Raw genomic sequence first — 55,796 nt, 5'->3', positions numbered from 1 at the left:
GGTCCAGTTCTTGGCCGCTGTAGTCGCCCAGGGCTTTGTCCAGTGTGCGGAAGCGGAAGTACTGTACCCCAAGCTTGAGGGTGGGTTGCGGGGTCAGGCTCAGGTTGAGCATGTCGATGGCCGCATTGCGCTTGAAAGGCCCGGCGAAGTTGGTGGCGGTGGAGCCCTGTTGCCAGGTGCCGGGGCCGCGGTTCCAGCCGGAGAACAGCGAGTCGTAGTTGGCCGAATAGCGCGTGTGGCGTGCGGACAGGTAGGGTTGCCAGGGAGCCTGGTAGAAGGTCCAGCCCGCTTCAGCGTACCAGGCGTTTTCGTTACCGCTGCGCTTGTCTTGCCAGGCGTATTCGCCAGACAGGAACAATGGGGTAATGCCAGCATCGGTCTTGCCGCGCAGGCTCCAGGTACGCAGGTCGTCGCGGTCTCGCTGGGCGGCGTTGACCGCGAAGCGTTCTTCGATGTCCAGCACCTTCACGGCGGTGAGGCCGACCGTGGTGCCGGCAGCGACATGTTCGAGGGTGGCCGCGCCCAGCTCCATCTTGCTGCGGAATGGGTTGTCCGACTTGAGCCACAGCAGGTCGCTGCGCCAGCCTTGGTTGCCGCCGACATGTGCCACCAGGGTGCGGTGAAAGGCGTTGCGCGCCGACAGGTAGTAGGTGCCGCCGCGGTCGTACAGGCCGCCGGCAAAACTGTCACCCATCATGGTGCCGTCGCCGTTGATGATGAAACCGTCACCCAGCGGCACCTTCTGGCTACCGAGCGACAGGTCCAGGCCGTTCTGGCCAAGGGCCGGGAACAGGCTGCCGGAGCGCCAGCCGAGGTAGGCCTTGTCCAGGGCGGTTTCGCGTTCGCTGCCGTCGCTGTACAGCGCGGCATCGCCGTCGCCGAAGGTGCCGTAGCTGGCTAGGTTGAAGGCGCCGTAGACAGTGCTGTCGCTGTGCGCCAGGCGGTGCTCGCCGCTCAGGCCATAGCGAATATAGGCTTCCTGCCAATACGAATGGCCGGGCTTTTGCGGACCTGCCACGTAGTTGTGATCGCTGTACAGCCACGAGGCTGCCAGTTGCACGTCGAGGTTGAGCGTGTTGCGGTCATCGGCGATCAGTTGCAGGGCGTGGGCATTCTGGGCGCAATAGCCCAGCAGCGCGCCAGCCAGTAGCCGGCACGAAGGTGTCAGTGGCATAGCGGTGCATCCTCGGCAGGGGGAGGGCCCGTCCGGGCGGACGGGCCAGGCAGGGTCACTTCACGCAGCGGTCGTACAGGCAGTTTTCGTAGGTGTACTTGTAGCGCACTGGGGCATCGACCACGCCGTTGTGCTGGGCATAGCGGCCCCAGGCAGCGGCCAGTTCCGCAGTTTTTTCCGGGTAGCGCGCCGACAGGTCGTGCAGGGTGCTGGGGTCGTTGGCCAGGTCATACAGTTCCCAGTGGCCGCTGCCGTAAGGCGGAGCCTGCATCTGTACGCTCCAGTCGCCCTTGCGCAGCGAGCGCCGGCCGTACAGCTCCCAGCCCAGCTCGCGCTGTGGCTGTGCGCTGGCGTTGGCCAGCCCGGCGAGCATCGAACGGCCCTGCAAGGGCAGCAGCGCGCGGTCGGCGTAGCGCTCGGGGTAGTGCACGCCAGCCAGTTCCAGTACCGAAGGCATCAAGTCCATGGCATGGAACAGCCGGCTGTTGACCTGGCCGGCCTTGACCATTTTCGGGTAGCGGACGATGGCCGGCACGTTGATGCCGCCACGGCTGGTAAAACCCTTGAAGTACGGGAACGGCGTGGCGCTGACCTGGCCCCATTGCGGGCCCAGGGTCAGGTAGGAGCCCTTGCGGCCCATATTGGCCGGGCCGTTGTCGAAACTGGCGCGCACCCAGTCGGCAATCTCCAGACCGGCCGCAGTGGTACCTTCGGCGCCGTTGTCGGACATGAACAGGATAAAGGTGTTGTCCAGCTCGCCGGTCTGCTTCAGGTAGTCCAGCACGCGGCCGATGTTGTGGTCGAGGTTGTCGATCATCGCCGCGTAGATTTCCATGGTGCGCGCTTGTTCCTGGCGCTGCGCCGGGGTCAGCTCGTCCCAGCTGGGCAGGGCGTTGCGCATTGGCACGTTGGCGCTGGTACCTGCGGGCAGCAGGCCTTGGGCCTGCATGCGCGCCAGGCGGGCCTGGCGGATGGCCTCATAGCCTTTGTCGTACTGGCCGCGGTACTTGTCGATGTACTGCTCGGGTGCCTGCAGCGGCCAGTGCGGTGCGGTGTAGGCCAGGTAGGCGAAGAACGGCTTGCCGTCACGCTTGCCCTGTTTCAGGTAATCGAGCATCTGCTCGGTGTACAAGTCCGAAGAGTAGAACTGCGCCGGCAGTTGCGCGGGTTTGTCGTTGTCCAGGTAGCGTGCGGCATAGCCGGGGAACATTTCGGACAGGTCGACATGGCTGGCACCGCCCTGCACCAGGATGAACGACTGCTGGAAGCCGCGCGCGGCCGGGGTCTGCCCCGGGGCACCGCCCAGGTGCCACTTGCCGGTCATGTAGGTGTCGTAGCCGGCGGCGCCAAGCAGCTCGGCGATCGAGGCGACGCTGAAGTTCAGGTAGCCTTCGTAGCCAGGCTTGCCTTTCTGTTCGGGCTGCATGCCTTCGGCCATGGTGCCCAGGCCGGCCTGGTGGCTGTCGACGCCCGACAGCAGCATCGAACGGGTGACCGAGCAGGTAGGGCCGGCATAGAAGTTGGTCAGGCGCGCGCCCTGGTTGGCCAGGTCTTGCAGGGATGGCGTTTGTACTTCACCGCCAAACGGCTGGATATCTGAATAGCCGAGGTCGTCGGCAACAATCAACAGGATGTTCGGTTGCTTTTCAGCGGCCTGGGCCTGCCAGCTGAACAGGGCACCGACGGCCAGGGTCAGGAGCGTTCGCATACGGGGTTCCTTGCAAGGCAATTGTTGTTATCGGGCGTGAGGCGCGGCGAGTGCGTGGCTTCAACAGTCGGGTGCGTGCAGCAGGCGGGCGACGCGCACCTTGTCGTTGACGCCGAGCTTGGCGTAGATGGTGCGGATGTGGTGGCGCACAGTGTTGGGCGCCAGGCCCAGCTCGCGGGCGATTTCCTTGTAGGTCTGGCCGCGGCCGACGCTGCGGGCCACGTCGTACTCGCGCGGGCTCAGGCGCTGCAATGCGCTGCGCGCACGGCCAACCAGCACGAACGCGCCATCCACCTCGCTCATCTCGATGCGCAGTTGCTCAACGTCCAGCACACCGGGGCGCACGGCCATCGGCAGGGCCGGGCCGCTCCAGTTCGGCCAGCGGCTGCGGAGCATCTCGATGAAGCCGCTTTCGGCATGTTGCAGGATGCCGTGGCGATCGCACACGGCCAGGCCCAGGGTTTCCCGGTCGGCCAGCGATTCGCGCATCGCCAGCATGGCGCGGATCTGGTTGTTCGACATGGCGGCGACCAGGTGTGGCATGAGGCAGGTCAGCAGTTCGCAGTCGAACTGCGAGAAGCGCGGCAGGGCGGCGCTGCGGTACAGGGTGAGGTGCTCGGACAACTGGGTCACCGGGTCGACCACGATGATGCACAACAGCTCGCGGATGTCGTGGCGCATACCCAGCCAGCGCAGGCCGGGCGTGCTGTCGAGGCCAACGATCACTGCCTGGCCAGGGGCGGCGTGGACCTTGGCCACGGTGACGTCGTCGGTGCTGATCGATTGCCAGTCGGCGACATAGCTGGCCGGCAGGTTGAACACGGCGCAGCTGTGCTCATGCAGTTCACCGTCCACCGTTGCCGAGCGGCCCCACCAGGCCTTGTCGAAAGCCAGCAAGCCTTGCAGGCGCTCGAACATCTGGCCGTGGAACTGTTCGATGGAGCGGGCCTGGGCCAGTTGCTGGATACCCAGCACGGTCTGGCTGAACTGTTGCAGCAGGGCGGTGCACTGGGCTTGATGCGCGTAGTTGTCGCGGCTCATACGGTAAAACCTCGGTGTGCTTTTATTGTTGTTGTGCAATTCACGCAGGGATGGGCGGCCGCGCGCTGAGGCGTGGGCAGTGACCGTTCTGGTTGAGTCTGGGTAACCTCCGTAGGGGCGGCCATCCTGCAAATGCAGGATGGCGCCCGTCGCGGTCAAGCATCATGCCGTGCTGGCAGGCTGGGTCAAGGCCGTGGCAGCACGGGTCATGCCAGTTGCTGGCGCTGGGCATCCAGCAACTGGCGCTGGAAAGCCTGGAACGCGGCACTGGGCTGTTGCAGCTCGATGAAGTCGCGCATCGGGTCGCGCACCTCGGTGTGCTGTCCACTGAGCGCCTCTAGGGTTGCCAGGCCGCAAAACGGCACGTAGGCCTCGGCATAGCCGCCCTCGTGCACCAGCACCAGGCGCCCGTTGCACAAGCGCTGGGCCGTGTCGCGCAGCAGTTGGGTCATCTGGCGGAAGCTGTCGCTGTGCAGTTGCATGCGCGCCAGGGGGTCGACGGCATTGGCGTCATAGCCGCAGGCGACGATGATCAGCTCCGGCTCGAAGCGCTCCAGCGCCGGCAGCACCAGTTGCTGCATGGCATACAGGTAGGCATCGTGGCCGCTGCCTGGCAGCAGCGGAATGTTCAGGTTGCAGCCTGCCCCCGCGCCCGTGCCCCGGTCCTCGGCACCGCTGTAGCCGGGAGGGAAGCAGCCTTCCTGGTGCAGCGAGATGGTCAGTACATCATTGCGCCCGTAGTAGATCGACTGGGTGCCGTTGCCATGATGCACGTCCCAGTCCAGTACGGCGACCCGGCCCAGCCCGTGACGAGCCTTGGCCGCTTCGATGGCCACGGCGATGTTGTTGAGGAAGCAGAAGCCCATGGCCTGGTCGGCCAGGCAATGGTGCCCAGGCGGGCGCGACAGCGAGTAGGCGTTGTCGACCTCACCCAGCAGCACGGCTTCGACGGCGGCGGTGGCCAGGCCTGCGGACAGCGCGGCAATCTCGTAACTGCCAGGGCCAATGGGGGCGTCCTGGCCCAGCGAGCCGCCGCCCGCATCGCTCAGCGCCTTGAAGCGCGCCAGGTAGGCGGCGTCATGCACCCGCAGCAGGTCTTCGTGGCTGGCCGGCGCAGCGCTGCGTACTTGCAGCTGGCGGGTCAGGCCGCTGACGTCCATCAGGTTTTTCAGGCGGCGTTTGCTCTCAGGGGATTCGGCGTGGCCGGCGCTGGCGGGCGGCTGCACCCAGCCACCCACGGGCAGGGTCAGGGCGTGTGGGGCTGCGCTGTGCCACAGGCTCAGCTCGTCGAAGAAGAAGGCGGTTGATGTCATGGAGAGTGCTCGGTGGTCAAGGAAGGGTTTTGCCGCGATTGCGGCAGCAAAGAATCAGTAGCAGGGCCAATAGGCTCATGGCAGCACCGGCCAGCAGGCTTGAGCCGGCGCTGCCGGTGGCCTGCAGCATCTGCCCGGCGATGGCCGGGCCAGCGGCCAGGCCGGCGCCGATCATCAGGTTGATGGCGTTCATCAGCCGGCCGCTGCGGTCAAGGTCGGCTAGGGTGGCCAGTACCAGCGGCAGGACGAAGGTCCACATCAGCTTGAAGGCCATGGCGGCCAGGGCGAAACGGGCCAGCGGTAGCTGGCCGCGCAGGGCCAGGATCGCCGCGGCCAGCACAGCAAAGCCCAGCACCAGCAGGACATGTCTCGGCAGCCGGGCGCCAAGGCTGGCTGCCAGCGTTGCGCCGAGCATGCCCATCAGGGTTGCCAGGGCCAGCACTTTCCCGCTGGCGCTGCTGTCGATGCCTGAGGCCTCGGCGATGGCACCGATGAAAGTCCACACGCCGCTCAGGCTGAGGTAGAAGCACAGTACTGCGGCCAGCCCGAACAGGACCTTGCCCTTGTGCAGCGGTGCGTCAGCCTGTTGCCGTTGGGGCGTCAGCGAAACCGGGAAGGCGCGTGTCAGCGGCAAGGCCAGCAGTGCCAGTGCCGCCAGGCTGAGGTAGCAGACTGACAGGCCATGGCGTGCGAACATCCCGGGCAGCAGTGCCAGGCCCACAGCGCCGAGCACCAGTTGCCCGAGCAGCCACAACCCGTACACGCGGCTGGGGTTGGGCAGGCTGGCGGCGCTGGCCATGCACAGGATCATCAGCGAGCCGCCGCCCAGGGCGGTGACAAAGCGCAGCGCCAATAGCAGCGGGTAACTGGCCACGGTAGCGGAGGCGATGTTGCCAGCGATGAACAGCAGCGCTGCGAGGAGGGCGGCACGGCGTGGGGCGATGCGTTTCAGCCAATACCAGGCCGGCAGTGTTGCCAAGCTCATGGCGCCGAGTTCGGCGCTGAACAGCCGGCCTGTCTGCACGGGATCGAGTGCGAGCTGGCTGGCCAGTTGTGCGGCTACTGCAGGTGCGGTCATCAGCAGCGAGGGGGTGAGGGCGGCAAACACGACGATGGCGGCCAGACCGAGGCGGCTGGCGGGTAGCGCGGTGGTGGCATCGAGGGTGGTAGGCATGAGCCCGGGCTCCACTGTGGACAGGGAGCCAGTTTCGGCAAGCCGGCTGGCGGGTGGTATCCCGCAGATGAACCAGTGTGGCGGGTGCTACGCGGTCTGTGGGGGACCAACTGTCTGGTGCTGCCTGGAGTGGCCTCATCGCCGGCAAGCCGGCTCCCACAGGGGCAGCGCATGGCTTGAGGTCGATGCAGTCGAGGTGGTGCGGCTTTACCCGCGGACACCGGCGCAGCCGGTGCCATCCACCGCTTTGTATTCTTCGCGGCTAAAGAATCCCGTAGGTCAGGCGAAGCGCTCGAAGCGGTAGGGCGTCGGGTCGATCAGTGGGGCAGATTGACACACCAGGTCCGCCGCCAGTTGCCCGGCAGCCGGCGAGGTGCCGAAGCCATGCCCGGAAAAGCCGGTGGCCAGGGTCAGGCCGGGGATGCTGGCCACCGGGCCGATCACCGGGTTGGAGTCGGGGGTGACGTCGATCGTGCCGGCCCAGGCGCTGGCGATACGGGCCTGCCCGAACACCGGCCAGGCGGCCTTGAGGTTGCGCATGGCCTCGTTGTTGAGCGCCGGATTGGCCAGCGGGTCTTGTACCCGCACCCGCTCGAAGGGCGTGACATCGGTGGCCTTCCAGCGACGGGCCAGGGTCAGGTCCTTGAAGAAGTACTTGCCGAAGCTGATGCGCAGAAAGTCTCGCTGGGCACGCAGCTGCGGCAGGTAGCGCTTGCCCAGCAGCAGGTGATCAAGGGTAAGGAAGGCATCCAGCGCACCGCGCTGGGTGATGATGAAGCCGCCGTCCTTGTGCTTGCGGAAGGAAAAGTCCGGGGCACCGACAGCGATATCGGTCGGCCCGTCCATGGGCTCGGTGCGTAGCACGGAACAGGTCAGCGGCAACGTCGGCAGGTTGACGCCCAGGTTGCCGAGGAACTTGCGTGACCACAGGCCACCGGCCAGCAACACCTGGTCGCAACGGATTTCACCTTGCTCGGTGACTACCCCGCTGACACGCCCGGCAGCGGTAGCCAAGGTGCGCACCGCACAGTTCTCCACAATGACCGCGCCTTTGGCCATTGCCGCACGGGCGATGGCGCTGGCGGCCAGGGTTGGTTCAGCACGAGCGTCCGAGGGGGTGAAGATGCCACCCGCCCAATCCGCCTGGCCGCCCGGCACCATCTGGGCGATTTCACGCGCACTCAGCAGGCGCGAGTCCAGGCCCAGCGCCTCGACGCTTTTCAGCCAGCCTTCATGCATGCCCATCTGCGTGTCGTTGCGGCCGATGAACATGATGCCGGCCTGGCGATAGCCGACGTCGCTGCCCACCCGCCCGGGCATCTCGGCCCACAGCCGGTCGGCCGCCAGCGCCAGCGGGATGTCGTGGGCGTGGCGGTTGGTCTTGCGCACCCAGCCCAGGTTGCGCGACGACTGTTCGCCGGCGATGCGCCCCTTCTCCAGCACCACCACCGGGATGTTGCGTTCGGCGAGGGTCAGTGCGGCGGTGAGGCCGATGATGCCACCACCGATGATCACCACGGTGGTGGTGGCGGGGTGGTGGGCGCTGGTTTGCACAGGGGCGATCGTCGGAGACATGGCTTTACTCATTGTGGTTCGGGCAGGAGGAGTGCTCAGGGGCTGCCAGTGGCCTTACTGACCCAGGCGGATCATGGTCACTTGTGCTTGCCCCGCGCCGCGGTAGGCCGTGACTTCAAGCTCGACCTTGTACACGGTCGAGCCCAGCGGTGGGCAGGTGACCGTGGTGGCCGGGTCGATGCCGCGGAATTTTTCGCCAATCACGTCCATTACCCGTGGCACATCGGCCGGGTCCTGGATGAACACCCGCGAGTTGATCACGTCGGCCAGGCTGGCATCGACCGCAGCCAGGGCGGTTTCGATGTTGGCGAACACCTGGTGGGTCTGCTCGATCACGTCTTCCGGAATGAGCTGGGTCTGCGGGTTGCGCCCGGCGGTGTTGGACACATGAATCCAGTTGTCCACCGCCACCAGGCGGGAGTAGCTGGCCATGTCTTCGAACTTGGAGCCGGTTTTCAGTTTGATGATCTGGGTCATTGGGCCTTGCCTTGTTGTCTGGTGGTTGGGGATCAGCTGAGAACGGGGGTTTCCCAGAGGTTGAGCTTCACGCCGATGCCTTGCTCGAGCGCCTTGCGGTACACCACGGTGCCCCAGGCCACGTCCTCGACGGGCATGCCACCCACCGACATCAGGATGATTTCGTCGTCATGCAGGCGGCCCGGTGCGTCACCGCTGATGATCTTGCCGATGTCTTCCACTTGCTCGGCGGCCAGCTTGCCTTCGGCGATCATGTCCATGAAGCGCACGCCCACCAGCGGCACATGGTTGTGCGCGGGCTTGGGCAGCTCTTCGAACCAGGCTTCGTAGAGGCCGGTGTTGTCCACCACCTTGCGCACGTCGGCCAGCTCCATGCCGGCATCGATGCTGCAAGGCGCCGGCATGGCCAGGAATGCGCCAGGCTTGACCCACTCGCGGCGCACCAGCGGGTACTGGCTGGGGTCACCGACTTCGCCGGAGCTGCAGTAGCTGACCAGGTCGGAGCCGCGCACCACTTCTTCCAGGGTTGCCACTACTTGCACGTTGGTGATTTGCGGGAAGCTGGTTTTCACCCAGGCGACGAAGGCATCAAGGTTCTTCTGGCCACGGCCCTTGATCTTGATGGTGTCGATCAGCGGGCAGACGGCCATGAACGCGGCGACCGTGGTCTTGCCCATTACCCCCGGGCCGGCCAGGCCGATGACCTTGGCGTCCTTGCGCGCCAGGTAGCGGGCACCGACGCCTGGGATTGCGCCGGTGCGGTAGGCCGACAGCAGGTTGGCCGACATGTGCGCCAGTGGTGCACCGGTGTCGGCATCGTTGAGGGTGAACATCAGGATCGAGCGCGGCAGGCCCTTCTCGCGGTTGGCGATGTTCGAGCCGTACCACTTGGCGCCTGCGGTCTGGAAGTTGCCACCGAGGTACGCCGGCATCGCCATCATGCGCCGGTCGGCGGTGGGTTTGGGCATGTTTGGGAACGGCGAGTGCTCGGGGAAGGTGATCATCGCGCCGTGCGAATCGCTGTTCGGGCCGGCCATGCGGTAGTCGCCCTGGTACAGCAGGCCGAACATTTCTTCCATGGTGTCGACGCAGGCTGGCATGTCGGTGACGCCGGCGCGGATCATGTCCTGCTCGGACAGGTAGATGAAGTCAATTCTGGTATCGAGGGTCATGGCGGGTCTCGCAGGGCTGGCTGCCGTCGGATTTGTTGTTGGTTTCGAGGCAACCAGTTTCGCTAACGACTGGTAGGTCGTCTTGTGCCTGCCTGCCAGCCGAGTTGACCGTCAGTGCCAGCGCTTCAATGGCCGGCGAGCGAGAAGCTGGCGGGGGTGTCGCGCAGGCTCAGGGCGGTCAGCAGGCACACCACCAGGGTGCACAGGGCCAGCAGCGCGGCCCACGCGGTCGGGCCGAGGTTGAGCACTACTGCGGCTAGCGGTGCCGCGCCGGCAGACACCGACAGCTGGATGGCACCCAGCAGCGCGGCAGTGGAGCCCAGTGCCTTTTCCTGCGAGGCCATGACCAGCGACATCAGCGTCGATTCGGCTATACCTAAGCCGAACAGCGCCAGCACCATGCCGCCGGCCACACTGGGCAGCCCCAGGCCGGTCAGTGCGCCGAGCAGGCTGATGCAAGTGCCGCCGGCCATGCACAGCACGCCCAGGCGGGTCAGGCTGTTCAGGCCCAGGCGGCTGATCAGGCGGCTGGCGGCCATGGCGCCGAACAGGATCGACACGCCGGTGGCGCCGAACAACAGGCCGAAGGCCTGGGCGTTCAGGCCGTAGTGGGCCTGATACACCAGGGTGGCACCGCCGATGTAGGCGAACAGGAAGAAGAACACGGCAGCCACGGCCAGGGTCGGGCGCAGGAAGCGGTGGTCGCCGAGGATTGCCAGGTACGTGCGGCAGGCGTGGCCCAGATGCAGCGGTTCGCGTTTGTTGGCGGGCAGGGTTTCCGGCAGGTTCAGCAGGCTGTTGGCGAACACCGCCAGGCCCATGCCGGCAAGCACCAGCATCACTGCTCGCCAGCCAAAATGCGCGTCGATCACACCGCCCAGGGCCGGTGCCAGAATCGGCGCCACGCCTTCGATGGTCATCAGCAGGGCGAACAGTTTGGTGGCGGCCACGCCCTGGCTGACATCACGCACCATGCTCATGATAACCACCAGGGTCAGCGCGCTGCCCAGGCCCTGGAAGAAGCGCAGCACGATCAGCGTGTCGAGGCTGGGTGCTGCGGCTGCGCCCAGTGAGCAGAGGGTGAACAGCAACAGGCCGGCCAGCAACGGTTTGCGCCGGCCATAGGCGTCGACGATGGGGCCGAAAATCAGCTGGCCGGCGCCCATGGCCAGCAGGAAGAAGGTCAGCGTCAGCTGTACGCGGGTGAAGCTGGCCTGATAGTGGCTGGCGATTTCCGGCAGGCTCGACAGGTACATGTCGACGGCGGATGGGCCAAGGGCGCCGACCAGGCCTAGGCCCAGGGCGAAGCGGAAAGGTAGCGGGGGGGAGGGATCTTCTTGCATGGTTTTCTCTGGCTGATTTTTCGCCTACCGGTCGGTAGGTTGGCGAATTTTATGTGCCGGGCCGGGCAAGGTCAAATCCTTCAGGAAGCCCTGCGGTCCTTGTGTGGGCAACTGTCTTGCTGAAGGTTCAAGGCTTGCGCAATCCTTGTGGGAGCGGCCTTGTGTCGCGAAAGGGCCGCAGAGCGGTCCCAGCCATTTATGCTGTGAGGCTGAAATTCTGGGGCCGCGTTGCGGCCCTTTCGCGACACAAGGCCGCTCCCACAAGGACCGCGTTGATGCGGTTTAGAACGGCACAGCCACCGTCAACTGGCTGTAAACGTTGGTGCCATTCCCCCCCACCTGGTTGCCGCCATTGCTTTCGTCCTTGCGCGGCTGGTACAGCCCCACCAGCGGGCTGATGATCAGGTGCTCGCTGACTGCCCATTCCACATACAGGTCCAGCTCCCGGGCATCGAGGTTGAGGCTGTCGCGGGTACGCACGGTGTCGAAGTCGAAATACAGCGCGCCGACCGTGAGGTTTTCCAGCGGCGTGGCTTTCACACCCACATGGTGGATGCCGGTGTTGCTGTTGAACGGGCCGGCGTAGTTGGCCGCGACTTCACCCTGGAACCAGGTGCCGTAACCGCTGGACAGGCCGCTGAACAGCGGGTCCCAGCCCGCCGAATAGCGGGTATAGCGGTAGGTGACCTGCGGCGCCCAGGGCAGGTCGGCGAAGGTGTAGCCGGCCTGCAGGTACCAGGCTTGCTCGGGGCCGTCGGTCTTGTCCTGCCAGGCGTATTCGAAGGCGAAGCTGGCATTGTCGATGCCGGCGTTGCCTTCGCCCCGCGCGCTGTACACGTCCATGCCTTCGCGGGCTTTCTGGAACTCGCTGGCCCATTGGTCGGTGACGTCGATGCCATGAATCCAGGTCAGGCCCAAGGTGCCCAGCGCATGGGTGTAGTCCAGCGTACCGGCGGCCAGCTCGGTTTCGGCCTGGGCGCGGTTGTCGGATTTCAGCCACAACAGGCTGCCATGCAGGCCATCGCTGCCACCCAGGCGCAGCATGGCCGTGCGATCGAAGGCATGGCGGGCGGCCAGGTAGTAGGCGCCGCCGCGGTTCAGGGCGCCATCGGCCACGCCATTGCCCAGGTTGGGGCCGTCGTCGTTGATCAGGAAGCCACTGCCCAGGCGGATGGTCTGGCGGCCTGCGGAAACATCCACGCCATCTTTGCCCAGCACTGGGAACAGGTCGCCTGAGCGCCAACCGAGGAAGGCGTCCTCGATCTTGGTGGTGCGTTCGCTACCGTCGGTATTGCCGGCTGCATCGCCATCGCCCCAGGTGGCTGAGCTGACCCAGTTCAGGCTGCCATACAGCGTGCCGTTGCCGGCCAGGCCCTGGTCACCGCTTAGGCCATATTTGATAAAGCCTTCGCGCCAGGTGGAACCACCTGCAGTGCCGTCGTAGTTCTTGCGGCTGTTGAACATGCCCCATACCGCCAGCATGTCAGCGTTCAGGTGGCTGTCTTCGTCGGCGTACAGCTCATAGGCCGGCGCGGCCTGGCTGGCCAGCAAGGTTGCCAGGGCCAGGCTGGACAGCGTCTGTGGTTTGACCATTTACACATCCCTCGATTGTTCTCGGCCACCTGCATGGCGACCTTCGTTGTTCGGGGGCTCCCTCGGACTGGCGAGGGGCCATCGCGGTTGGCGGCGATGGCCTATTAGGGCGTGTGCGGTGGGGCGGGGTCTTGTTCGTGGCTGCCAAGGCGTTTGCACGCCTTGGCCAGAGGCGGGGTCAGTAGCGGATCATCACCGACTTCAGTTCGGTGAAGTCATCGATGAACGCCGAGCCGAACTCGCGGCCAATGCCGGAAGCCTTGATGCCGCCGAACGGCACGGCCGGATCGAGCAGGGTGTGCATGTTCACCCACAAGGTGCCGGCCTGGATCTGCGGGATCATGCGCATGGCCTTGCCCAGGTCGTTGGTCCACAGGCTGGCGCTGAGGCCGTAGGGCGAGGCGTTCATCAGTTGCAGCAGTTCGTCTTCGTCGTCATACGGCAGGAAGGTTGCCACTGGGCCAAAGGTTTCCTGGTTAAGCAGGGTGTCGCTGGGTGACTTGGCGAGGATCACCGTGGGCTCGACGAAGCAGCCGGGGCCGTCGCCCAGGGTGCCGCCGTGAATGATCTGGCTGCCTTCGGCACGGGCAATGGCGAACAGTTCGGCCAGCTTCTGCTGGTGCGGCTTGTTGGCCACCGGGCCGAACTGGGTGGCTTCGTCCAGCGGCGAGCCGATTTTCAGCTGGCCCAGGCGCTGGGACAGGGCGTCGAGCAGCGGGTCGATGCGCGAACGGTGCACGTAAAAGCGCTCGCCAGCGGCGCAGATTTGCCCCGAGTGCAGGAAGCCGGCCTCGATGATGCCGTCCACCGCCTTGTCGGTTGCCACGTCGGGCAGGAAGGCCACTGCGTTCTTGCCACCCAGTTCCAGCGTTGCGCGGGTCAGCTTGGCACCCATGGCGGCCTGGCCAACGGCGATGCCGGTGGGTACGGAGCCGGTGAACGAGACTTTGTCGGTGCCTTCGTGCTCGATCAGTGCCTTGCCCACCAGGCCGCCACCGGTCAGCACGTTCAGGGCCCCGGCCGGCAGGCCCGCTTCGGTGGCCAGTTCGGCTATGCGCAGCAACGTCAGCGGGGTGAACTCGCTGGGTTTGAGGATAATGCTGCAGCCGGTGGTCAGGGCCGAGGCCAGCTTCCAGATAGCGATCATGGTGGCGAAGTTCCACGGCACGATGCCTACCACCACACCGATCGGTTCGCGCAGGGTGAAGGCGCTGTAGCGCTCACCGGCAAACGAGGGCAGTGACGGGGTGATGGTCTGGCCGGTGATCTTGGTTGCCCAGCCGGCGTAGTAGCGCAAAAAATGCGCGGCCTGCTCTACTTCGAAGGCACGGGAAATGCCGATCAGCTTGCCGGACTGCAAGGTCTCCAGTTGCGCCAGTTCCTCGCGGTTGGCTTCCAGCAGGTCGGCCAGCTTGAACAGCACCGCGGCGCGGGCGGCGGGGCTGGTGTGCGCCCAGGTGCTGAAGCCTTGGCGCGAGGAGCTGACGGCATGGTCGATGTCGGCCTGGTTGGCGTCGGCGATGTGGGCGATGGTCTGGCCGTTGGCCGGGTTGACCACGGCGATTTTCGCAGAGGATTGGCTGGCCAGGGTCTGGCCGTGAATGAACACGCCATGCTCTCTGGCCAGGAAGGCGGTGACGGCGGGGAGGAGGGTGATGTCGCTCATGCGAACTCCGGGGGCAGGTGGAGCATGGAGCATAGAGAGCGGGCAAGGCGGGTGCTTGCGTCTGCGTGACAGCGGCATGACTGAGGCTGCCAAGGCTTTGGTCAGCCTTGCGCGGTCCCTTGTAGGAGCGGTGTTGTGTTCGGAGGCGATGGCTGGCAGCCAGCAACAAACCCGGCGGCAGCCATTGGCAAGACGCCCTGCCGCCCGCAGCGCACAGTAACCACTCGTTCAACGCCACAAAAACAAGCCGGGGCATAACGATGTCACTCAATAACAAGCTCACCGAGCACCTCAACCGCGGCACGGTCGGTTTCCCCACCGCACTGGCCAGCACCGTCGGGCTGATCATGGCCAGCCCGGTGATCCTCACCGCCACCATGGGCTTCGGCATCGGCGGCAGCGCCTTTGCCGTGGCCATGGTGATTGCCGCACTGATGATGCTGGCGCAGTCCACCACCTTTGCCGAGGCGGCGTCGATCCTGCCGACCACAGGCTCGGTGTACGACTACATCAACTGTGGCATGGGCCGCTTCTTCGCCATCACCGGTACGCTGTCGGCCTACCTGATCGTGCATGTGTTTGCCGGTACCGCCGAAACCATCCTCTCGGGGGTCATGGCGCTGGTGAACTTCGAGCACCTCAACACCCTGGCCGAATCCGCCGGTGGCTCATGGCTGCTGGGGGTGTGCTTCGTGCTCGCATTCGCGGTGCTCAATGCCTTTGGCGTCAGCGCCTTCAGTCGAGCCGAAGTGGTACTCACCTTTGGCATGTGGACCACCTTGATGGTGTTCGGCGTGCTGGGCCTGATCGCCGCCCCGGCGGTGGAACTGGACGGCCCGTTCGGCGTATCGCTGGTAGGCACCGACCTGATGACCATTTTGTCGCTGATCGGCATGGCCATGTTCATGTTCGTCGGCTGCGAGTTCGTCACGCCGCTGGCCCCCGAGTTGCGCCGCTCGGCCTGGGTGTTGCCACGGGCCATGGCGCTGGGGCTGTTCGGCGTGGCCAGTTGCATGTTCATCTACGGTGCAGCGATGAAGCGCCAGGTGGAGAACGTGGTGCTCGATGCCGCCAGCGGTGTGCACCTGCTGGACACGCCCATGGCCATCCCGCGCTTCGCCGAGCAGGTGATGGGCGATATCGGCCCGGTGTGGCTTGGCATCGGCTTCCTGTTCGCCGGGGCAGCGACCATCAACACGCTGATGGCCGGCGTGCCGCGCATTCTCTACGGCATGGCGGTCGATGGTGCACTGCCAAAGGTATTCACCTACCTGCACCCGCGCTTCAAGACACCGCTGCTGTGCATCCTGGTGGTGGCGTTGATCCCTTGCCTGCATGCCTGGTACCTGGGCGGCAACCCGGACAACATCCTGCACCTGGTGCTGGCCGCCGTGTGCGCCTGGAGCACCGCCTATTTGCTGGTGACGCTGTCGGTGGTGATCCTGCGCATTCGCCGCCCGGACCTGCCGCGTGCCTACCGCTCGCCGCTGTTCCCGCTGCCACAGATCATCTCCAGCAGCGGCATCCTGATCGGCATGGCGTTCATCACGCCACCGGGCATGAACCCGGCCGATGTCTATGTGCCGTTTGCCATCATGCTTGGCGCTACGGCAGCCTACGCATTGTTCTGGACGCTGTGCGTGCAGAAGGTCAACCCGTTCAAGCCGGCGCGGGTCGAGGATGTGCTGGAGAAGGAGTTCGCCGCCGAGCCGGGCCACGTCGTGGAGCCTATGCAGCATGATCAGAAGTTTGCGTGAACGGCTGCTGGCCCCGCGGGCGCCCGCCGGCTACCGCCCCGGGGCCACGCTCGCGTGCCTGGCGCGCAACCTGGGGCAACAGGGCATAACGCAGGCCGGGGTGCTCCACGACCCTGCGCAGGGCTGGCGGGCTGCGGTGCACGAACGCGTCGAAGCGCACCTGCTGATGCACATTGTCACCTGCGAATTCCAGTTGCAGCTGCCCGCCCCACAAGGGGGCGAGGTCAGCCTGGAGCTGCGCCATACCGGTGCGCTGCGCCGTACCGGGCTGGCCTGTGTGTATTGCAACGGCGACCGGGCACGCTTTGCGCAACTGCGTGAGCGGTTGCTGCAGCACGCAGCGCTGGTGACGGCGCTGATGCCGCTGGACTTCAAGCGCCTGACCCTGGTTTGCCGCGATGGCCAATGGTTGCTGACGCTGGAGCACATGGGCGGCAGCGAAGTGGTCAACCGCATGCCGGCGTTCCGCCGTTACATTCCGATCAGCCCGCAGCAGCGGGCGCACCTGATGGCCAGCCTGGCTCAGTTCAGCCGTTTGCTTCCTGCCCTCTGACGCAGCTTGGCACATGCCTTGCTGTGTCTAGCGACAAATGATGACAGTTGTATGCGCATCGATAACATGTTAACAATGTGCGCATAACAACAAATCCTGCGTCGAGGGCAGCCATGCATACTCAACAATCCAACCGTCAGGGGCTGGAACGCTGGACCACGGCCATGCAGCAGATCTGTGGCCGTTTCGAGACGGAGCTTGCGTCAAATCACTCGCTGTTCATCGGCGAGGTCTCCACCTTTTCCCGCGCAGGCTTGCCGCTGGCCAACCTGCGCACCAACGCCGGCAACATCCGCCGGCTGGGTGAAAACCCCAGCCTTGATGACGACCAGCATTGCTTCCTGGTCAGCCAACGTGCGGGGCATTCGACCGTATCCCAGGGCGGCATGCAGGTGAACCTGGCGCCGGGCGAGTTGCTGTTGATGGATTCGGTGGGGCGTTGCGAGATTGCCCCTAGCGGTTTGATCGAGCATGTCTCGCTGGCCCTGTCGCGCGAGCAGGTGCGCAAATATGTGCAGGGCAGTGGCCCGATGTTTGGCAAGATCTCGTCGAGCAATGCCTGCGGGCGCATGCTGCATGTGCTGATGGACCAGTTGTGCAAGGACGGCAACGTGAGCGGCGATTGCGCCCAGGGCGATGCGCTGCAGACCGCCTTCATTGCGTTGCTGGAGCCTGGGTTCGAACGCAATGGCGAGGCGCCGGGCAACCTTGGGGCGTTGAGCGGTGCCAACCTGCGTGGCTATGTGCAGCAGGTGATCGACGAGTCGTTGTCTCAGCCTGGGCTGACCCCGGCCAACCTGGCCGAACGCCTGAACATTTCGGTGCGCCACCTGTACCGGTTGTTCGAGGAGCAGGGCGATAGCGTATGCCGCTATATTCAGCGGGCGCGCCTGAAGCGCAGTGCCGATGACCTGGCCAACCCGTTCTTCAGGGGCGAGTCGATAACCTCGATTGCCTACAAATGGGGGTTTACCGACTCGGCGCATTTCAGCCGCTCGTTCAAGAAGCAGTTCGAACGTTCGCCGAAGGATTACCGCGCTCAGGCCACCGCCAGGTAATGCTTGACGAACGACTCGCTCAGCACTTCCCACAGTACCGGCGTGCCCTTGGTCACGAACCAGGCATCACCCGCTTTGTAGCGGGTGACCTGGCCGGTGGATTCATCGGTCAGCTGGATCTCGCCCGTGACGATCACCGCCTGTTCGTCGAACGGGTAAACCATGCGGAACTTGCCGCGCGTGGTGCCAAAATAAGCGCTGCTGACGGCGTCATCCGGCGCGCCGTAGGTCATCTTGCCAAAGGCTTTTACCTCGCCTTCGAGGATTTCCGAGCCCAGGTCGGCAACGCTGCCCCAGGCATCGAGTTCAGAAAGTTGTACGCCTTGCTTGGCGGCGGTAAGGGTCATGGCAGTTCTCCAGGGTTGAGTCAAAAATGTTCAACGGCGGCCGTTGAAGTAGCCCGACAGCTGGTGCACGGTCTTGCCGGCGGTGAGTAGCAGCGGGCGCAGGTGGTCCTTGCCAAGCATGCGTGCATGCTTCACCGAGCTGACCAGGTCGTAGCGCCTGGAGCCTTCAAGCATGCCTTCGGCGAGGATCTTGCAAATGATGTGGCTAGGGGTAACGCCAAAGCCGGAGTAGCCCTGTACGTAGAAGGCATTGGGCCGTTGGCTGAGGGTGCCGAGCTGCGGGAACAGGTTGGCGCTGGTGGCCATCGGGCCGCCCCAGGCCAGGTCGATGCGCACGTCCTTGAGGTAGGGGAAAATCTTCAGCATCAGGGCGCGGTTCCAGGCCTTCAGGTCCAGCGGGATGTGCTCGATGAAGGGGGTGGCGGCGCCGAACAGCAGGCGATTCTCGCGGGTGACCCGGTAGTAGTCGATCACCGGACGAATGTCGCTGTAGGCGCCACGGATCGGGCTGATGCGTTCGATCAGTTCGTCTGGCAGCGGCTCGGTCATCATCTGGAAGGCGTAGGTATTGATGGTGCGCGCGTGCAGTTCGGGTTCCAGCTTGTTGAGGAAGCTGTCACAGGCCCACAGCAGTTTGCTGGCGCGCACCGAACCGCGGCCGGTGCGCACCTTGATGCGCTCGCCGTAGGTCACCTCCAATGCCGGGCTGTGTTCGAAGATGCGTGCGCCATGGCCGACCAGTGCCTGCGCTTCGCCGAGCAGCAGGTTGAGGGAATGCACATGGCCACCGCCCATGTGCAGCAGTGCGCTGCTGTAGGCATTGCTGCCGATGATCTGGCGCACTTCACTGCCGCCGAGAAAGCGGATTTCGTCGCGCGTATTGATCGCCTTGAATTCCTTTTCCCACTTGCGCAGGGTCTGTTCCTGGCGGCTGTTGAAGCCCATGTAGCCGTAGCCATGGCAGAAGTCGGCGTCGATGGCGTAGCGGGCGATGCGGTCCTTGATGATGCCGGCGCCCAGTTCGCTGATCTCGAAAATCTCCCGCACACCCTGGTCGCCGACACTGCTGCGGATCTTTTCCAGGTCGTGGCCGATGCCTGCCATGATCTGTCCGCCGTTGCGCCCGGTGCCGCCATAGCCCAGGTAGCGGGCTTCCAGCACGACGATATTGGTCACGCCCTGTTCCGCCAGCTCCAGTGCGGTGTTGATACCGGAGAAGCCGCCACCGATGACCACCACATCGGCCTCGATGTCGCTTTCCAGGGTGGGGAAGCTGAGGTTGTACTTCTTGGTCGCCGAGTAATAGGTGGGGCTCTCGAGGGTGATCATGGCGCAGCCTGCTGAATTGGAATTGTGATAGGGCCGTTTTGCGGGGCGCTGGCACATGCGGCCATTGAGCGCCTGTCGCTTGGTAGCTGTCTTGTTCTTGCCTGCCAACGCGTGTATCCAGCCTGCCAGGCGCAACCGGCGGCTGGCATTGCTACCTGGAAATGGGTAGAAATCATTCTATTAATGTATTAATGATTATGCACTGGCATACTCGCCGGTTTGCAATTTCCAGCCCTCCCGAGCAAGCATGAGCACACCAAGACCCTCCCTGACCCTGACCTTGCTGCAGGCGCGTGAAGCCACCATGGCGTTTTTCCGCCCGGCATTGAATGCCCATGAACTGACCGAGCAGCAATGGCGGGTGATCCGCATCCTGCGCCAGCAGGGCGAACTGGAAAGCCATCAGCTGGCCGACTTGGCCTGCATTCTCAAACCAAGCATGAGCGGGGTGCTCAAGCGCCTGGAGCGCGATGGCATCGTGGCGCGGCGCAAGTCGCCGGAAGACCAGCGTCGGGTGTTCATCGACCTGACCGAGGCGGGGCAGCAGGCATTCCTGGCGATGAGTGCGGAAATGGCGCGCAACTACGACAAGATCCTCGCCCAGTTCGGCGAGGACAAGCTGCAGCAGCTGATGCAGCTGCTGGATGAAATGAAGAAAATCAAACCCTGACGCGCCAGGCGTCAGCGCTGCAGTGACAGCGAGTCGTCGAGCAGTTTCAGCAATGCTGTCGCGCGCCGTGCGTAGGCGGCCGGGGTGGCGTACATCAGCTCTACATGCAGGCTGTCGATGATGCCCAGGTAGGCATCGGCATACACCGCCAGTTGCTCATCGGCCCAGCGCTGGCGAACCTGCAGGGCCTGGCAGAAGCCCTCGCGCACGCCATCCAGGTACTTTTCAAAGCCCGAGGTCACAATCGCCTTGATCTCGGTCGGCGGCAGGAACGCCGTGCGCAGCACGAAGCGCAGTTCGGCCGAGTCGCGATAACGCTCGGCCAGGTGCAGCGCCAGCCAGTGGCCGGGTGCCAGGGCGTTGCGCTCTTCCTCGGCGAAGCCGTGTTCGACAAAGGCGGTTTCCTGCACCAGCGCCCGCTGGAACACCTCCACGAACAAGGCATCCTTGCTGGCGAAATGCGCGTACAGCGAGGCCTTGCGCATGCCGGCCAGCTGGGCGATTTCGTTTAGCGAAGAGGCGTCGTAGCCGTACTCGGCGAAGTGGCCGACGGCGGCATCGCACACCCGTAGCGCAGAGGGGGAAAGGTCTTTCAACAGCATCGCTCCGTCAGGGGCGCGGCGGGCCGCGCGCGTCTTGAGGGTGGGATTGTGGTGATCGAAAATGCACGGGTCAATGCCTGTTACGGGGCAATCTCTGCGAGCCATGGAAAGTGCAATGTTCCCCTCGTAACGTGCATTCCGCCGGCAAAACGCCAACCACATACTGAACGCGTCTTCGAATCCAATAAAAATGAGACCGTTCATGAACCAGCCAAACCCGCTTCTGGAAGACCTCAAATCAATCCTGCCAACCATCGCTGCCAATGCCATGCGGGCCGAGCAAGACCGCAGCGTGCCGGCAGAGAATATCGCCTTGCTGAAAAGCATCGGCCTGCACCGCGCTTTCCTGCCCAAGCAATACGGCGGCATGGAGATCAGCCTGCCGGAATTCGCCCAGTGCATCGCCCTGCTGGCGGGCGCTTGTGCCAGCACCGCCTGGGCCATGAGCCTGCTGTGCACCCACAGCCACCAGATGGCGATGTTCTCGCCCAAGCTGCAGCAGGATGTCTGGGGCAACGACCCGGACGCCACCGCCAGCAGCAGTATCGCGCCGTTCGGCCGCACCGAAGAGGTCGAGGGTGGCGTGTCGTTCAGTGGCGAAATGGGCTGGAGTTCCGGTTGCGATCATGCCGAATGGGCAATTCTCGGTTTCCGCCGCATGAACGCCGAAGGCACCCAGGATTACTGCTTTGCCGTCCTGCCGCGCAGCGACTATGAAATCCGTGATGACTGGTACGCCGTGGGCATGCGCGGCAGTGGCAGCAAGACCCTGATCGTGCGTGATGCCTTTGTGCCTGAGCACCGTATCCAGAAAGCCAAGGACATGATGGAGGGCAAGTCGGCGGGCTTTGACCTGTACCCCGACAGCAAGATCTTCTTCGCCCCGTACCGCCCGTACTTTGCCAGCGGCTTCTCCACCGTCAGCCTCGGTATTGCCGAGCGCATGCTCGAGGTGTTCCGCGAGAAGACCCGTAACCGCGTGCGCGCCTACACCGGTGCTGCCGTGGGCGCCGCCACCCCGGCGCTGATGCGCCTGGCCGAATCGACGCACCAGGTTGCTGCAGCGCGTGCGCTGCTGGAAAAGAGCTGGGCCGATATCGCCGAGCACAGCGCCCGCCATGAATACCCGTCACGCGGTACGCTGGCGTTCTGGCGTACCAACCAGGGCTACGCGGTGAAGATGTGCATCCAGGCCGTGGACCGCCTGATGGAAGCGGCCGGCGGCGGCGCCTGGTTCGAGAGTAACGAACTGCAGCGGCTGTTCCGCGACTCGCACATGACCGGTGCCCACGCTTACACCGACTACGACGTGTGCGCGCAAATTCTCGGCCGCGAGCTGATGGGCCTGGAGCCTGACCCGGCCATGGTCTGAGCCGGCCCTTGGCTGAACCACCCCACCTACAAGCACAACAACAAACAGGGCAGGCCGGCTGGCCTGCCCGGGAGTCTTGCATGTCCAATGAAACCTTCGATTCACGTGCCTTCCGCCGCGCCCTGGGCAACTTCGCCACCGGCGTGACTGTGGTGACAGCCGCTGGCCCCAGTGGCCGCAAGGTCGGCGTCACTGCCAACAGCTTCAACTCAGTGTCGCTGGACCCGGCGCTGATCCTGTGGAGCATCGACAAGCGCTCCACCAGCCATGAAGTGTTCGAAGAGGCCTCGCACTTTGCCGTGAACATTCTGGCTGCTGACCAGATCGACCTGTCGAACAATTTCGCCCGGCCCAAGGAAGATCGTTTTGCCGGGATCGATTATGAAACCGGCGCTGGCGGCGCACCATTGCTCGCCGACTGCGCGGCGCGCTTCGAGTGTGAAAAGTACCAGCAGCTGGACGGTGGCGATCACTGGATCCTGGTGGGCAAAGTGGTGGCGTTCGATGATTTCGGGCGTTCGCCGCTGCTGTACCACCAGGGTGCCTATTCGATGGTGCTGCCGCACACCCGCATGACCCCGCGTGCCGAAGGGCAGGCGCAGAGCAGCCACTTCCAGGGCCGATTGCAGCACAACCTGTACTACCTGATGACCCAGGCCCTGCGTGCGTACCAGGCTGACTACCAGCCGCGCCAATTGTGCACCGGCTTGCGTACCAGCGAGGCGCGCATGCTGATGGTGCTGGAGAACGATGCCGGGCTGAGCCTGAACGACCTGCAACGTGAAGTGGCGATGCCGGCGCGGGAGATTGACGAGGCAGTGGCCAACCTCAAGCGCAAGGGGCTGATTGCCGATGACGAGGGCAGGGTGCGGTTGTCGGTGAAGGGCGTGGATGAGACCGAGGCACTGTGGACGATTGCCAGGGAGCAGCAGGACAAGGTGTTTGGGCAGTTCAGTGAAGAGCAGCTGGATACCTTCAAGACGGTGCTTAAAGCGCTGATCAACATTTGAGCCCAGGATTGCGCTGTATCTGAATCCAGCACAAAACCTGTGGGAGCAACTGTCTTGCTCAATTTCTAAAAGCTGGCGCGATCCCTGTGGGAGCGGGCTTGCCCGCGAACACGGGCGAAGCCCGTGCCATCCACGCAGGTGCCTCAGTACACACCACCCCCAGCATTGCCAACCACCGGGGTATCCTTGAACTTGCCCGCCAACTCGCGCAACCCGCGCATCAGCACCGTGGTATCCACCCCCACTGCCACAAACGTCGCGCCCAGTTCGATGTAGCGCCGCGCCAGCTTCTCGTCCGCGCTGAGAATGCCGGCAGCCTTGCCAGCCTTGCCAATCCGCACGATCGCGTCTTCAATCGCCGCCTGTACCTCCGGGTGCCCAGGGGTACCCCGGTGCCCCATCGCCGCACTCAGGTCAGCCGGCCCGATGAACACCCCATCGACACCGTCCACGGCAACAATTTCGTCCAGGTTGGCCAGGCCTTGCTTGTTCTCGATCTGCACCAGCAGGCACATCTGTTCGTCAGCCTGGTCCAGGTAACCGGCAATGCTGTTCCAGCGCGAAGCCCGTGCCAGAGCGCTCCCCACGCCACGAATGCCTTTGGGCGGGTAATGCATGGCGCTGACCAGCTGACGCGCCTGCTCGGCACTTTCCACCATCGGCACCAGCAAGGTCTGCGCGCCAATATCCAGCACCTGCTTGATCAGCGCGGTATCGCCGATCACCGGGCGGATCACCGCCTGGCTGGGGTAGGGTGCCACCGCCTGCAATTGCGCGAGCATGCCGCGCAGGTCGTTGGGCGCGTGCTCGCCGTCGATCAACAGCCAGTCGAAACCGGCATTGGCCGCCAGCTCGGCGCAGTAGGCGTCGGCCAGGCCGAGCCACAGGCCGATCTGCGGCTCACCGCTGCGCAGGCGTTGCTTGAAATGGTTGATGGGCATGTCCATGGGCAGGTCCTCAAACGAAGCGGCAGGCAATCGAGCCGAGCATGTCGTAGTCGACGTGGAAAGTGTCGCCAGGGCGTGCGGCCACCGGGCGGGTGAACGAGCCACCGAGGATGATCTGCCCTGGCTGCAGGGTGACGTCGTACGGCGCCAGCTTGTTGGCCAGCCACGCCACACCTTTTGCTGGGTGATTGAGCACGGCGGCGCTGACCCCGGATTCTTCGATCACACCATTGCGGTAAAGCACTGCCGGCACCTTGCGCAGGTCGATCTCGGTAGGGCGTACAGCGCGGCCGCCCATGACCACACCGGCGTTGGCCGCGTTGTCGGAAATGGTATCGAACACCTTGCGCGTGGCCTGGGTTTGCGGGTCGACCTGCTGGATGCGTGCGTCGATGATTTCCAGCGCCGGGATCACCCACTCGGTGGCGTCCAGCACGTCGAACACGGTGACGTTGGGGCCTTTCAGCGGCTTGCCGAGAATGAACGCCAACTCCACTTCCACACGCGGCACGATGAAGCGCTCGAAGGGGATGTCGCTGCCCTCATCGAACAGCATGTCGTCGAGCAGGGCGCCGTAGTCGGGTTCGTTGATGTTCGACGACACCTGCATGGCGCGCGAAGTCAGGCCGATCTTGTGGCCGACCAGCTTGCGCCCGGCAGCGATCTTTTTCGCTACCCAGGCGCGCTGGATGGCGTAGGCGTCTTCGATGGTGATGCCAGGTTGCTCCAGCGAGAACTGGCGCACTTGCTCGCGGGAGCGTTCGGCCTGGTCGAGGCGTTCGGCGGCTTGTTGAATGAAAGCGTTGTCTAGCATGGTGACAGCCTCTTGATTCAGGGATTGACGATGGCGGCCCGGGTGCGCAGCACCAGCAGGCCGCCCAGGGCGATGAACACGGCGAGTACGTACAGCGCCAGGCTGGCGCTGTGGGTGGTGTCGCGTACCCAGCCGATGAAGTAGGGGGTGAAGAACGAAGCGATGCTGCCCAGCGAGCTGATCAAGGCGATGCCAGCGGCCTGGGTGCGGGCATTGAGGAATGCCGGTGGCAGTTGCCAGAACATCGGCAGCGCAGCGCTGGCACCCATGCCGGCCAAGACCAGGCCGGCCATTACCGGCATAGCCTGCTCGGGGGCAATGGCGGCAATGGCGATGCCGGTGGCGGCCATCAGCAGCGGCACGCACAGGTGCCAGCGGCGTTCGCGCCTGCGGTCGCTGGAGCGGCCGCAGGCCAGCATGAACACGCAGCCGGCCAGGTACGGCACGGCGCTGAGCAGGCCGACACTGGCGTCGCTGCCGACCCCGGCGCTGTGGATCAGGCTGGGCATCCAGAACGCCAGGGTGTTCACCGCCAGCATCACCGCGCAGTACACCGCCACCAGCAGCCACAGCGCGCGGCTGGCGAAGATGGCGCCGAACGAGGTAACCGGTTTGCGCTGTTCCTCTTCGCCGAACTGGGCGCGCAGCGAGGCTTTTTGCTGATCGCTCAGCCAGCGCACCTTCTCGAAATGTTCCGGCAGCACCGCCAGCACCACCAGGCCCAGCAGCACCACCGGCGCGCCTTCAAGCAGGAACATCCACTGCCAGCCGCGCAGCCCGCCAGTGTCGTGCATGAAGGCCAGGATCGCCCCCGACACCGGCCCGCCGACCACCCCGGCCAACGGCACGGCAATGGCGAACAGTGCGGTTACCTGGGCGCGGCGCCCGGCCGGGTACCAGCGGTTGAGGTACACCAGGATGCCCGGGAAGAACCCGGCTTCGGCCGCGCCCAGGGCAAAGCGCAGCAGGTAGAACGCGCTGCTGCTTTCGATCAGCAGCATGCCGGTCGACAACAGCCCCCACACCACCATCAGGCAGGCGATCCAGCGGCGCGGGCCGACCCGGTCGAGCATCAGGTTGCTGGGTACGCCGAACAACGCATAGGCAATGAAGAACAGCCCGGCACCCAGGCCATAGACCGTGTCGGACAGGTGCAGGTCCTGGCTCATCTGCATCTTGGCGAAGCCGATGTTGATACGGTCCAGGTGGGCGAACAGGTAGCACACCAGCAACAGCGGCATCAGCCGCCAGGTGACTGCCCGGTGGGTACTGTCGGCCCGGTCAATGCGGGCCGTGCGCGGTGAGGCTTGTTCGAGTGTGCTCATGTTCTTGTACTTGTTTTGTAATGAGTCGGGAAGTGCCAGGCGCTAGCGGTTGAACAGCGGGTGCAAGGTGCTGTGCTTGGCGTCGTAGACCTGCGCGGTGCTGTGGTCGATCTGCACGGTGATGCCGATCGGGCGTTGTTGCAGCAGCGGGTCGAGGCGGGCCTTGAGCACCGCCAGCAGGTTGTCGCCGACTGCCTTGTGAACCTCGGCGCTGCGGCCGGTGGCCATGCGCAGGTTGGCGTACAGGAAACCGTATTCGCCCTTGCCGTCGGCCACCGCGCAGTGTGCGGCGGGGTAGGCCAGCACGCGGGTGCCGCCGGTGGGGAATACGGCTTTGCCGTCGCCGTCGCGCTGTTCCAGCATGGTGTCGGCCAGGGCGCGGCACAGGCCGGGGATGTCGGCGTCTTGTTCAAGGTCGGGGGTGTAGAGCAGAACCAGGTGCGGCATGCGGGGCCTCCTAGGTGAGGAAGGGCTGGCCACCCGCTTGGGCGGCCAGCAGCGAAACGAGGGTCACAGGCGGCTGGTGGACACCACCGCAGCCGGGTTGGCGGCCTGGGCTGCCGGGATGGCGCTGCCGTCTTGCGGGGTGACCGGGAAGATCGCGTTGATCTGGCCCGTGCCGGAAGAGCCGAAGTAGGGCGTGACCACCTCGGCCTTGCCGTCGTAGTCGGACCAGCCCAGCGCACCGAGCAGCATCGCCGTGTCGTGCATGAAGCCTTCGCCGTGGCCCTTGGCGGCGTACTCCGGGAGCATGCCGCAGAAGGCCTCCCACTCGCCGTCCTGCCACATTTGCACCACGCGGTGATCGAGGGTTTCCAGGAACGGGCTCCACACCTTGGTGGCGAAGTCCGGTGCCTGGCCGTTCTGCGCGAAGCGGTGCGACAGCGAGCCGCTGGCCAGGAACGCCACGGTGCCGTCGTAGTGGTCTTCCACCGCCTTGCGCATGGCCCAGCCCAGGCGGGCGCTGTCGGCCAGGTAGTGCGAGGTGCACAGAGCCGACACCGAGACCACCTTGAAGTGCTGGTCCTGGTTCATGTAGCGCATCGGCACCAGGGTGCCGTATTCCGGGGCGAGGGTGGTGGCGTGGTGGGCCATGGTCTCGACGTTGAAGCGGTTGCACTCTGCGGCCAGCAACTGGCCCAGCTCGGGGTTGCCGGGGAACGCGTAGGGCATGTTGCTGATGAAGTGCGGCAGCTCGTTGCTGGTGTACACGCCCTCGAAGTGAGGCCCGCACAGCACGTGGTAGTTGGCGTTGACCAGCCAGTGGGTGTCGAACACGACGATGGTGTCCACGCCCAGCTCGCGGCAGCGGCGGCTGATCTCGTGATGGCCGTCGATGGCCGCTTGGCGAAAGCCCTGGCGCGGCCCCGGCAGTTCGGACATGTACATGGACGGTACATGGGTAATCTTGGCAGTGAGAGCGAGTTTGCCCATGGAAAGCTCCGTTGAGGGATGTTGTTGTCGTGTGGGAGCAGCGGTCTGGCGAAACTTAAAAGGCCGACGCAGTCTCCTGTGGGAGCGGCTTTAGCCGTGAACACCGGCGCAGCCGGTGCCAGCCACCGCGTTGGCTTCTTCGCGGGTGAACCCGCTCCCACAGGGGCTACCTGACCGCTCGGGACGGCTTTATACGCCCCAACGCGGAATGTGGTGGCTACCCATGGAAATACACACGTTTTTGATTTCAGCAAAGACCTCGAAGCTGTACTGCCCACCCTCGCGCCCGGTACCAGAGCCTTTCACACCACCGAACGGCTGGCGCAGGTCACGTACGTTCTGGCTGTTGATGAACACCATGCCGGCCTCGATGCCACGCGCCAGGCGGTGGGCCTTGCCGATGTCCTGGGTCCAGATGTACGAGGCCAGGCCGTACTCGGTGTCGTTTGCCAGTTGCAGCGCTTCTGCCTCGTCCTTGAACGGGATCAGGCACACCACCGGGCCGAAGATTTCTTCCTGGGCGATGCGCATCTTGTTGTTCACATCGGCGAACACGGTGGGCTGGATGAACTGCCCTTTGGCCAGGTGCGCCGGCAGGTTGGCCGGGCGCTCCAGGCCACCGGCGACCAGGCGTGCGCCTTCTTCGATGCCGATGCGGATGTAGCCGGTGACCTTGTCGTAGTGCTGCTGGGTGATCATCGAGCCGACCTGGGTTTTCGGGTCGGTCGGGTCGCCGACGATCAGGCGCTTGGCGCGTGCAGCAAACTCGGCAACGAATTGCGGGTACACGCTTTCCTGGATGAAGATACGGCTGCCGGCGGTGCAGCGTTCACCGTTCAGCGAGAAGATGGTGAACAGCGCGGCGTCCAGTGCACGTTCCAGGTCGGCGTCTTCAAAAATCAGCACCGGCGACTTGCCACCCAGTTCCATCGAGTACTTTTTCAGGCCGGCAGTCTGCATGATCTTGCGACCGGTGGCGGTGCCGCCGGTGAACGAGATGGCGCGTACATCCGGGTGGCGCACCAGCGCGTCACCGGCAGTGGCGCCGTACCCCTGGATCACGTTCAGCACGCCGTTGGGGATGCCGGCTTCGACGGCCAGGCGGCCCAGTTCGTTGGCGGTCAGCGGCGACAGTTCGCTCATCTTCAATACTGCGGTGTTGCCCAGCGCCAGGCACGGCGCGGTCTTCCAGGTGGCAGTCATGAACGGCACGTTCCACGGGCTGACCAGGCCGCATACACCCACCGGCTGGTACAGGGTGTAGTTGAGCATCTGGTCGTCGACCGGGTAGGTGTGGCCGTCCATGCGCGTGCACACTTCGGCGAAGAAGTCGAAGTTGTGCGAGGCACGCGGGATCAGCACGTTCTTGGTCTGGTGGATCGGCAGGCCGGTGTCGAGGGTTTCCAGTTCGGCCAGTTTCGGCACGTTCTGGTCGATCAGCTCACCCAGCTTGCGCATCAGCCGCGCACGTTCCTTGGCCGGGGTGTTGGCCCATTTCGGGAAGGCTTCTTTTGCCGCAGCTACGGCCTGGGCCACTTCTTCGGCACCGCCACTGGCCACTTCGCAGATGGCGTCGCCAGTGGCCGGGTTGTAGTTGACGAAGGTGTCTTTGCTCTCGACCTCACGGCCGTTGATCCAGTGCTTGATCATGTTGCTCATGCCTTGTTGTTCTTGAAGAAGTCAGCTTCGCTGACGATGCGGTTGACCAGGCGACCGACGCCTTCCACTTCCACCACCACTTCGTCGCCTGGTACCACGTCGGCCAGGCCTTCCGGTGTGCCGGTGGCGATCATGTCGCCGGGCTGCAGGGTCATGAAGCTGGAGAAGTATTCGATCAGGTGCGGGATGTCGAAGATCATGTCTGCGGTGGTGCCTTCCTGCTTCAGCTCACCGTTGATCCAGGTGCGCAGCTTCAGGTTGCTGACGTCTGGCACATCGGCCGCGTCGACGATCCATGGGCCGACCGGGGTGGTGGCGTCGCGGTTTTTCACCCGCAGGTTGGGGCGGTAGTAGTTTTCCAGGTAGTCGCGGATGGCGTAGTCGTTGCACACGGTGTAGCCGGCAACGTAGGAAAGGGCATCCTCGCGTTTCACGTTCTTTGCCGCTTTACCGATGACCGCGACCAGCTCGCACTCGTAGTGCATGTAGTCGACGTTGTCCGGGCGCCAGGTGACCTGGTTGTGGCCGGTGTAGGTGCCCGGCGACTTGATGAAAGCCAAGGGTTCGGTGGGCGGTGCGAAGGCCAGTTCCTTGGCATGGTCGGCGTAGTTCAGGCCCAGGGCAAACATGCTGCCGGTGGCGGGTGGCAGCCAGGTGACCTGGTCTTGCTGGACCAGGCGGCCATCGGCCAGGCGCAGGTGGTCGCCTTCGACCGTAACGTCATGGACCTGGCCGTCGAACTGGATACGGGCGTGTTTCACAGGTAATTCCTCACTCGGCGACGATGTGGTTGGTCAGTTTGCCCAGGCCGTCGATCTCGATATCGACGCGGTCGCCTGGCTGTACATCGACGCGGCCCTCGGGGGTGCCGGTGATCAGGATGTCGCCGGCGTGCAGGGTCATGAACTCGCTGATCTCGGCAATCAGCTGGGCCACCGTGCGTACGCAATTGGCGGTGTTGTTGTGCTGGCGCAGTTCGCCGTTCACATACAGACGCAGGCCCAGGGCATCGGGGTTGGCGACCTGGCTGGCGGCTACCAGTTCAGGGCCCACCGGGCAGAAGCCGTCGCGGCACTTGGCTTTGACTGCCGGGCGGTAGTAGCTGTCTTCAGGCAGGCTGACTTCGTTGACGATGGTGTAGCCCGCTACATGTTCCAGGGCATTGGCCACGCTGACGCGGCTGGCGTCCTTGCCAATCACCACACCCAGCGCCGGGCCAGGTTGCAGGCGCTGCACGCCGGCCGGAAATACCACCTGGCCTTCATGCTGGTTGCGGGTGTTCGGGGTCTTGACGAACAGCACCGGCTTGACCGGCAGTTGCTTGTACGGTGCTTCGACGAACGCCGCTTGGTGCTGCTGCAGCAAACCCTGGTAGTTCAGCGCGACGCCGAACAGGGTGCCGCTGGCAACGTCATGCAGGGCATGGCTCATGCTCTTCTCCTGGCAGTGCAGGGCGATGGCCGTCCTGCGGATTTTGTTAATGTGTTAATGTTATAGTTAATATGTTAACGATGGTCAAGGGGTGGCCAGTGGCGCCTGCCGCCAAGGCGGTGCACCATGGGCCATCGTCAACAGGTTCAAGCGATTTGCGAGCAAGCAGCCATGAGCGATCGGCATCCGATTCCGAACATCAACATTGGCCAGGTCTACGACCAGCGCTACAGCGACAGCGAGGTGCATTACGACCGGCTGGGTAACCTGGCGGGCTTTTTCGGGCGCAACATGCCGGTGCACCGGCATGACCGGTTTTTCCAGGTGCATTACGTGAAGTCGGGCACGGTGCGGGTGTATCTGGACGACCAGCAGTTCATTGAATCCGGGCCGATGTTCTTCCTCACGCCGCCGACCGTGGCGCATGCCTTTGTCACTGAGGCGGACAGCGACGGGCACGTGCTGACCGTGCGCCAGCAACTGGTCTGGCAATTGATCGAAGCCGATGCCAGCTTGCTCCCGGCAGGCATGCAGGTGCAGCCGGCGTGTGTGGCTTTGGGCAACCTGCCGGCTGAATACCAGGCTGAGGCGCGCCGCCTGCAAGGCTGGTTGGATGCACTGAGCGAAGAATTTGCCGCCCAGCAGCCGGGGCGCGAAGCGGCGCTGCAGTCGCTGACCCGGCTGATCATGATCAGCTTGCTGCGGCTGTGCCCCAACTCGCTGGAGTCGACCCCGGCGCGGCATGAAGACCTGAAGATCTTCCACCGCTTCAATGCGCTGATCGAAGCGCACTATCTTGAGCACTGGCCGCTGGCCCGTTACGCGCAGCAGATCGGTGTGACCGAGGCGCGCCTGAACGATGTGTGCCGGCGCATCGCCGACTTGCCTTCCAAGCGCCTGGTGCTGGAGCGGCTGATGCAGGAGGCCAAGCGCTTGCTGTTGTTTTCCGGCAGCACGGCCAACGAAATCTGTTACCAGCTCGGTTTCAAGGACCCGGCCTATTTCAGCCGTTTCTTCAACCGCTACGCCAAGCTCACGCCTGGGGAGTACCGCCAGCGGCAGGCAGAACTGCAGTGAAATGGCCATGGCGGCGCACCCGATATGTGTTGTTGTTTGTGCCGGATGGTCGCAGCTCGGGCGCGTGGCCTGAATGGGTTTTCCGTGGAACAGATTGCACTTTCCATCGCGCATGCCCTTAAATTCGTGAATTGAGAAAAACCACAGGTTTGACCATGACCAAGACGCAACCTTCGCTGACCCTAAGCCTGCTGCAGGCTCGGGAAGCCGCGATGGCATTTTTCAGGCCGCTGCTGAACGAGCACGATCTGACCGAGCAACAATGGCGGGTGATCCGCATCCTCAAGCAGCACGGCGAGCTGGAGAATTACCAGTTGGCCGAGCTGGCCTGCATCCTCAAACCGAGCATGACCGGGGTGCTGGGGCGGCTGGAGCGCGACGGGCTGGTGCGCCGGCAGAAGGCCGCGCAGGACCAGCGGCGGGTGTTCGTGACGCTGACCGAAGGCGGGGAGGCGTGCTTTGCCTCGATGAAGGAGGGGATGGAAGCCAATTACCAGAAGATCCAGGCGCAGTTTGGTGAAGAGAAGCTGCAGCAGTTGATGGGGTTGTTGAATGACCTGAAGCGTATCGCGCCCTGATCCACTCCCTTGGTAAGGCCGCCCTCTTTGAACTGCACTTGAATCACAGATTTAGCAGGGCCTCTGTGGGAGCAACTGTTTTGCTCAATTTCTAAAAGCTGGCGCGATCCCTGTGGGAGCGGGCATGCCCGCGAAGCATGTGACGCGGTGGATGGCACCGGCATACCCTTGCAGGCATCTCCCGCAGCCATGATGATCATGGGATTGGCACCGTCCCATGACTCTTTACCAGGACCTCGCACATGCTTGTCAATGCAGACTTCTCCCAGCCGGCCATCGTCACGGCTGACGATTACCAATGGGTGGCCTCCCCGCAGCAGGGGGTGGAGCGGGTAATGCTGGACCGAGTGGGCGGTGAGAAAGCCAGGGCTACGAGCATTGTGCGCTACGCCCCTCAATCCTGTTTCCCGCGCCATTTTCATCCCGGCGGCGAGGAAATTCTTGTGCTTCGCGGCACCTTCTCGGAAGGCGAGAAACATTGCCCGGCCGGTTACTACCTGCGCAATCCGCCGGGTTCGAGCCATCAGCCGTCCAGCCTCGAAGGGGCGGTCATCTTCGTCAAGTTGTGGCAGATGGAGCCGGACGATACCACCTCGGTTTGTATCGACACCCAAAACCCAGCCAACTGGGCAGAGCAGGGCGGGCGCGAGATCTGCGCACTTTTCCATAGCGCCCACGAACAGGTCTGCCTGCAACGGTTGGCGCCGAAAGCGCCGTTGGTGATCCGGCAAGTTGCCGGTGCTGAACTGCTGGTAATCGCTGGCGAGGTCGAGGCCTGCGGGCAAACGCTGCGCAGCGGCAGCTGGATGCGGCAGCCCAAAGGCATTGGCCTGTGTGTGACGGCAGGCGACTCAGGTGCCACGGTCTACCTCAAGACCGGGCATCTGGCCAGCCTGCCACGGCAGGAATAAGGCTCAAGGAAGCAGGCGCGTACTTACACCAGTTTCCTGGTGTTCAGCGACCAATACTCCCAGAATTCACCCATTTACATCGTTTGAGATTACTTATGGCAAAGGACATAGAAAACCCATGCGTTTCGCTATGCCAACTGAGCAGCGAGATGTGCGTGAGTTGTGGGCGAACCCGAGAAGAGATCCGTAAATGGCGGGGCATGAAGCGGCCTGAAAAGATGGCCGTGGTGCAGAAGGCAGCCACTCGGATGAAAGGCATTGCCAAGAAGAAAAGCAAGGGCTGAGCCGCGCATCGCTTGATGTTCGGAATCAACTACACTTCATGACTCCAGTGCTGCACGTTCTGTTTGGTGCTCGTTCTTCCAACAACAGTAGTTACTCCAACCGAAGTGTCCTGAGTACACACCATCATGTGTAAATCATGTGATTCAACTTCAACTGCCAACCCAACAGACCGTCGTCGATTTCTTCAGTTTGCCGGACTCGGGGCAGGTGCCCTGCTGCTAGCCGGTGCGTTCCCTGCGCGGGTTGCGCAGGCAGCAGAAAAGTCGACTGCGCCCCCTAAACCGCAAAACGCAATCAGCCCTGACGAAGCGCTGAAACGGCTGATGGCAGGTAATGCACGTTACGTCAGCGGTGATTCAACCACGCACGATTTCAAGGCCGAGCGCGAGGCGTTGGTGTCTGGGCAAAACCCGTTTGTAGCGGTGCTCAGTTGTGCCGATTCGCGCATTGCGCCGGAGTACGCGTTTGATACCGCGCGGGGTGATTTGTTTGCGATTCGTGTGGCAGGCAACTTTGTGACTGGCGAGGGCTTGGCCAGTATTGAGTATGGGGTGGCGGTGCTGGGGGCGCCGTTGATTCTCGTGCTCGGCCATGAGAGCTGCGGCGCCATTGAGGCGGGGATCAAAGCGGTAAAGGACAATGCCAAGTTCCCTGGGCATATTCCGAAACTGACAGATGCGCTCAAGGGCCCAGTCGAGAAGGTAATCAAGCAGCCTGGCAATCTGATGGACAATGCCATAGCGCAGAACGTCAAGGATTCTGTTGAGGTGCTCAAGACGGCTACACCACTGCTTACCGATGCGATCAGCAAAGGCAAGTTGAAGGTGGTGGGTGGGGTGTATCGGCTGGCCACTGGGAAGGTGGAGCTAATTGCCTGAGTAAGCGTCTGGGTGGGGCCGGCGCGATGCGACTTTGGTAGCCGGCCCCGCCCACCTGATTGCCGCTTAGTGCGATGGGTTGATGCGGTGGGCGATCACCCAATGACTGCAATCGCCAACAGTGAACTATGCCCACCGGTTGCTGCATCACTTCCCACTTATCACTCTGGTCCATAGCCGGGTACTCAAGCGCATCCCCGCCGGCGACAGGGTCTTGATCGGGAACAGCGTATCGAGTACCGATTCCGGCGGGTAGATTGCCGGATTGTCGCGCAGCTCAGGCGTGATGTACTCCAGAGCCGCCGCATTCCCATTCGGGTATTTCACCGCGTTGCTGATATTGGCGATCACTTTCGGCTCCAGCAGGTAGTTCAGGTACGCATAGCCGTTCTGCCGATGCCGCGCACCCTTGGGCATCACTACCATGTCCACCGCCACGGTTGAGCCTTCACGCGGAATGCTATAGCCCACATCCACCCCGTTCCCGGCCTGCTTGGCACTGCCCATGGCCTGCAACACATCGCCACTGAAACCGATGGCCACGCAGATATTGCCGTTGGCCAGGTCGCTCACGTACTTGGATTGGTGGAAGTAACTGATGAAAGGCCGCACCGCCAGCAACGCCGCCTCAGCCTTCTTCAGGTCTTCGGGGTTCTCGCTATGCGGGTCCAGGCCCAGTGTCCTGAGGGTGATGGAAACGATCTGCGTCGGGTTGTCGAGGAAAGCTACGCCACACTGGCTGAGCTTCTGGATGTTTTCCGGCTTGAACAACAGGTCCCAGGACTGTGTCACCTCGGTGCTGCCGAAGATCGCTTTGATCTTCTCCACGTTGTAGCCAATGCCGGTGGTCACCCACATGTACGGGATCGCGTATCGGTTGCCGGGGTCGCTGGTCTCCAGGATCTTCATCAACTTCGGATCAAGGTTATGCCAGTTGGGCAACTGGCTGCGGTCCAGCTCCTCGATAGCCCCCGCCTTGATCAGCCGCGGCAGGAAGTGGTTCGACGGGCTTGCCAGGTCGTAGCCGCTGTTGCCAGTCATCAGCTTGGCTTCGGTGGTTTCGTTGCTGTCGATCAGGTCGTAGGTGACCTGGATGCCAGTGCGCCGGGTGAACTCGGTCAGGGTGTCATCGGCGATGTAACCGCTCCAGTTGGCGATGTTGACCCGTTCTTCGGCATGCGCCGCCGTGGCCAGCAACGCCGAGGACAGCAGGGCCACGCAAGTATGCTTGATCATGGATTCGCTCTCTTGTTCTTGTTTGCAAGGTAATTGAAAATCAGCGCTCACCCTGGGCGCGGCGCACTTCCCAGGCCATGCGCACGCTGGCGCCCAGGTCGAAGAACGGCCGTGGCGGCAGGTAGCCCGGACGGGCCTGGCCAAGCACATCGCGCAGCAGGGTCGAGTCGGCGCCAATGGCCATCTCCACCAGCAAGCGGCCCCACAAGGTGCCGCGGGCGACACCAGAGCCATTGCACCCGGCCACGGCATGCAGCCCGTCCTCGACCCGGGCAAAGTACGGCTCGCCAGAACGGGTGCCGCTGAGGTGGCCGGTCCAGGTGTATTCGATGTCTTGCACTGTGATGCCCGGGAAGCGCTTTTGCAGGCCCAGCAGGTGCTCGCGCTGGCGCACGGCCAGGCCGGCGGCATCGATGTCGCGGTGGCGATACTCCACGGTGTTGCGGATCAGCAGCCTGCGCCCCGGCAGCAGGCGCAAGGTGCAGCCGCCAGGCAAGGTGGACAGTACGCCCCAGCCCTGGTCGTCGAACAGCTGCTGCCAATGCCCCTCGGTAAGCGGGCGGGTGATGCTGGCGCTCAATTCCAGCGGGAAGGTGCCGCTGCGCTTGAGGCCAACCCTTGGCAGGAACGCGCCCACACACAGCAGCACCTGCCGGGCCTGCACTTCGCCTGCTTCGGTCTGCGCGGTCCAGCCTTTGCCGGGACGGCGGCGCAGGTCGGTGACGGCGCTGTGCTCGAAGACTTCAACCTGTTTCGGCAGGCTGTCGGCCAGGCCTTTGACGTAGCGGGCCGGCTGCATCAGCCCGTTGCCACCCGCGCAGTGGATGGCACGGGCATAGAACGAGGTGCCCAGGCGCTGCTGCAGAGGCGTGCCCTCCAGGAACTGCACCTGGGCGCCCACGGACGCCAGGGTTTCCAGGGCTTCCTCGACATGCTGCAGGTGCGCTGGTTCATGCACCGCGAAGTGGTAGCCGTTGTCACTGAGTTCGCAGTCCAGCTTCAGCTCGGCGATGCGTCGACGCACCTCTTCCCCGGCCGCCACGCCAATGCGCGACGCAACCTGATAACCGGCGAATCCCGCCGTGCCGATCAGTTCGCCAGCGCCAGGCAACTCATGGCTGACCACAAACCCGGAATTGCGCGCCGACGCGCCTTGGGCGACGCGCTGGCGGTCGATCAGCACCACCCGTTGCGAGGGAAATCGCCGTGCCAGGGTATGGGCCGCAGAGAGGCCGGTGATGCCGCCGCCGACAATCAGCCAGTCGACTTGTTGCGTACCTTCAAGTCGCGGCTTTACCGGCGACTCTCCAGCAAGGGCGATCCAGCCACAGTGGTTGTTCATTGTCCGTCACTCCTTCACAATCGATGCGCAGGCGTGATTGACCAGGATGCCCAGTAGCCCGCTGCATGCCCTAATCTAAGGGCATGATGCCGATCTTTCTAACGCTAAAAACTCATCCATCTATTCGGAATTTGCATGGATAAAAACCTTCGCGTGCCCTCGTTGCAAGCATTGCAGGCGCTGGTCCGGGTGGCGGACACCCGCAACTTCACTGAAGCCGCCCGCCAGCTGCACCTGACTCAGAGCGCGATCAGCCGGCAGATTCAACAGTTGGAAGAGCACTACCAGACCGTGCTGTTCGACCGCACCAGCCGCAAGGTCGCGCTGACCGAGCACGGCCGCGAGGTATACGAGGTGGCGCGGGACCTGCTCAAGTCCCTGCGCACGTTGGAACAGCGGCTGGCCCCAACGCCCCTGGACCGCCCTTTCCGCATCCGCATATTCGTATCCCTGGCGGTGCGCTGGCTATTGCCGCGGCTGAGTTCGTTCTATGCGGTGAACCCCGGGCTGACCCTGTCCATCGAGACCGTCAGCGGGGAACTGGTGGATGAAGGCGGTGATTGTGATGCCTATGTCCTGTACCTGCCTGGCGGCCTGGATGATCGCCGGCTGACGCCACTGTTCGACGAATACCTGATCCCGGTGTGCGCCGCGCAGCTAAACGACGGCCGCGCCCCGCCCCGCTCGGCTGAGGCATTGGCCGGGCATTCGCTCATCCACGGTTCCACCTCGCGCTACGAATGGAACCTGTGGCTCAAGGCGCAGCATGACCTGCCCGGGCGCAGCTACCAGCACCTGCTGTTCAATCTCGACGACCTGGCTCTGGACGCCGCCGCTCGCGGCCTGGGCATCGCCATGACCGACCGCATGCTGGCCCACGACGCGCTGGTACGCGGCGATCTGGTGGTGCCCTTCGGCGAAGCGCTGAAGACCGGCGGCGTGTATGCCCTATGGCTACGGGACAGTGGCGTTGCTCATCCCGCGTGCCAAGCTGTGTTGAAGTGGTTTGAGGAGCAGGTGGAGCAGACCGTGCAGCCGGGAAGGCCACGAGGGTAATAGTGAAAATGAGTGGACAGATGTTTGATCAGTACGTGAAACGATGGGGTCTGACCATCGACGGTGATGTGTTTCATTCGCTTAATGGTAGCCATTCCCCTCAAGGCCAGCGGAGCTGGCAACTTTGAGACCATTACCTTAGGCCACTCACCGCGAGTGGCCCAAGGTGGAGTAAGGTCAGGCCACTGCCTGTGCTCCGGTAATTTCTACCAGCGAGCCGCACATGAACGCAGCTTCTTCTGAAGCAAGGAATGCGACGAGTGCAGCTACTTCTTCAGGTTTGCCAATGCGCCCGAAGGGTACAAGCCGGTCCAGGTCGGCAATGGTGCGGCCCGAGCGCAGTACGCCAGCTTCAAGCATCGGCGTGTGGATCTCACCGGGGCACACCGCATTGACCCGGACCTTGTGCGGAGCATAGTCGCGCGCCAGGTTCTGGGTGAACGAGGCTACGGCAGCCTTGGTCACGTTGTAGGCAATGTGCCCAGGTGCTGGGTAGAGGCCCCATTGCGATGCCGTGTTGACGATCGCGCCACCGCCGGCTTCGATCATGCCAGGCAGCACCGCCCGACAGAGATGGAACATGGCATCGAGGTTGACTGCAAAACTGCTGTGCCAATCATCTTCACTCAGGGCCAGCAGGTTTCCGCGGCGATTGATGCCGGCGTTGTTGACCAGAACATCGATGCAACCCAGTTCATCTAACACGCGTTGCACGAGCGTGCGGCAAGCTTCGCCTTTTGCTATGTCAGCAGCGATCGCCAGTGCTTTGCCACCGTACTTGTTGATTTCGTCTGCTACGACCTGCGCTGCTTTCTGGTCGACATCGCTGACCACCACCGTCGCGCCTTCGTTGGCAAGCCGCTTTGCAATTGCCGAGCCGATACCTCCGGCGCCACCCGTAACGATTGCCACTTTGCTCGCAAATCTGTTCATCGCCGACTCCTGTGATTGTCGAATGAAATTATTGATTTTGTAACTTTGCTTAGGCGGTTGGTTTATCTGGGTGATTCTGCATGCAGTGCAGCATGCAAATTATACGGCGTGTAATGAGCTGTCAATAATCAGCGCGGTTTTTGAGTTTTAATTTGCGCAGGTAGAGAAGGGGTGTGGCGAGTGTTTTACTTTTGCTGCAGCGCCGGAGAGGTGGGGTGAACAGCTGAAACCTAACGACGGCTTACGTAATAGGGGTAATTATATATAAAGCACGCGGCTGGCCGAGTTTCGGCAGGTAGCGGATATTACGGTCCGTGCTAAACAAGCGTCAGCCGTCAAGCCACAGACATGCGGGCTGTAAGGTTCTGCTGCATGTAGTCCAGGAAGCGGCGCTGGAATAAAAGCGTGTGCTCATGTGCAGCTGCTTCTGCAGCATCGGCATCGCGTGAGGCGATGGCCTCGATAATTTCATCATGGTCGCGCCCCAGGCGATGTGCGTTGGCAGAGCTGACAACGTGATCGAAATGCAGATGCAACAGGCGCTGGCCTTCGCCCAGAAGGCGCTCGTAGTAGTTCACAAAGTAGGGGTTGCGCCCAGCTTGAGCGATGGATACATGAAAAGCTTTATTGAGCTCTGACATGGCTTGGAAGTCACCGCTTGTTACGGCTTTCAAATAGGCTGCATCTGCTTTGCGGATGTTTGCCAGGTCGTCGGCCTTGTGTTGGGTTGCCGCCAAGCGAGTGACGGCGCGTTGTATTAAATCCAGGGCAGAAATGTAGTTGGGGAACTCTTCGATCTCGAAAGGTGTCACCAGCGTGGTGCGGTTGGGTAAAATGAGCACCAAGCCTTCGGTAATCAAACGTGCCAATGCGTCACGCACCGGAGAGCGGGATAAACCAAACTGTGCGGCTAGCGACACTTCATCCAATTGCACGCCAGGTTTCAATTTGAGCGTCAGAATTTGCTTGCGCAATTCTTCATATATATAGCGACCGCTATGGCGGCGAGGGCCAGCGTCGGCTTCGTTATCTTTTGCCATCATCAGGTCTCGGTTGGTTTGGCCCATATCACACAGGCCAAGCCTTGATAAATTTTGCTCTCTACCGACTTGGTGTAGCTCCAGTATTGGGGAGGAGTAAGGTGCAATGGAAGGGCTGTGCCCGGCGGCTACCGGGCATAGCAAAGCCAAGGCTACTGGCTGAGGCCGGCTCCCCAGGTATCACTGAGCATGAACCCCGCAGCCAGCGGGTCATTGGGGTCAACGCCCAGTTGCTGAATGCCGTATAGCCAGGCACGACCGGTGACGCGCGGCAGCACCGCGGGCTTGCCGGCGACGTCGGTGTGGCCCAGCAGGGCAACCTGGAACTGCCCGCCAATGGTCGAGCGCGATACCAGGTTGTCACCCGCCTGAACCAGCCCGCGTGCCGCCAGCGTTGCCAGGTTGGCCGAGCTGCCGGTGCCGCATGGCGAGCGGTCAACCCGCCCGGGTGGCAAGGTGGTGCAGGTCTGGTAGGTGCGATCGTCCAGGCGATTGCGGAACATCACGTAAGCCACTTCGTTCACTGACGGCAGCAATGGATGCTGGATGTTCAGTTGACGATTGATCACGTTCTTCAACGCAACACCGGCATCGGCCAAGGCGCGGGCATTTTCCGGCGCAATAGCAAGGCCGGTCTGTTCCACATCGATCAGTGCGTAGTACACGCCGCCGAATGCCACGTCGATTTTGATCGTGCCGAACTGCTCGGTCTCGATAGCCAGGTCCAGGTGTTCGACAAAGGCCGGCACCATGTCCAGCGACACGCTTAGGCAACGGCCGTCCGCGCACTGGGCGCGGGCGGTAACCAGGCCGGCCGGGGTGTCGAGCACTACCGTGGTCTCGGGCTCCTGCATCGGCACCATGCCCAGCTCCAGCAAGGCGGTGACCACGCAGATGCAGTTGCTGCCAGACATCGGGTGAGCCTTGTCCGCCTGAAGCACGATGAAGCCCGCTTGGGCCTCTGGCCGGGTTGGCGGCAGCAGCAGGTTGACCGACATCTGCAGGCAGCCACGCGGCTCCAGGGTTACCAGGCGACGCAGGCTGTCATCGACTTCGTTGATGTGGTTCATCTTGTCCAGCATGGTGGCGCCCGGGATACCCAGGACGCCCCCCGTGATGACCTTGCCGATCTCGCCTTCGCAGTGCACCTCAGCGAGCTGAAGAGTCTGTTTCCAACGCATGGGTGTTACCTCACTTGATGTACCAGCCCCAAGGCTGTTCGCTGTCGTAGCGGGTGATCTGCTTGGTTTCGAGGTAGTTGTTCAAACCCCACTCGCCCAGCTCGCGGCCAATCCCGCTTTGCTTGTAGCCGCCCCACGGCGCTTCGGTGAAGGTTGGCTGCGAGCAGTTGATCCAGACAATGCCCGCGCGGAACTTGCGTGCCACGCGTTCACAGCGCTCCAGGTCCTTGGACATTACCGCTGCACCCAGGCCGAAGCGCGAATTGTTAGCCGATTTGATGGCTTCTTGTTCGCTGTCGAACGGACGAATGCAAACCACCGGGCCGAAGATTTCTTCGTTCCAGATCCAGCTGTCCTCCGGCACGTCGGCGAACACGGTCGGCTGCAGGTAGAAACCCTTGTCCAGGTGAGCTGGGCGCTCGCCACCGCAGACCAGGCGGGCACCGGCTTCCAGGCCGCGCGCGATGGCTTGCAGGGTGCCGTCGTACTGATTGCGGTTGACCAGTGGGCCAAGCAATACGCCCTCGTCCATGCCATTGCCGATCTTGATCTTGCGTGCTTCTTCAGCCAGGCGTGCCAGCAGGGGTTCGTAGGCCGAACGCTCAACCAGGACCCGTGAGGTTGCCGAGCAGACTTCCCCTTTGTTCCAGAAAATGCCGAACATGATCCATTCAACTGCTTTTTCGATGTCGCTGTCGGCAAAGATCACGAACGGCGATTTGCCGCCCAGTTCCAGGGTCACGTTCTTGATGTCCTGGGCGGCCGCTTGCATGATGCGGCTGCCCACCGGCACGCTACCGGTGAAGGCCAGCTTGTCTACGCCCGGGTGCGCGGTCAGTGCGGCGCCGACTTTGGAACCCGGGCCGGTAACGATGTTCAGCACGCCGGCCGGCAGGCCAGCTTCATCGGCGATACGGGCCAGCTCCAGTGCAGTGAGCGAAGTCTGCTCTGCCGGTTTGAGGATGATGCAGCAGCCAGCAGCGAGGGCAGGGGCGATCTTCCATGAAGCCATCAGCATCGGGAAATTCCACGGCACGATGGCACCGGCTACGCCGATTGGCTCTTTACGGGCTACCGAGCTGAAGCGGTCGTCGGCCAGGGCGACCGGTTTTTCGCGCGCGGCATCCAGCTCTTCGGCCAGGTTGGCGTAGAAGTCGAAGCAGCCTGCGGTATCACCGATGTCCCACATCGCTTCGGGGAACGGTTTACCGTTGTCGCGCACTTCCAGTTCAGCCAGTTCTTCCTGGCGGGCACGGATGCCGTCGGCGATCTTGCGCAGGTAGGCGCCGCGCTCGGCACCGCTCAGGCGCGGCCAAGGGCCCTCGTCGAAGGCGGCCCGTGCGGCCTTTACGGCGACGTCGATGTCGGCGGCGCTGCCCGAGGCCACGTTGGTGATCAGGCTTTCATCGCTGGGGTCGAACGACTCGAAGCTGCCGCCCTCGATCGGGCTGACCCATTTGCCGTTGATATAGAACTGGTCGTAGCGGTTCATGCGTTTCCTCCAAGTACGGCAAAGCGCCGGGCGCTGAAAGCCGAGAGATTCTGGGTGGGGGTGCGTTGGGCGGCGAGGTCACTGACCAGGCGGCCAGTAGTGGCGCCCAGCGTCAGGCCGAGCTGGCCGTGACCGAATGCCAGGATGGCGTTCTTCAGCCGCGGTGAACGGTCGATAACGGGTTTGGTGTCGGGCAGGAACGGACGGTAGCCGACGCCGAACTCCATGCCTTGGGTGTTCAGTTGCGGGAGCACGCGGCGTGCCTTTTCCATGATGATTTCGGCGCGCTTGAAATTGGGCTCGGCATTTGGGGCTGCGAATTCGATGGTGCCACCGATCTGCAAGCCGCGCGTCATCGGCGCGAAGCAGAAGCCACCGTCGGCATAAATGACCGAGTGACGAATTTCCACACCGGGCTGTGGCAACACCGCCTGGTAGCCGGCGATGCCCGCCAGCGGGATATTTACGCCGAGCGAATTGAAGAAGGCGCGGGCGCCAGTACCGGCGGCGACCACCAGCAGGTCAGCCGGGACGCGTGCGCCATCTTCCAGGGTTACGCCGGTCGCCTTGTCATGGTGCTCGTCGATTTTTGCCACACGCTGGCGAATGCGCACGCCGCCTTGGGCAATGAAACTCTCGGTCAGCGCGGCAATGAAACCTTCAGTGTCATTCACCGCGCGCCAGTCCGGGAACATCAGGCCATGCTGGAACTTGCCGGCCAGGGCCGGCTCCAGGTCGCTGATGGCTGCACCGTCCAGCTCTTCGGAGCGGAAGCCCAACTGCTTGCGCAGTTCCAGGTGCGGGCGCTCATGCTGCAAACCTGCAGGTGAGTCGAACACTTCCAGGATCGGGCGGTCGCCGAGCAGGGTCTTGTCCGGGCAGGCGTCGAGCAGGGGCGCATAGTCTTCATAAACATGCTGGGTCAGGCGTGCCATGTCCTGGGCGATCTCGTTGATCTTCGAGGGGCGGGCACAGGCCAGGAAACGCATGAACCAGGGCAGGATCCCTGGCAGCGCGCTCGGGCGCAACGCCAAGGGGCCTTTCTGATCGAGTAGCCAGCCAGGGATCTTCATCAAGATGCCGGGCTTGGACAGTGGAATGACTTCGCTCACCGCCATTTGCCCGCAGCTCCATTTGGCGGTGCTATCGCCGGGTGCGGCTGGATCGATGAGTGTGACCCGGTGGCCGTCGCGCTGCAGGTACAGCGCGCAGCACACGCCGACGATACCGCCGCCAATGACCACGGCCTGTTGCGATGAGGGGTGCGGGTTGTTCATGGATCACATGCTCTAAAGGGTGTGTGAGGGCCCTGTGGGAGCGGGTTCATCGAGGCGTCGAACCGCCGCGAATCAGGCACCGCAGTGTTTGGCACCGGCCTTGCCGGTGTTCGCGGGTGAACCCGCTCCCACAGAGTTCAGCTCAGATCATTGCATTTGCATCAGGCCTGGGAGGCTTCGAACACCTTGCGGAACTCGGCCTTTTCTTCATCGGTCAGTGGCAGCAGCGGCGCGCGTGCCGGGCCGACCTTGAAGCCGGCCAGCTCGGTGCCGTACTTGACCTTCTGCACGAACTTGCCGCTTTCCAGGTTGGCCATGGCCGGGAACAGGCTGCGCATGATCTGCTGGGCACCGCGGATGTCGCCGCCGGTGAAGGCCTTGTGGAACGCCACGACCTTTTCCGGGAAGATGTTGGCCGGGCCGCAGATCCAGCTGTCGGCGCCCCACAGGTAGAAGTCTAGGGCCTGGTCGTCCGAGCCGCAGGACAGTTGGATGCCCTTGTACTTCTCGCCGATTTCGATGGCACGCAGCAGGTTGCCGCTGCTTTCCTTGATGCCGATCACGCGTGGGTGGTCGTTGAGTGCCGCGACCACGTCCATGCCCACTTCGACGTTGGTACGGATCGGGTAGTTGTAGAGCACCACGTTGATCTCGGGGAAGGTCGAGAGAATGGTGTTGTAGTGGGCCAGCAGCTCTTCCTGGGACGGCAGGGCATAGTACGGTGGGGCGATCAGCAGGTTGGTGTAACCGGCATCGACGGTCTGCTTGATCTGCTCCAGCACTTCGCGGGTGCACGAGCCGTTGGCACCGGCGATCAGGGTGCCGCGGTCGCCGACAACCTCCTTGACGGTAGCCAGGATCTGGCGGCGCTCTTCGTTGGTCAGGGCGTAGTATTCACCGGTGGAACCCAGTGGTACGAAACCGCTCACGCCGGCTTTCAGTTGATGCTCCAGAATCGTGGCCAGGGTGTCGTGGTCGACTTTGCCAGCGGCATCGAATGGGGTGACCAGGGCAGGCAAGATACCGTTCAGTTTCATGGTGAGTCTCCGAGGGTGTTTTTAGATCAATAGGACCGGTCAGGTCAGGTCAGTAGGCGTAGCGGCGCAGCAAGCGCCCTTCGACCACGCCGACCAATCGGGTCAACGGGAAGGCCACGAGGAAGTAGATGACCGCGACTGCCGAGAGAAACTCGACGGGGCGGGCGGTGCTGTTGGAAATGTTCTGGCCAACGAACATCAGGTCGGCGACACCTACCGAGGAGATCAGTGCGCTCTCCTTGAACAGGCTGACCACGTTCGACAGCAGCGGCGGTACGGCGCGCAGCAAGGCTTGTGGGAAGATCACGTAGAGCACCTTGACCTTGGCACCCAGGCCCAGCGCAGTGCAGGCGTCATGCTGTTCGCTGGCGATGGACTTCAGCGCGCCGCGGAAGGTCTCACTGGTAATCGCGCCCATGAACAGGGTCAGTGCGATCAGCACCGACACATAGGGCGGGATGTCCAGGCCGAACACCACCGGGAAGCAGAAGAACACCCAGAACAGCTGGATCAGCAGCGGCGTGCCGCGGAAAAACTCCACGTACAGGGTTAGCGGCAGGCGCAGCAGCGGGGTTTTCACCTGGCGCAGCATGCTGACCACGAAGCCCAGCAGGCTGCCCAACAGGGCGCAGGCACCGGTGAATGCCAGGGTCAGGGCCAGGCCCTTGAGCAGCACGGGCCAGTAGCCCAGGACAACCGAGAAATCGAGTGGCATGGCTATCTCCTCAGCGCTGGCCGGCCAGTTCCTGGCGCCGTTCAAACCACTGCACCAGTTGCGCGATCGGCAGCGACAGGGCGAAGTAGATGAGGGCAATCAGGGTGTAGGTTTCCAGCGGGCGGTAGGCTTCGGTAGCGAGGCTTTTGCCCACGTACATCAGGTCGGCGACTGCGACGATGGCCACCAGGGCGCTCTGCTGCAGGGTGCCGATGCCGTTGGTGATCAGCACCGGCAGAGCGCTGCGCAGCGACTGCGGAAGGATCACGTACAGCGTGCGTTGCCAGCCTTTGAGGCCCAGGGCGATCGATGCATCCAGGTGCTCGCGCGGCACCGCCTGCACGCCGGCCCGGTAGGCTTCGGCATTGAACGCGGTGAGGTTCAGGCCCAAGGCCAGGAAGCCCATGGCGATCGGGTCGATGAACACGTCGAACAGCATCGGCACGCAATAGAAGAACCAGACGATCTGCAGCAGTGCCGGCGTGCAGCGGAAGAACTCGATGAACAGCTGAGCCGGCCAACGGACGAAGAACCAGCGGCTCAGGGTCATCAGGCACAGCAGGAAGCCGCAGATCAGGCCGATCAGGTTCGAGACCAGGGCCAGCTCCAGGGTTACCTTCAGCCCGTCAAGCAAGGCCGGCAGGCTGCCGCTGAGAAAATGGAAGTCGAATTGGTAGTTCATGACCATGCCCTCAATCGAACTGCACGACCTTTTCGAGGAACTCGCGGGTGCGAGCCTCACGAGGCTGGGTGAAGATCTGCTCGGGCGGCCCTTGCTCGACCACCTTGCCGTTTGCGCAAAACACCACACGGGTGGCGATATGGCGGGCGAAGTGCATGTCATGGGTGACGATGATCATCGCCATCTTCTGCTCGGCCAGCTGCATCATCACGTTCTGCACTTCGATGACCATTTCCGGGTCGAGCGCCGAAGTGACTTCGTCGAACAGCATCAGGCGCGGCTCCAGCATCAGTGCCCGGGCAATGGCCACGCGCTGCTTCTGGCCGCCGGACAGCTGGCTGGGGTAAGCGTGCAGCTTGCTTTCCAGGCCCAGCCGGGCCAGGTAGGCACGCGCCTTCTCGGTGGCTTCGGCCTTGCTCAGGCCATGTACCTTCACGGGGGCCAGGATCAGGTTGCCCAGCACCGACAGGTGCGGGAACAGCGTGTAGTGCTGGAACACCATGCCGATCTGTTTGTGCAGGGCTTCATCCAGCGGCTTGCCCTGTTTGCGGCTGCCGTCAATGTAGGTTTTGCCCTGGAACTGAATACTGCCGCCCTGGATGCCTTCCAAGCCCATCAGCACGCGCAGCAGTGAGCTCTTGCCGCTGCCGGACGGGCCGATGATGACCAGGCGATCGTCGGCGCGCATGTCCAGGTTCATCCCGTCCATCACCACCAGTTGTTCGGAGTAGGCCTTGCGCACGTTCTGCAGTTGGATGAAGCAACCGCCTTGGCTCAAATTCGGGTTGAGCGAAGCCTGTGGCTGGGAAGCCACCAAATGAGGAGTGGTCATTAACGTTGTCTCCACGAGGGCCCTTGGCCAGGGCCCTCGGCATGTCAGCGGGAGTTACTGGGCTTTCTGGCTCGCGATGATCTCGGCGGATGCCTTGTCTACCAGCTTGTCGATCTCACCGGACGCGCGGCGCTCGGTGAGATAAGCATCCAGTTGGGCGAGGTCTTCTGCGGGTGTTTCACGCGAGAGGGCGAATGACACGCCCTGCTTGGCCAGGGCGGGCACCGGCAGGATCTCTTTGACCCAGCTATTGGCCATGGCGAACAGGTGGTTGGTGTCGTTGGCATCAGCGAGCACATCGGCCCGCCGGGACATCAAGGCCATGCGCGTTTCATCGGACCCAGGCAGGCGCATGACTGTAGCTTTGCTGATGGAGGTGGAGATGGCCTTGTCGGCAGCCGAGCCGGACATGACGGCGATTGTTACGCCTGGCTTGTCATAGTCGGCGAGCTGGGTGCCAGCGCCGTTGAACTTGGGGTTCTTTTCATTGATGAGCAGCGAGATCTGGTAGTCCGTGGCGGGGACCGAGAAGGCCACGGCCTGCGCACGCTCCGGCGTCATGTTGAGTGCCATGGCCATGTCCCATTTGCCGCTCTGGATGCCCGCCACCTGGTTGTCCCAGCTGGTATCGACGAATTGCGCTTTGACCTTCAGCACGTTTTCCGCGAAGTCGCGACACAGGTCGACGAAATAGCCACTGTATTGCCCGCTGGCCGGATCACGCATTACGTAGGGCGCCGCGATTGCAGCACCGCAGCGAAGCACGCCGGCTTTTTGCACCTGTTGCCAGGTTTGGGCTTCGGCTTGCGCCGAGGGCTGCATCAGAAGCGCTAATGCTGCAGTGAGGCAAGCGACGCCGCCTCCGATCTTGCGGGAAAGGGACTGTGCCATTTTGAATCTCTCCAGTGATTTTTCTTGTAGACAGAAGAGCAAGCAAAAAACGAACGCTGTGTTTTTGTTTGGATGCCGCGTTGTGTGCAGCAATGCATTCAGGCTATTTCGAATACGTTCGAGCTGTCAACACGCGTGAAAGAATTTTTAGAAGCAAAAACGCCCTCGCTCACCGGCAACGGTGAATGAGGGCGCTTGAGGGGGAGAGGGGCGAGAAAGGTTTAAGTGATGCTGTCGGTCAGGTGCAATTCATTGAGGAAGCGTTCGAGAATCATGTTCTGCCGGCGCCCCTTGCGCATGGCGATGGCTATTTTCGAGTCGAAATACAGCCGGCCGGGATCCAGCGCGGTCATCAGCCCCTTTTCAACCCAGGTGGCGGCGTAGTGGTCCGGCAGAAAGCCGATGTATGCGCCCGTGAGGATCAGGAAGGCAATGCCTTCGCGGTCTGTAGCCGAGGCGGCAAAGCTGAGCAGTTGGTGCAGGCCGATCGCTTCGGCGGTCATGCGGTAGGCGGGGATCACCGCATCTGCCTGTGACAGTTGCTCATTCGTGACCGTGGCGGCGTGGGCGAACAGCGGGTGTTCATGGCTGCAATACAGGTTCGAGCGCTCCTCGTAGAGCAGGCTGTAGTCCAGGCCCGACAAGGGGGTGATCAGCGGCACGGCGCCGACGTGCAGCCGGCCATCAAGCAGGCCGCGCTCGATTTCCCCTGGTGTGCTCATGCTCAGGTTGATACGTACGCCACTGCCCTCGGCCCGCACCGCTTTCAGGGCATGGGTGATGCGCATCTTGGGCTGGGTGACCAGGTTGTTGACGATGGCAACGTTCAGATCGCCGCGCAGTTGCTGGTGCATCTGGTTCACTTCACTGCGAAAGCCCTCGATGGCTACCAGCACGGTTTCGCTGGCACGCAGTACCTCGCGGCCTTCATCCGTCAGGGCGAAGCCGGCACGGCCGCGTTGGCACAGGCGCATGCCCAGGCGCTTCTCCAGGTCGCCCATGTGCAGGCTGATGGCCGAGCGGGTAATGCCTAGCACGCTCTCAGCACCGGAAAAGCTGCCGCATTCAGCTACGGTCTTGAACACGCGCAGTAGCCTTAGATCGAAATCACTTACCTGATGCAGGGGTGTTTTTTTTGTCATGCGTGAGTATTCCGATAACTGAGCGAAAGAAAATACAGATTTAACTTACATTACCGTTCGGTTCAAGCTAGGTCGCATTCACCCAGCTCAGGACCACCGTCATGAATCAGGCCGTGCAAGCAAGTATCCCCCTGGCCCGCGGCCTCAAGTTGGAATCCCACTGGATGCCGTTCTCTTCGAACCGCAATTTCCGCAAGGATCCACGCTTCATTGTCGGTGCCAAAGGTAATTGGTTGATCGATGAGCACGGGCGGCAGGTGTTTGACAGCTTGTCCGGGCTATGGACCTGCGGTGCAGGCCATTCACGTCAGGAAATTGCCGATGCCGTGGCAAAGCAGTTGGTTACCCTGGACTACTCGCCAGCCTTTCAGTATGGCCACCCGCTGTCGTTCAAGTTGTCCGAGAAGATTGCCAGCCTGACACCCGGTGACCTCAACCACGTGTTCTTCACAGGTTCCGGCTCCGAATGCGCGGACACCTCGATCAAGATGGCGCGGGCCTACTGGCGTTTGAAGGGGCAGCCGCAGAAAACCAGGCTGATCGGGCGTGCCCGCGGCTATCACGGCGTAAACGTGGCCGGTACTGCCTTGGGCGGAATCGGTGGGAACCGCAAGATGTTCGGTCAATTGATGGATGTCGACCACCTGCCGCACACCTTGCAGCCGGACCTGGCATTTACCAAGGGCGCAGCCGAGACTGGCGGGGTGGCTCTGGCCAATGAGCTGCTGAAATTGATCGAGCTGCACGATGCCTCGAACATCGCCGCAGTCATCGTCGAGCCGATGTCTGGTTCGGCAGGCGTGCTGGTGCCGCCGCAGGGCTATCTGCAGCGGCTGCGTGAAATCTGCAACCAGCACGACATCCTGCTGATCTTCGATGAAGTCATCACCGCATTTGGCCGTATGGGCTGCATGACCGGTGCCGAATACTTCGGTGTCACCCCAGACCTGATGAACGTGGCCAAACAGGTCACCAACGGTGCCATCCCGATGGGGGCGGTGATCGCCAGCAGCAAGATCTATGACGCGTTCATGCACCAGGCCTCGCCCGAATACGCCGTCGAGTTCGCGCATGGGTACACCTATTCGGCTCATCCAGTGGCCTGCGCGGCCGCACTTGCGACCTTGGACTTGCTGGAGAGGGACAACCTGGTCCAGCAGTCGAAGGCACTGGCACCTCACTTCGAGCAAGCCATCCATGGCCTCAAAGGCGCGAAGCATATTGTCGACATTCGCAACTGCGGCCTTGCCGGCGCCCTGCAGATCGCACCGCGTGATGGCGATGCCCTTATTCGCCCCTTTGAAGCTGGCATGGCGCTGTGGAAGGCCGGGTTCTATGTGCGCTTCGGCGGCGACACGCTGCAATTCGGCCCCACCTTCAACACCAAACCCCAGGAACTGGATCGCCTGTTCGACGCCGTGGGCGAAGCCCTGCAAGGCGTCAACTGATCGACTGCCCCCGTTCGGCGGAGGCGCTTCTTATATATAGGCAGCTTGTGACCAAGCTTTGAGGAATGAAGATGACCACTATCAAGCACTTGATTCACGGTGAACACGTCGCAGACGATGCGCGCACCACTGACGTATTCAACCCCTCCACCGGCCAGGCGATTCACAAGCTCGGCCTGGCGAGCCGTGCCACCGTGCAGAAGGCCATCGACTCTGCTCAGGCTGCTTTCCCGGCTTGGCGCAATACCCCTCCAGCAAAGCGCGCGCAAGTGATGTTCCGTTTCAAGCAGCTGCTGGAAGCAAACGAGCAGCGCATTGCCCAGCTGATCAGTGAAGAGCACGGCAAGACCATCGAGGACGCGGTAGGTGAACTCAAGCGCGGTATCGAGAACGTCGAGTTCGCCTCGGCCGCGCCTGAAATCCTCAAGGGTGAGTACAGCCGCAACGTCGGCCCGAACATCGATGCCTGGTCCGATTTGCAGCCCATCGGTGTGGTCGCTGGCATCACCCCGTTCAACTTCCCAGCCATGGTGCCGCTGTGGATGTACCCGCTGGCCATCGCCTGCGGCAACTGCTTCATCCTCAAGCCCTCCGAGCGTGACCCAAGCTCGACCCTGCTGATCGCCGAGCTGCTGCACGAAGCTGGCCTGCCAAAGGGCGTGTTGAACGTGGTGCATGGCGACAAGGAAGCGGTGGATGCGCTGATCGAAGCGCCTGAAGTGAAAGCGCTGAGCTTCGTTGGCTCCACCCCGATCGCCGAGTACATCTATGCCGAAGGCACCAAGCGCGGCAAGCGCGTGCAGGCCTTGGGCGGCGCCAAGAACCACGCCGTGCTGATGCCTGATGCCGAGCTGGACAATGCCGTCAGCGCGCTGATGGGGGCTGCCTACGGTTCGTGCGGCGAGCGCTGCATGGCCATCTCCGTGGCGGTGTGCGTAGGTGACCAGGTCGCCGACGCGCTGATCGCCAAGCTGGAGCCGCAGATCAAGGCGCTCAAGATTGGTGCCGGCACCCACTGCGGCCTGGACATGGGGCCGCTGGTTACCGCCGCTGCACGTGACAAGGTGCTGGGTTACATCGATGACGGCGTTGCTGCGGGTGCCAAAGTGGTTGTCGATGGCCGCGGCTTCAAGGTCGCAGGTAACGAGGACGGCTACTTTGTCGGCGGCACCTTGTTCGATCGCGTCACGCCTGAGATGCGCATCTACAAGGAAGAGATCTTCGGCCCGGTACTGTGCGTCGTGCGCGTGAGCAGCCTGGAAGAAGCCATCAAGCTGATCAACGACCACGAATATGGCAACGGCACCTGCATCTTCACCCGTGACGGTGAGTCGGCACGCTTGTTCTGCGACGAGATCGAAGTGGGCATGGTGGGCGTCAACGTACCGCTGCCAGTACCTGTGAGCTACCACAGCTTCGGCGGCTGGAAGCGTTCGCTGTTCGGCGACCTGCATGCCTACGGCCCGGACGGCGTGCGCTTCTACACCCGCAAGAAAGCCATCACCCAGCGCTGGCCGAAGCGCACGAGCCATGAGGCTGCGCAGTTCGCGTTCCCGAGCAATAGCTAAGGCGGTGCCCTGTTCGAGTAGCAGCGTCATCGGCTGTTCTGACGGAGAAATGCCGATGGCGCTGCTGCTCACCCCCGTAATGCATTTACGGGTGCCCGATACCTGTCGGGACCAACTTCTCACCTTTTGTCAAAGGCTCAGGCTGGAGACCTCGCCGCCATCACGCTGGCGGCATTTCTTTTCAGGCAGGGGCTGAAGCATCAATTCATGAGGTCCATAGGCACCATGGCAATTTCCAACGAATACGTAAAAGGCCTCGATCGCGAATTTGTCTTCCATTCGTGGTCGACCCAGGGCGCACTCAACCCGCTGGTCATCGCAGGTGGGGAGGGGTGCGCGGTCTGGGATCATGACGGCAAGCGCTACCTGGACTTCTCCAGCCAGCTGGTCAACACCAACCTGGGTCACCAACACCCAGCGGTCATTGCGGCTATCCAAGAGCAAGCCGCTATGTTGACGACTATCGCTCCAGCCACTGCCAACCTTGCGCGTGGCGAAGCTGCCAAGCGCATCATCGAGCAGGCACCGAAGGGCTTCAAGAAGGTCTTCTTCACCAACGGTGGTGCTGATGCCAACGAAAACGCCATGCGTATGGCTCGGCTCTTTACCGGTCGCGACAAGGTGTTGTCCGCCTACCGCTCCTACCACGGCAACACTGGTTCGGCGATCGTCGCCACGGGTGACCCGCGCCGGGTGCCGAACGAGTATGCCCGTGGCCATGTGCACTTCTTCACGCCTTACCTGTACCGCAGCGAGTTCAGCGCGCAAACCGAGGCCGAAGAGACCGAGCGCGCACTGCGCCACCTTCGTCGTGTGATCGAGAGCGAAGGTTCCAGCTCGATCGCCGCCATACTGCTTGAAAGCCTGCCTGGCACCGCCGGTATCCTGATGCCTACCGCAGCCTACATGCAGGGTGTGCGTGAGCTGGCGACCGAGTTCGGCATCCTGCTGATACTCGACGAAGTCATGTCTGGCTTTGGCAGGACCGGCAAGTGGTTCGCGCTGGAGCATTATGGCGTCGTGCCTGACCTGATTACCTTTGCCAAGGGCGTCAACTCGGGCTACGTTCCGGTAGGCGGTGTGGTGATCTCGGAGCAGATTTCCAGCTACTTCGATACCCACTTCTTCCCGGGCGGCCTGACCTACTCCGGGCACCCACTGGCCATGGCATCGATCGTTGCTGCCATTGACGCCATGCGCAAGGAGCGGGTTGTCGAGAATGCGCTGGAGATCGGCACCAACACCCTGGGCCCGCGCCTGCGCGAGCTGCAGCAACGTCATGCATCGATTGGTGATGTGCGCGGCGCTGGCGTCTTCTGGGCGCTGGAGTTCGTCAGCGACAAACAAAGCCGGGCACCGCTGGCTGCGGACAAAATGCAGGCACTTAAAGCCAAGCTGCTGGAGCGTGGTCTGCTGCCATTTGTTGTCGAGAACCGCATCCACGTAGTTCCGCCGTGTGTTGTTACCGCAGAAGAAGTCGAGGCGGGCATTGTCATTCTCGATGAAGTCATCGGCTCGGTACTGGGCTGATTGACCTGACGCTTTTGCTGGAATTTCTGGTTGTAGAACAAGCCGCCATCACCCTGGCGGCTTTTTTATTGATAGTGCTTCCCGTGTAGGAGCGGCCAGTTGAATTCAGATAGCCAGGCTGTCGACCACACCGCCGTCAACCCGCAAGGCTGCGCCGGTGGTGGCGGAGGAGTAAGGGGAGGCGAGGTACACCGCCAGGTGGGCGACTTCGTCGACATCGGCGGCGCGCTGGATGATCGAGCTCGGCCGTGCGGTACGTACGAAGTTGTCGGCTTCTTCACGGATGCTGCGCCCGGACGCCTGGGCTGCACCGGCCACCAGTGCGGCCACGCCGTCGGTCAGGGTCGGGCCAGGCAGCACTGCGTTCACCGTAACCCCGGTACCAGCCAGGCGCTTGGCCAGGCCATGGGATACCGCCAGGTTGGCGGCCTTGGTCACGCCGTAGTTGATCATGTCGGCAGGGATGGCAATGCCCGATTCCGAGGAAATGAACAGGATCCGTCCCCAGCCTTTCTCGACCATGCCTGGGGCATAGTGGCGGGCCAGGCGCACGCCGCTGAGTACGTTGGTGTCGTAGAAGCGCGTCCACTCGCTGTCGGCCACGTCGAAGAAGTCGACGTCATCGTAGATGCCCAGGTTGTTGACCAGGATGTCGGCCCGTGGGTGGGCGGCGAACAGGGTTTCAGCACCGGCGGCGGTACCCAGGTCAGCAACCACGCCGTGGATCTGCCCACCGCCGCCTTGCTCGCGCAGTTCGGCCAGGGCGGCATCCAGCGACTTCTGGCTGCGGCCGGCAATGACCACGTCGGCGTTGGCGCGGGCCAGGCTGCGGGCGATGGCCAGGCCAATACCGCCGGTCGAGCCGCTGATGATGGCGGTGCGCCCGCCGAGGTCGATGTTCATGGAATGGCTCCTGTGGGTGAGTTGTATCGATGGGAACCATGCTAGTGAAGCGCACTCAGACTGTAAAAGACGTAATTCGACTGAGTTCAGACTTGTATGGACTTATCAAGCCCTTCCTCGGCCAATGCCAGCACCCGCTCGCGGAAAATGCCCACGATTGGCCGCAGGTCCACCTGGTGCCACGCCGCCCACAACTGCACGCTGGGCTGGAACCAGTCCAGCTGGCGCAGCACCACAGTCGGCCCGGCGCTGGCCGACAGGCTGCTTTGCACCATGGCCAGGCCCAGGCCGGCTGACACCAGACCGAGCACGCTCAGTGGGTCGGTAGCCTCCAGCGACAAGCGCGGGGTAAAGCCGGCATCGCCGCAGCGGGCAATGAAGTCGTCACGCTTGTTCACCTGGTCGGGCTGGCCACCGGTGATGATCCATTCCTGCTCGTGCAGGTCGGCAGGGGTCGGTTCGGCCTTGCTGGCTAGCGGGTGCGCGGCCGGAATGGCCAGCAGCATCGGGTCGTCCAGCACCGGCTGGCCGCGCAGGTCGGGGTCGTGCTTCGGCGGCGGTTCGCACACCAGGGCAATGTCCAGGCTGCGCTGGCGCAGGCCTTCGAACTGCTCGTTGGGGGTCATGTTGTACAGCGCAATGTGAATGTTCGGGCGCTCGCCACGAATCGCCCGCACCGCACCGGGCAGTACGCCGGCATGGATGGCGTGGTTGACATAGCCGATGCACAGCCCGCCTTCCTCGCCACGGCCCAGGCGCTTGCCCAGTGACTCCAGGCGCTCGGCATGCTTGAGCAGGCCACGCGCCTCGGCCAGGAAGGTGCGCCCGTCTCTGGTCAGGTACAGGCGCTGGTTGCGCCGTTCGAACAGGGCCAGGCCAAGGTTGTCCTCCAACTGGGCGATCTGCCGGCTGAGGGGCGACTGGGAAATATGCAGCTGCTCGGCGGCCCGGCCAACGTTCTCGCATTCGGCAACGGCCACGAAGTAGCGCAACTGACGTAGATCTTGCATAAGACCTCCAGGGACTTAACTATTTCTAATTATGGCTTTAAAGGTCTAAAAATGGCCAGCCTGAACACGAACGGGCCACGTTGTTTGGTGGCGATGCCCGTGGCCTGACCGATTACCCGGCAATGGCAACAGCATGATCTCAGGCTTGTGGGAGCGGGGGGGGGGTGGGGCGGGGGGGCCCAACCGCCCCCCCCGGGTCGGAGGCGCG

Annotated in this window: 52 protein-coding genes (1 of these 52 running past the window's edge); 15 read left to right on the top strand and 37 right to left on the bottom strand. The window is 63.1% G+C overall.

The features are described 5' to 3' along the window. The 11 genes from ABE456_RS11715 to ABE456_RS11665 form a co-directional block, all read right to left on the bottom strand. A protein-coding gene (locus tag ABE456_RS11715) for a hypothetical protein (protein ID WP_346644057.1) crosses the window boundary here: on the bottom strand, positions 1–1,174 show its 5' portion. Its footprint begins 152 nt before the window's first position; only the first 1,174 of its 1,326 coding nucleotides appear in the window; its start codon is at positions 1,172–1,174; its stop codon lies beyond the left edge, outside the window. 55 nt (positions 1,175–1,229) lie between these two features. Beyond that, the gene (locus ABE456_RS11710; RefSeq protein ID WP_346644056.1) at positions 1,230–2,882 is read right to left on the bottom strand and encodes an arylsulfatase; all 1,653 of its coding nucleotides are present in this window, start codon (positions 2,880–2,882) and stop codon (positions 1,230–1,232) included. Between the two features lie 60 nt (positions 2,883–2,942). Continuing rightward, a complete protein-coding gene (locus ABE456_RS11705) occupies positions 2,943–3,923 on the bottom strand; it encodes a LuxR C-terminal-related transcriptional regulator (RefSeq protein ID WP_346644055.1) in 981 nt (326 codons plus the stop codon). Between the two features lie 206 nt (positions 3,924–4,129). Next, positions 4,130–5,236, bottom strand: a complete 1,107-nt coding sequence (locus ABE456_RS11700) for a class II histone deacetylase (protein ID WP_346644054.1) — start codon at positions 5,234–5,236, stop codon at positions 4,130–4,132. A 16-nt stretch (positions 5,237–5,252) separates the two neighbouring features. Beyond that, positions 5,253–6,410 carry an MFS transporter gene (locus tag ABE456_RS11695; protein WP_346644053.1) on the bottom strand — a complete coding sequence of 386 codons (1,158 nt, stop codon included), beginning with the start codon at positions 6,408–6,410 and terminating at the stop codon, positions 5,253–5,255. 279 nt (positions 6,411–6,689) lie between these two features. After that, positions 6,690–7,985: an FAD-binding oxidoreductase gene (locus ABE456_RS11690; protein ID WP_346644052.1), complete on the bottom strand. Its 1,296-nt coding sequence runs from the start codon at positions 7,983–7,985 to the stop codon at positions 6,690–6,692. A 54-nt stretch (positions 7,986–8,039) separates the two neighbouring features. Next, positions 8,040–8,462 carry a RidA family protein gene (locus ABE456_RS11685; RefSeq protein WP_284354765.1) on the bottom strand — a complete coding sequence of 141 codons (423 nt, stop codon included), beginning with the start codon at positions 8,460–8,462 and terminating at the stop codon, positions 8,040–8,042. A 32-nt stretch (positions 8,463–8,494) separates the two neighbouring features. After that, positions 8,495–9,634: a tyramine oxidase subunit B gene (locus ABE456_RS11680; protein WP_346644051.1), complete on the bottom strand. Its 1,140-nt coding sequence runs from the start codon at positions 9,632–9,634 to the stop codon at positions 8,495–8,497. 125 nt (positions 9,635–9,759) lie between these two features. After that, positions 9,760–10,977 carry a multidrug effflux MFS transporter gene (locus tag ABE456_RS11675; RefSeq protein WP_346644050.1) on the bottom strand — a complete coding sequence of 406 codons (1,218 nt, stop codon included), beginning with the start codon at positions 10,975–10,977 and terminating at the stop codon, positions 9,760–9,762. A gap of 282 nt (positions 10,978–11,259) precedes the next feature. Beyond that, on the bottom strand, positions 11,260–12,570 hold the full coding sequence (locus ABE456_RS11670; protein ID WP_346644049.1) for an alginate export family protein: 1,311 nt from the start codon (positions 12,568–12,570) through the stop codon (positions 11,260–11,262). A gap of 178 nt (positions 12,571–12,748) precedes the next feature. Beyond that, positions 12,749–14,236, bottom strand: coding sequence for an aldehyde dehydrogenase family protein (locus ABE456_RS11665; RefSeq protein ID WP_346644048.1), 1,488 nt, complete (start codon positions 14,234–14,236; stop codon positions 12,749–12,751). Positions 14,237–14,496: 260 nt separating this feature from the next. Between ABE456_RS11665 and ABE456_RS11660 the strand changes: the two genes are divergently transcribed. The 3 genes from ABE456_RS11660 to feaR all read left to right on the top strand — a co-directional run bounded on the left by ABE456_RS11660 (position 14,497) and on the right by feaR (position 17,604). Further along, a complete protein-coding gene (locus tag ABE456_RS11660) occupies positions 14,497–15,993 on the top strand; it encodes an APC family permease (RefSeq protein WP_346644047.1) in 1,497 nt (498 codons plus the stop codon). Then, a complete protein-coding gene (locus tag ABE456_RS11655) occupies positions 15,974–16,546 on the top strand; it encodes a DUF3156 family protein (RefSeq protein ID WP_346644046.1) in 573 nt (190 codons plus the stop codon). The genes ABE456_RS11660 and ABE456_RS11655 overlap by 20 nt, the downstream gene beginning before the upstream one ends. Positions 16,547–16,659: 113 nt before the next feature. Further along, positions 16,660–17,604, top strand: a complete 945-nt coding sequence (gene feaR / locus ABE456_RS11650) for a transcriptional regulator FeaR (protein ID WP_346644045.1) — start codon at positions 16,660–16,662, stop codon at positions 17,602–17,604. Here the strand turns inward: feaR and ABE456_RS11645 are convergent. Both ABE456_RS11645 and ABE456_RS11640 read right to left on the bottom strand, forming a co-directional pair. Beyond that, complete coding sequence (locus tag ABE456_RS11645) at positions 17,586–17,951, bottom strand: cupin domain-containing protein (RefSeq protein ID WP_043199763.1); 366 nt, start codon at positions 17,949–17,951, stop codon at positions 17,586–17,588. The two genes, feaR and ABE456_RS11645, sit on opposite strands and share 19 nt — an antisense overlap. Before the next feature lie 30 nt (positions 17,952–17,981). Next, entirely contained in the window at positions 17,982–19,280 is a 1,299-nt protein-coding gene (locus tag ABE456_RS11640) for an FAD-binding oxidoreductase (protein WP_346644044.1), read from the bottom strand. Between the two features lie 247 nt (positions 19,281–19,527). Here ABE456_RS11640 and hpaR (ABE456_RS11635) point away from each other — a divergent pair, with 247 nt between their 5' ends. After that, positions 19,528–19,950: a homoprotocatechuate degradation operon regulator HpaR gene (hpaR, locus tag ABE456_RS11635; protein WP_346644043.1), complete on the top strand. Its 423-nt coding sequence runs from the start codon at positions 19,528–19,530 to the stop codon at positions 19,948–19,950. An 11-nt stretch (positions 19,951–19,961) separates the two neighbouring features. Here the strand turns inward: hpaR (ABE456_RS11635) and ABE456_RS11630 are convergent, their stop codons facing one another. Further along, positions 19,962–20,552: a helix-turn-helix domain-containing protein gene (locus ABE456_RS11630; protein WP_346644042.1), complete on the bottom strand. Its 591-nt coding sequence runs from the start codon at positions 20,550–20,552 to the stop codon at positions 19,962–19,964. A gap of 202 nt (positions 20,553–20,754) precedes the next feature. Here ABE456_RS11630 and ABE456_RS11625 point away from each other — a divergent pair, with 202 nt between their 5' ends. Together ABE456_RS11625 and ABE456_RS11620 are read left to right on the top strand one after the other, a co-directional pair. Further along, positions 20,755–21,924 (top strand): p-hydroxyphenylacetate 3-hydroxylase oxygenase component, encoded by a 1,170-nt coding sequence (locus ABE456_RS11625; protein ID WP_346644041.1) that lies wholly within the window; start codon positions 20,755–20,757, stop codon positions 21,922–21,924. An 80-nt stretch (positions 21,925–22,004) separates the two neighbouring features. Then, the gene (locus ABE456_RS11620) at positions 22,005–22,934 is read left to right on the top strand and encodes a p-hydroxyphenylacetate 3-hydroxylase reductase component (protein WP_346644040.1); all 930 of its coding nucleotides are present in this window, start codon (positions 22,005–22,007) and stop codon (positions 22,932–22,934) included. 143 nt (positions 22,935–23,077) lie between these two features. Here the strand turns inward: ABE456_RS11620 and hpaI are convergent, their stop codons facing one another. The 8 genes from hpaI to ABE456_RS11580 all read right to left on the bottom strand — a co-directional run bounded on the left by hpaI (position 23,078) and on the right by ABE456_RS11580 (position 30,544). After that, positions 23,078–23,881, bottom strand: coding sequence for a 4-hydroxy-2-oxoheptanedioate aldolase (hpaI, locus tag ABE456_RS11615; RefSeq protein WP_346644039.1), 804 nt, complete (start codon positions 23,879–23,881; stop codon positions 23,078–23,080). Between the two features lie 10 nt (positions 23,882–23,891). After that, on the bottom strand, positions 23,892–24,695 hold the full coding sequence (gene hpaH / locus ABE456_RS11610; protein ID WP_346644038.1) for a 2-oxo-hept-4-ene-1,7-dioate hydratase: 804 nt from the start codon (positions 24,693–24,695) through the stop codon (positions 23,892–23,894). Positions 24,696–24,712: 17 nt separating this feature from the next. Then, positions 24,713–26,020: an MFS transporter gene (locus ABE456_RS11605; protein WP_346644037.1), complete on the bottom strand. Its 1,308-nt coding sequence runs from the start codon at positions 26,018–26,020 to the stop codon at positions 24,713–24,715. A gap of 42 nt (positions 26,021–26,062) precedes the next feature. Then, entirely contained in the window at positions 26,063–26,467 is a 405-nt protein-coding gene (locus ABE456_RS11600; RefSeq protein ID WP_346644036.1) for a 5-carboxymethyl-2-hydroxymuconate isomerase, read from the bottom strand. 63 nt (positions 26,468–26,530) lie between these two features. Next, complete coding sequence (gene hpaD, locus ABE456_RS11595) at positions 26,531–27,454, bottom strand: 3,4-dihydroxyphenylacetate 2,3-dioxygenase (RefSeq protein ID WP_346644035.1); 924 nt, start codon at positions 27,452–27,454, stop codon at positions 26,531–26,533. Between the two features lie 189 nt (positions 27,455–27,643). Beyond that, the gene (hpaE, locus tag ABE456_RS11590) at positions 27,644–29,104 is read right to left on the bottom strand and encodes a 5-carboxymethyl-2-hydroxymuconate semialdehyde dehydrogenase (protein ID WP_198750851.1); all 1,461 of its coding nucleotides are present in this window, start codon (positions 29,102–29,104) and stop codon (positions 27,644–27,646) included. Between the two features lie 5 nt (positions 29,105–29,109). Further along, the gene (locus ABE456_RS11585) at positions 29,110–29,874 is read right to left on the bottom strand and encodes a fumarylacetoacetate hydrolase family protein (protein ID WP_346644034.1); all 765 of its coding nucleotides are present in this window, start codon (positions 29,872–29,874) and stop codon (positions 29,110–29,112) included. A 10-nt stretch (positions 29,875–29,884) separates the two neighbouring features. Then, entirely contained in the window at positions 29,885–30,544 is a 660-nt protein-coding gene (locus ABE456_RS11580; protein WP_346644033.1) for a fumarylacetoacetate hydrolase family protein, read from the bottom strand. 171 nt (positions 30,545–30,715) lie between these two features. Between ABE456_RS11580 and hpaA the strand changes: the two genes are divergently transcribed. The 5 genes from hpaA (at position 30,716) to ABE456_RS11555 (ending at position 34,273) form a co-directional block, all read left to right on the top strand. Continuing rightward, positions 30,716–31,621, top strand: a complete 906-nt coding sequence (gene hpaA, locus ABE456_RS11575) for a 4-hydroxyphenylacetate catabolism regulatory protein HpaA (RefSeq protein ID WP_346644032.1) — start codon at positions 30,716–30,718, stop codon at positions 31,619–31,621. A 155-nt stretch (positions 31,622–31,776) separates the two neighbouring features. Further along, on the top strand, positions 31,777–32,199 hold the full coding sequence (gene hpaR / locus ABE456_RS11570; RefSeq protein WP_119370607.1) for a homoprotocatechuate degradation operon regulator HpaR: 423 nt from the start codon (positions 31,777–31,779) through the stop codon (positions 32,197–32,199). 242 nt (positions 32,200–32,441) lie between these two features. After that, positions 32,442–33,110 carry a cupin domain-containing protein gene (locus ABE456_RS11565; RefSeq protein ID WP_346644031.1) on the top strand — a complete coding sequence of 223 codons (669 nt, stop codon included), beginning with the start codon at positions 32,442–32,444 and terminating at the stop codon, positions 33,108–33,110. Positions 33,111–33,205: 95 nt separating this feature from the next. Beyond that, positions 33,206–33,394 (top strand): DUF1289 domain-containing protein, encoded by a 189-nt coding sequence (locus tag ABE456_RS11560; RefSeq protein WP_346644030.1) that lies wholly within the window; start codon positions 33,206–33,208, stop codon positions 33,392–33,394. Positions 33,395–33,520: 126 nt separating this feature from the next. Next, entirely contained in the window at positions 33,521–34,273 is a 753-nt protein-coding gene (locus ABE456_RS11555) for a carbonic anhydrase (protein ID WP_346644029.1), read from the top strand. Between the two features lie 147 nt (positions 34,274–34,420). Here the strand turns inward: ABE456_RS11555 and ABE456_RS11550 are convergent, their stop codons facing one another. Both ABE456_RS11550 and ABE456_RS11545 read right to left on the bottom strand, forming a co-directional pair. Next, the gene (locus ABE456_RS11550; protein ID WP_346644028.1) at positions 34,421–35,509 is read right to left on the bottom strand and encodes a polyamine ABC transporter substrate-binding protein; all 1,089 of its coding nucleotides are present in this window, start codon (positions 35,507–35,509) and stop codon (positions 34,421–34,423) included. 40 nt (positions 35,510–35,549) lie between these two features. Beyond that, entirely contained in the window at positions 35,550–36,851 is a 1,302-nt protein-coding gene (locus ABE456_RS11545; protein ID WP_346644027.1) for an FAD-binding oxidoreductase, read from the bottom strand. Positions 36,852–36,986: 135 nt separating this feature from the next. On the opposite strand from ABE456_RS11545, the gene ABE456_RS11540 reads away from it, so the two are divergent. Beyond that, positions 36,987–37,907, top strand: coding sequence for a LysR substrate-binding domain-containing protein (locus ABE456_RS11540; protein ID WP_346644026.1), 921 nt, complete (start codon positions 36,987–36,989; stop codon positions 37,905–37,907). Positions 37,908–38,084: 177 nt separating this feature from the next. On the opposite strand, the gene ABE456_RS11535 is transcribed toward ABE456_RS11540, so the two are convergent. The 11 genes from ABE456_RS11535 to ABE456_RS11485 all read right to left on the bottom strand — a co-directional run bounded on the left by ABE456_RS11535 (position 38,085) and on the right by ABE456_RS11485 (position 49,129). Then, positions 38,085–38,840 (bottom strand): SDR family NAD(P)-dependent oxidoreductase, encoded by a 756-nt coding sequence (locus ABE456_RS11535; protein WP_346644025.1) that lies wholly within the window; start codon positions 38,838–38,840, stop codon positions 38,085–38,087. Between the two features lie 335 nt (positions 38,841–39,175). Further along, positions 39,176–39,883, bottom strand: a complete 708-nt coding sequence (locus ABE456_RS11530; protein WP_346644024.1) for a GntR family transcriptional regulator — start codon at positions 39,881–39,883, stop codon at positions 39,176–39,178. Positions 39,884–40,032: 149 nt separating this feature from the next. After that, on the bottom strand, positions 40,033–41,061 hold the full coding sequence (locus tag ABE456_RS11525; protein ID WP_346644023.1) for a proline racemase family protein: 1,029 nt from the start codon (positions 41,059–41,061) through the stop codon (positions 40,033–40,035). Between the two features lie 10 nt (positions 41,062–41,071). Then, the gene (locus ABE456_RS11520) at positions 41,072–42,553 is read right to left on the bottom strand and encodes an aldehyde dehydrogenase family protein (RefSeq protein WP_346644022.1); all 1,482 of its coding nucleotides are present in this window, start codon (positions 42,551–42,553) and stop codon (positions 41,072–41,074) included. Beyond that, a complete protein-coding gene (locus tag ABE456_RS11515; RefSeq protein ID WP_346644021.1) occupies positions 42,550–43,830 on the bottom strand; it encodes an FAD-dependent oxidoreductase in 1,281 nt (426 codons plus the stop codon). Before ABE456_RS11515 ends, ABE456_RS11520 begins: the two co-directional genes overlap by 4 nt. 161 nt (positions 43,831–43,991) lie before the next feature. Continuing rightward, entirely contained in the window at positions 43,992–44,867 is an 876-nt protein-coding gene (gene dapA / locus ABE456_RS11510; protein ID WP_346644020.1) for a 4-hydroxy-tetrahydrodipicolinate synthase, read from the bottom strand. A 49-nt stretch (positions 44,868–44,916) separates the two neighbouring features. Further along, a complete protein-coding gene (locus ABE456_RS11505; RefSeq protein WP_346644019.1) occupies positions 44,917–45,582 on the bottom strand; it encodes an amino acid ABC transporter permease in 666 nt (221 codons plus the stop codon). A 10-nt stretch (positions 45,583–45,592) separates the two neighbouring features. Further along, the gene (locus tag ABE456_RS11500) at positions 45,593–46,264 is read right to left on the bottom strand and encodes an amino acid ABC transporter permease (RefSeq protein ID WP_346644018.1); all 672 of its coding nucleotides are present in this window, start codon (positions 46,262–46,264) and stop codon (positions 45,593–45,595) included. 10 nt (positions 46,265–46,274) lie between these two features. Next, positions 46,275–47,096 (bottom strand): amino acid ABC transporter ATP-binding protein, encoded by an 822-nt coding sequence (locus tag ABE456_RS11495; protein WP_346644017.1) that lies wholly within the window; start codon positions 47,094–47,096, stop codon positions 46,275–46,277. A 54-nt stretch (positions 47,097–47,150) separates the two neighbouring features. Then, positions 47,151–47,987 (bottom strand): transporter substrate-binding domain-containing protein, encoded by an 837-nt coding sequence (locus tag ABE456_RS11490; protein WP_346644016.1) that lies wholly within the window; start codon positions 47,985–47,987, stop codon positions 47,151–47,153. Between the two features lie 221 nt (positions 47,988–48,208). Continuing rightward, on the bottom strand, positions 48,209–49,129 hold the full coding sequence (locus ABE456_RS11485) for a LysR family transcriptional regulator (protein ID WP_346644015.1): 921 nt from the start codon (positions 49,127–49,129) through the stop codon (positions 48,209–48,211). Between the two features lie 101 nt (positions 49,130–49,230). Here ABE456_RS11485 and ABE456_RS11480 point away from each other — a divergent pair, with 101 nt between their 5' ends. The 3 genes from ABE456_RS11480 (at position 49,231) to ABE456_RS11470 (ending at position 53,675) form a co-directional block, all read left to right on the top strand. Continuing rightward, positions 49,231–50,577, top strand: a complete 1,347-nt coding sequence (locus tag ABE456_RS11480; protein ID WP_346644014.1) for an aspartate aminotransferase family protein — start codon at positions 49,231–49,233, stop codon at positions 50,575–50,577. A gap of 71 nt (positions 50,578–50,648) precedes the next feature. Next, positions 50,649–52,145, top strand: coding sequence for a CoA-acylating methylmalonate-semialdehyde dehydrogenase (locus ABE456_RS11475; RefSeq protein WP_346644013.1), 1,497 nt, complete (start codon positions 50,649–50,651; stop codon positions 52,143–52,145). A 225-nt stretch (positions 52,146–52,370) separates the two neighbouring features. Then, positions 52,371–53,675: an aspartate aminotransferase family protein gene (locus ABE456_RS11470; protein WP_346644012.1), complete on the top strand. Its 1,305-nt coding sequence runs from the start codon at positions 52,371–52,373 to the stop codon at positions 53,673–53,675. A 105-nt stretch (positions 53,676–53,780) separates the two neighbouring features. On the opposite strand, the gene ABE456_RS11465 is transcribed toward ABE456_RS11470, so the two are convergent. Both ABE456_RS11465 and ABE456_RS11460 read right to left on the bottom strand, forming a co-directional pair. Then, a complete protein-coding gene (locus ABE456_RS11465) occupies positions 53,781–54,578 on the bottom strand; it encodes an SDR family oxidoreductase (RefSeq protein WP_346644011.1) in 798 nt (265 codons plus the stop codon). Positions 54,579–54,664: 86 nt separating this feature from the next. Further along, the gene (locus tag ABE456_RS11460) at positions 54,665–55,588 is read right to left on the bottom strand and encodes a LysR substrate-binding domain-containing protein (protein ID WP_346644010.1); all 924 of its coding nucleotides are present in this window, start codon (positions 55,586–55,588) and stop codon (positions 54,665–54,667) included. Between the last annotated feature and the right edge of the window lie 208 nt (positions 55,589–55,796).

The organism is Pseudomonas sp. TWI929 (assembly GCF_039673335.1).
GTDB lineage: Bacteria > Pseudomonadota > Gammaproteobacteria > Pseudomonadales > Pseudomonadaceae > Aquipseudomonas.
Note: the sequence above shows the minus strand (reverse complement) of the source record. Positions and strands in the feature narration are given on the sequence as shown.

Bases quoted from the DNA above. Each gene is read 5' to 3' on its own strand.
- ABE456_RS11710 (WP_346644056.1), bottom strand. From the start codon at position 2,882: ATGCGAACGCTCCTGACCCTGGCCGTCGGTGCCCTGTTCAGCTGGCAG.
- ABE456_RS11705 (WP_346644055.1), bottom strand. From the start codon at position 3,923: ATGAGCCGCGACAACTACGCGCATCAAGCCCAGTGCACCGCCCTGCTG.
- ABE456_RS11700 (WP_346644054.1), bottom strand. From the start codon at position 5,236: ATGACATCAACCGCCTTCTTCTTCGACGAGCTGAGCCTGTGGCACAGC.
- ABE456_RS11695 (WP_346644053.1), bottom strand. From the start codon at position 6,410: ATGCCTACCACCCTCGATGCCACCACCGCGCTACCCGCCAGCCGCCTC.
- ABE456_RS11690 (WP_346644052.1), bottom strand. From the start codon at position 7,985: ATGTCTCCGACGATCGCCCCTGTGCAAACCAGCGCCCACCACCCCGCC.
- ABE456_RS11685 (WP_284354765.1), bottom strand. From the start codon at position 8,462: ATGACCCAGATCATCAAACTGAAAACCGGCTCCAAGTTCGAAGACATG.
- ABE456_RS11680 (WP_346644051.1), bottom strand. From the start codon at position 9,634: ATGACCCTCGATACCAGAATTGACTTCATCTACCTGTCCGAGCAGGAC.
- ABE456_RS11675 (WP_346644050.1), bottom strand. From the start codon at position 10,977: ATGCAAGAAGATCCCTCCCCCCCGCTACCTTTCCGCTTCGCCCTGGGC.
- ABE456_RS11670 (WP_346644049.1), bottom strand. From the start codon at position 12,570: ATGGTCAAACCACAGACGCTGTCCAGCCTGGCCCTGGCAACCTTGCTG.
- ABE456_RS11665 (WP_346644048.1), bottom strand. From the start codon at position 14,236: ATGAGCGACATCACCCTCCTCCCCGCCGTCACCGCCTTCCTGGCCAGA.
- ABE456_RS11660 (WP_346644047.1), top strand. From the start codon at position 14,497: ATGTCACTCAATAACAAGCTCACCGAGCACCTCAACCGCGGCACGGTC.
- ABE456_RS11655 (WP_346644046.1), top strand. From the start codon at position 15,974: ATGATCAGAAGTTTGCGTGAACGGCTGCTGGCCCCGCGGGCGCCCGCC.
- feaR (WP_346644045.1), top strand. From the start codon at position 16,660: ATGCATACTCAACAATCCAACCGTCAGGGGCTGGAACGCTGGACCACG.
- ABE456_RS11645 (WP_043199763.1), bottom strand. From the start codon at position 17,951: ATGACCCTTACCGCCGCCAAGCAAGGCGTACAACTTTCTGAACTCGAT.
- ABE456_RS11640 (WP_346644044.1), bottom strand. From the start codon at position 19,280: ATGATCACCCTCGAGAGCCCCACCTATTACTCGGCGACCAAGAAGTAC.
- hpaR (WP_346644043.1), top strand. From the start codon at position 19,528: ATGAGCACACCAAGACCCTCCCTGACCCTGACCTTGCTGCAGGCGCGT.
- ABE456_RS11630 (WP_346644042.1), bottom strand. From the start codon at position 20,552: ATGCTGTTGAAAGACCTTTCCCCCTCTGCGCTACGGGTGTGCGATGCC.
- ABE456_RS11625 (WP_346644041.1), top strand. From the start codon at position 20,755: ATGAACCAGCCAAACCCGCTTCTGGAAGACCTCAAATCAATCCTGCCA.
- ABE456_RS11620 (WP_346644040.1), top strand. From the start codon at position 22,005: ATGTCCAATGAAACCTTCGATTCACGTGCCTTCCGCCGCGCCCTGGGC.
- hpaI (WP_346644039.1), bottom strand. From the start codon at position 23,881: ATGGACATGCCCATCAACCATTTCAAGCAACGCCTGCGCAGCGGTGAG.
- hpaH (WP_346644038.1), bottom strand. From the start codon at position 24,695: ATGCTAGACAACGCTTTCATTCAACAAGCCGCCGAACGCCTCGACCAG.
- ABE456_RS11605 (WP_346644037.1), bottom strand. From the start codon at position 26,020: ATGAGCACACTCGAACAAGCCTCACCGCGCACGGCCCGCATTGACCGG.
- ABE456_RS11600 (WP_346644036.1), bottom strand. From the start codon at position 26,467: ATGCCGCACCTGGTTCTGCTCTACACCCCCGACCTTGAACAAGACGCC.
- hpaD (WP_346644035.1), bottom strand. From the start codon at position 27,454: ATGGGCAAACTCGCTCTCACTGCCAAGATTACCCATGTACCGTCCATG.
- hpaE (WP_198750851.1), bottom strand. From the start codon at position 29,104: ATGATCAAGCACTGGATCAACGGCCGTGAGGTCGAGAGCAAAGACACC.
- ABE456_RS11580 (WP_346644033.1), bottom strand. From the start codon at position 30,544: ATGAGCCATGCCCTGCATGACGTTGCCAGCGGCACCCTGTTCGGCGTC.
- hpaA (WP_346644032.1), top strand. From the start codon at position 30,716: ATGAGCGATCGGCATCCGATTCCGAACATCAACATTGGCCAGGTCTAC.
- hpaR (WP_119370607.1), top strand. From the start codon at position 31,777: ATGACCAAGACGCAACCTTCGCTGACCCTAAGCCTGCTGCAGGCTCGG.
- ABE456_RS11565 (WP_346644031.1), top strand. From the start codon at position 32,442: ATGCTTGTCAATGCAGACTTCTCCCAGCCGGCCATCGTCACGGCTGAC.
- ABE456_RS11560 (WP_346644030.1), top strand. From the start codon at position 33,206: ATGGCAAAGGACATAGAAAACCCATGCGTTTCGCTATGCCAACTGAGC.
- ABE456_RS11555 (WP_346644029.1), top strand. From the start codon at position 33,521: ATGTGTAAATCATGTGATTCAACTTCAACTGCCAACCCAACAGACCGT.
- ABE456_RS11550 (WP_346644028.1), bottom strand. From the start codon at position 35,509: ATGATCAAGCATACTTGCGTGGCCCTGCTGTCCTCGGCGTTGCTGGCC.
- ABE456_RS11545 (WP_346644027.1), bottom strand. From the start codon at position 36,851: ATGAACAACCACTGTGGCTGGATCGCCCTTGCTGGAGAGTCGCCGGTA.
- ABE456_RS11540 (WP_346644026.1), top strand. From the start codon at position 36,987: ATGGATAAAAACCTTCGCGTGCCCTCGTTGCAAGCATTGCAGGCGCTG.
- ABE456_RS11535 (WP_346644025.1), bottom strand. From the start codon at position 38,840: ATGAACAGATTTGCGAGCAAAGTGGCAATCGTTACGGGTGGCGCCGGA.
- ABE456_RS11530 (WP_346644024.1), bottom strand. From the start codon at position 39,883: ATGATGGCAAAAGATAACGAAGCCGACGCTGGCCCTCGCCGCCATAGC.
- ABE456_RS11525 (WP_346644023.1), bottom strand. From the start codon at position 41,061: ATGCGTTGGAAACAGACTCTTCAGCTCGCTGAGGTGCACTGCGAAGGC.
- ABE456_RS11520 (WP_346644022.1), bottom strand. From the start codon at position 42,553: ATGAACCGCTACGACCAGTTCTATATCAACGGCAAATGGGTCAGCCCG.
- ABE456_RS11515 (WP_346644021.1), bottom strand. From the start codon at position 43,830: ATGAACAACCCGCACCCCTCATCGCAACAGGCCGTGGTCATTGGCGGC.
- dapA (WP_346644020.1), bottom strand. From the start codon at position 44,867: ATGAAACTGAACGGTATCTTGCCTGCCCTGGTCACCCCATTCGATGCC.
- ABE456_RS11505 (WP_346644019.1), bottom strand. From the start codon at position 45,582: ATGCCACTCGATTTCTCGGTTGTCCTGGGCTACTGGCCCGTGCTGCTC.
- ABE456_RS11500 (WP_346644018.1), bottom strand. From the start codon at position 46,264: ATGAACTACCAATTCGACTTCCATTTTCTCAGCGGCAGCCTGCCGGCC.
- ABE456_RS11495 (WP_346644017.1), bottom strand. From the start codon at position 47,096: ATGACCACTCCTCATTTGGTGGCTTCCCAGCCACAGGCTTCGCTCAAC.
- ABE456_RS11490 (WP_346644016.1), bottom strand. From the start codon at position 47,987: ATGGCACAGTCCCTTTCCCGCAAGATCGGAGGCGGCGTCGCTTGCCTC.
- ABE456_RS11485 (WP_346644015.1), bottom strand. From the start codon at position 49,129: ATGACAAAAAAAACACCCCTGCATCAGGTAAGTGATTTCGATCTAAGG.
- ABE456_RS11480 (WP_346644014.1), top strand. From the start codon at position 49,231: ATGAATCAGGCCGTGCAAGCAAGTATCCCCCTGGCCCGCGGCCTCAAG.
- ABE456_RS11475 (WP_346644013.1), top strand. From the start codon at position 50,649: ATGACCACTATCAAGCACTTGATTCACGGTGAACACGTCGCAGACGAT.
- ABE456_RS11470 (WP_346644012.1), top strand. From the start codon at position 52,371: ATGGCAATTTCCAACGAATACGTAAAAGGCCTCGATCGCGAATTTGTC.
- ABE456_RS11465 (WP_346644011.1), bottom strand. From the start codon at position 54,578: ATGAACATCGACCTCGGCGGGCGCACCGCCATCATCAGCGGCTCGACC.
- ABE456_RS11460 (WP_346644010.1), bottom strand. From the start codon at position 55,588: ATGCAAGATCTACGTCAGTTGCGCTACTTCGTGGCCGTTGCCGAATGC.